General features: G+C 33.6%; 46 protein-coding genes and 1 other RNA gene (1 of these 47 running past the window's edge). 19 read left to right on the top strand and 28 right to left on the bottom strand.

Annotation, left to right across the window (positions count from 1 at the left end):
• Together Q0Q96_RS06730 and Q0Q96_RS06725 are read left to right on the top strand one after the other, a co-directional pair.
• Positions 1–698 carry the 3' portion of a T9SS type A sorting domain-containing protein gene (locus Q0Q96_RS06730; protein WP_293872471.1) on the top strand. 316 nt of this gene lie to the left of the window's left edge, so the window shows 698 of its 1,014 coding nt (coding positions 317–1,014); its start codon lies beyond the left edge, outside the window; it ends in the stop codon at positions 696–698.
• 75 nt (positions 699–773) lie between these two features.
• Entirely contained in the window at positions 774–2,987 is a 2,214-nt protein-coding gene (locus tag Q0Q96_RS06725) for a fibronectin type III domain-containing protein (protein ID WP_293872470.1), read from the top strand.
• 50 nt (positions 2,988–3,037) lie between these two features.
• On the opposite strand, the gene Q0Q96_RS06720 is transcribed toward Q0Q96_RS06725, so the two are convergent.
• A complete protein-coding gene (locus Q0Q96_RS06720; protein ID WP_293872469.1) occupies positions 3,038–3,913 on the bottom strand; it encodes a PPK2 family polyphosphate kinase in 876 nt (291 codons plus the stop codon).
• A gap of 209 nt (positions 3,914–4,122) precedes the next feature.
• Between Q0Q96_RS06720 and Q0Q96_RS06715 the strand changes: the two genes are divergently transcribed.
• The gene (locus tag Q0Q96_RS06715) at positions 4,123–5,658 is read left to right on the top strand and encodes a YifB family Mg chelatase-like AAA ATPase (RefSeq protein ID WP_293872468.1); all 1,536 of its coding nucleotides are present in this window, start codon (positions 4,123–4,125) and stop codon (positions 5,656–5,658) included.
• Between the two features lie 174 nt (positions 5,659–5,832).
• Here Q0Q96_RS06715 and Q0Q96_RS06710 read toward each other — a convergent pair whose 3' ends face one another.
• From Q0Q96_RS06710 to panB, 5 genes are all read right to left on the bottom strand, one after another.
• The gene (locus Q0Q96_RS06710) at positions 5,833–9,255 is read right to left on the bottom strand and encodes a PAS domain S-box protein (protein ID WP_293872467.1); all 3,423 of its coding nucleotides are present in this window, start codon (positions 9,253–9,255) and stop codon (positions 5,833–5,835) included.
• 577 nt (positions 9,256–9,832) lie between these two features.
• Positions 9,833–11,164 (bottom strand): aldehyde dehydrogenase, encoded by a 1,332-nt coding sequence (locus Q0Q96_RS06705; RefSeq protein WP_293872466.1) that lies wholly within the window; start codon positions 11,162–11,164, stop codon positions 9,833–9,835.
• A 60-nt stretch (positions 11,165–11,224) separates the two neighbouring features.
• Positions 11,225–12,577, bottom strand: coding sequence for a hypothetical protein (locus Q0Q96_RS06700; protein ID WP_293872465.1), 1,353 nt, complete (start codon positions 12,575–12,577; stop codon positions 11,225–11,227).
• A 53-nt stretch (positions 12,578–12,630) separates the two neighbouring features.
• Positions 12,631–13,320 carry an RNA pseudouridine synthase gene (locus Q0Q96_RS06695; protein ID WP_293872464.1) on the bottom strand — a complete coding sequence of 230 codons (690 nt, stop codon included), beginning with the start codon at positions 13,318–13,320 and terminating at the stop codon, positions 12,631–12,633.
• A 21-nt stretch (positions 13,321–13,341) separates the two neighbouring features.
• Complete coding sequence (panB, locus tag Q0Q96_RS06690; RefSeq protein WP_293872463.1) at positions 13,342–14,160, bottom strand: 3-methyl-2-oxobutanoate hydroxymethyltransferase; 819 nt, start codon at positions 14,158–14,160, stop codon at positions 13,342–13,344.
• Between the two features lie 162 nt (positions 14,161–14,322).
• Between panB and Q0Q96_RS06685 the strand changes: the two genes are divergently transcribed.
• The 5 genes from Q0Q96_RS06685 (at position 14,323) to Q0Q96_RS06665 (ending at position 18,521) form a co-directional block, all read left to right on the top strand.
• Complete coding sequence (locus tag Q0Q96_RS06685) at positions 14,323–15,486, top strand: sigma-54 dependent transcriptional regulator (RefSeq protein ID WP_293872462.1); 1,164 nt, start codon at positions 14,323–14,325, stop codon at positions 15,484–15,486.
• A gap of 46 nt (positions 15,487–15,532) precedes the next feature.
• Positions 15,533–16,147: a DEAD/DEAH box helicase gene (locus tag Q0Q96_RS06680; protein WP_293872461.1), complete on the top strand. Its 615-nt coding sequence runs from the start codon at positions 15,533–15,535 to the stop codon at positions 16,145–16,147.
• A 45-nt stretch (positions 16,148–16,192) separates the two neighbouring features.
• Positions 16,193–16,408: a DUF2007 domain-containing protein gene (locus Q0Q96_RS06675; protein ID WP_293872460.1), complete on the top strand. Its 216-nt coding sequence runs from the start codon at positions 16,193–16,195 to the stop codon at positions 16,406–16,408.
• A 15-nt stretch (positions 16,409–16,423) separates the two neighbouring features.
• Positions 16,424–16,777: a hypothetical protein gene (locus Q0Q96_RS06670; protein WP_293872459.1), complete on the top strand. Its 354-nt coding sequence runs from the start codon at positions 16,424–16,426 to the stop codon at positions 16,775–16,777.
• Positions 16,778–16,886: 109 nt separating this feature from the next.
• Positions 16,887–18,521: an ABC-F family ATP-binding cassette domain-containing protein gene (locus Q0Q96_RS06665; RefSeq protein ID WP_293872458.1), complete on the top strand. Its 1,635-nt coding sequence runs from the start codon at positions 16,887–16,889 to the stop codon at positions 18,519–18,521.
• Between the two features lie 9 nt (positions 18,522–18,530).
• Here the strand turns inward: Q0Q96_RS06665 and Q0Q96_RS06660 are convergent, their stop codons facing one another.
• The 3 genes from Q0Q96_RS06660 to Q0Q96_RS06650 all read right to left on the bottom strand — a co-directional run bounded on the left by Q0Q96_RS06660 (position 18,531) and on the right by Q0Q96_RS06650 (position 22,438).
• Positions 18,531–19,349 carry a hypothetical protein gene (locus Q0Q96_RS06660; RefSeq protein WP_293872457.1) on the bottom strand — a complete coding sequence of 273 codons (819 nt, stop codon included), beginning with the start codon at positions 19,347–19,349 and terminating at the stop codon, positions 18,531–18,533.
• Between the two features lie 120 nt (positions 19,350–19,469).
• Complete coding sequence (locus Q0Q96_RS06655) at positions 19,470–20,372, bottom strand: patatin-like phospholipase family protein (protein ID WP_293872456.1); 903 nt, start codon at positions 20,370–20,372, stop codon at positions 19,470–19,472.
• Positions 20,369–22,438, bottom strand: coding sequence for a M1 family metallopeptidase (locus Q0Q96_RS06650; protein WP_293872455.1), 2,070 nt, complete (start codon positions 22,436–22,438; stop codon positions 20,369–20,371). Before Q0Q96_RS06650 ends, Q0Q96_RS06655 begins: the two co-directional genes overlap by 4 nt.
• A gap of 175 nt (positions 22,439–22,613) precedes the next feature.
• Between Q0Q96_RS06650 and recG the strand changes: the two genes are divergently transcribed.
• Together recG and pheT are read left to right on the top strand one after the other, a co-directional pair.
• Positions 22,614–24,746 (top strand): ATP-dependent DNA helicase RecG, encoded by a 2,133-nt coding sequence (gene recG / locus Q0Q96_RS06645; RefSeq protein ID WP_293872454.1) that lies wholly within the window; start codon positions 22,614–22,616, stop codon positions 24,744–24,746.
• A 259-nt stretch (positions 24,747–25,005) separates the two neighbouring features.
• Positions 25,006–27,429: a phenylalanine--tRNA ligase subunit beta gene (gene pheT, locus Q0Q96_RS06640; RefSeq protein WP_293872453.1), complete on the top strand. Its 2,424-nt coding sequence runs from the start codon at positions 25,006–25,008 to the stop codon at positions 27,427–27,429.
• Between the two features lie 77 nt (positions 27,430–27,506).
• Here the strand turns inward: pheT and Q0Q96_RS06635 are convergent, their stop codons facing one another.
• The gene (locus Q0Q96_RS06635; RefSeq protein WP_293872452.1) at positions 27,507–28,073 is read right to left on the bottom strand and encodes a fasciclin domain-containing protein; all 567 of its coding nucleotides are present in this window, start codon (positions 28,071–28,073) and stop codon (positions 27,507–27,509) included.
• Positions 28,074–28,378: 305 nt separating this feature from the next.
• Positions 28,379–29,998 (bottom strand): ATP-binding cassette domain-containing protein, encoded by a 1,620-nt coding sequence (locus Q0Q96_RS06630; protein ID WP_293872451.1) that lies wholly within the window; start codon positions 29,996–29,998, stop codon positions 28,379–28,381.
• Positions 29,999–30,224: 226 nt separating this feature from the next.
• Here Q0Q96_RS06630 and Q0Q96_RS06625 point away from each other — a divergent pair, with 226 nt between their 5' ends.
• A complete protein-coding gene (locus Q0Q96_RS06625) occupies positions 30,225–31,637 on the top strand; it encodes a thioredoxin-like domain-containing protein (protein WP_293872450.1) in 1,413 nt (470 codons plus the stop codon).
• Between the two features lie 79 nt (positions 31,638–31,716).
• Here Q0Q96_RS06625 and fsa read toward each other — a convergent pair whose 3' ends face one another.
• The 4 genes from fsa to ffs all read right to left on the bottom strand — a co-directional run bounded on the left by fsa (position 31,717) and on the right by ffs (position 34,499).
• Complete coding sequence (gene fsa, locus Q0Q96_RS06620; protein WP_293872449.1) at positions 31,717–32,373, bottom strand: fructose-6-phosphate aldolase; 657 nt, start codon at positions 32,371–32,373, stop codon at positions 31,717–31,719.
• A gap of 38 nt (positions 32,374–32,411) precedes the next feature.
• Positions 32,412–33,215, bottom strand: coding sequence for an SDR family oxidoreductase (locus tag Q0Q96_RS06615; protein ID WP_293872448.1), 804 nt, complete (start codon positions 33,213–33,215; stop codon positions 32,412–32,414).
• 94 nt (positions 33,216–33,309) lie between these two features.
• Entirely contained in the window at positions 33,310–34,308 is a 999-nt protein-coding gene (locus Q0Q96_RS06610) for an enolase C-terminal domain-like protein (RefSeq protein WP_293872447.1), read from the bottom strand.
• A gap of 93 nt (positions 34,309–34,401) precedes the next feature.
• An RNA gene (ffs, locus tag Q0Q96_RS06605) (signal recognition particle sRNA small type) lies at positions 34,402–34,499 on the bottom strand.
• 85 nt (positions 34,500–34,584) lie between these two features.
• Between ffs and Q0Q96_RS06600 the strand changes: the two genes are divergently transcribed.
• Positions 34,585–35,640: a glutaminyl-peptide cyclotransferase gene (locus Q0Q96_RS06600; protein ID WP_293872446.1), complete on the top strand. Its 1,056-nt coding sequence runs from the start codon at positions 34,585–34,587 to the stop codon at positions 35,638–35,640.
• A gap of 31 nt (positions 35,641–35,671) precedes the next feature.
• Here the strand turns inward: Q0Q96_RS06600 and Q0Q96_RS06595 are convergent, their stop codons facing one another.
• Positions 35,672–36,250: a hypothetical protein gene (locus tag Q0Q96_RS06595; protein ID WP_293872445.1), complete on the bottom strand. Its 579-nt coding sequence runs from the start codon at positions 36,248–36,250 to the stop codon at positions 35,672–35,674.
• A gap of 118 nt (positions 36,251–36,368) precedes the next feature.
• Complete coding sequence (locus Q0Q96_RS06590; RefSeq protein WP_293872444.1) at positions 36,369–37,094, bottom strand: bacteriorhodopsin-like; 726 nt, start codon at positions 37,092–37,094, stop codon at positions 36,369–36,371.
• Positions 37,095–37,203: 109 nt separating this feature from the next.
• Here Q0Q96_RS06590 and Q0Q96_RS06585 point away from each other — a divergent pair, with 109 nt between their 5' ends.
• Positions 37,204–38,100, top strand: coding sequence for a Brp/Blh family beta-carotene 15,15'-dioxygenase (locus tag Q0Q96_RS06585; RefSeq protein WP_293872443.1), 897 nt, complete (start codon positions 37,204–37,206; stop codon positions 38,098–38,100).
• Between the two features lie 50 nt (positions 38,101–38,150).
• Here Q0Q96_RS06585 and dnaK read toward each other — a convergent pair whose 3' ends face one another.
• The 3 genes from dnaK to rho all read right to left on the bottom strand — a co-directional run bounded on the left by dnaK (position 38,151) and on the right by rho (position 42,578).
• Complete coding sequence (dnaK, locus tag Q0Q96_RS06580; protein ID WP_293872442.1) at positions 38,151–40,040, bottom strand: molecular chaperone DnaK; 1,890 nt, start codon at positions 40,038–40,040, stop codon at positions 38,151–38,153.
• A 592-nt stretch (positions 40,041–40,632) separates the two neighbouring features.
• Positions 40,633–40,776, bottom strand: a complete 144-nt coding sequence (locus Q0Q96_RS06575) for a hypothetical protein (RefSeq protein ID WP_293872441.1) — start codon at positions 40,774–40,776, stop codon at positions 40,633–40,635.
• 98 nt (positions 40,777–40,874) lie between these two features.
• Positions 40,875–42,578, bottom strand: a complete 1,704-nt coding sequence (gene rho, locus Q0Q96_RS06570) for a transcription termination factor Rho (protein ID WP_293872440.1) — start codon at positions 42,576–42,578, stop codon at positions 40,875–40,877.
• Between the two features lie 186 nt (positions 42,579–42,764).
• Here rho and Q0Q96_RS06565 point away from each other — a divergent pair, with 186 nt between their 5' ends.
• Complete coding sequence (locus Q0Q96_RS06565; RefSeq protein ID WP_293872439.1) at positions 42,765–43,175, top strand: DUF4293 family protein; 411 nt, start codon at positions 42,765–42,767, stop codon at positions 43,173–43,175.
• A 70-nt stretch (positions 43,176–43,245) separates the two neighbouring features.
• Here the strand turns inward: Q0Q96_RS06565 and acs are convergent, their stop codons facing one another.
• The 8 genes from acs to Q0Q96_RS06525 all read right to left on the bottom strand — a co-directional run bounded on the left by acs (position 43,246) and on the right by Q0Q96_RS06525 (position 50,656).
• Positions 43,246–45,153 (bottom strand): acetate--CoA ligase, encoded by a 1,908-nt coding sequence (gene acs, locus Q0Q96_RS06560; protein WP_293872438.1) that lies wholly within the window; start codon positions 45,151–45,153, stop codon positions 43,246–43,248.
• A gap of 126 nt (positions 45,154–45,279) precedes the next feature.
• Positions 45,280–45,783 (bottom strand): 4'-phosphopantetheinyl transferase superfamily protein, encoded by a 504-nt coding sequence (locus Q0Q96_RS06555; protein WP_293872437.1) that lies wholly within the window; start codon positions 45,781–45,783, stop codon positions 45,280–45,282.
• Positions 45,780–46,034 (bottom strand): acyl carrier protein, encoded by a 255-nt coding sequence (locus Q0Q96_RS06550; protein WP_293872436.1) that lies wholly within the window; start codon positions 46,032–46,034, stop codon positions 45,780–45,782. The genes Q0Q96_RS06555 and Q0Q96_RS06550 overlap by 4 nt, the downstream gene beginning before the upstream one ends.
• A gap of 5 nt (positions 46,035–46,039) precedes the next feature.
• A complete protein-coding gene (locus tag Q0Q96_RS06545) occupies positions 46,040–47,308 on the bottom strand; it encodes a beta-ketoacyl-[acyl-carrier-protein] synthase family protein (RefSeq protein ID WP_293872435.1) in 1,269 nt (422 codons plus the stop codon).
• A gap of 27 nt (positions 47,309–47,335) precedes the next feature.
• Entirely contained in the window at positions 47,336–47,764 is a 429-nt protein-coding gene (locus Q0Q96_RS06540) for a FabA/FabZ family ACP-dehydratase (protein ID WP_293872434.1), read from the bottom strand.
• Position 47,765: 1 nt separating this feature from the next.
• Positions 47,766–48,818 carry a type III polyketide synthase gene (locus tag Q0Q96_RS06535; RefSeq protein WP_293872433.1) on the bottom strand — a complete coding sequence of 351 codons (1,053 nt, stop codon included), beginning with the start codon at positions 48,816–48,818 and terminating at the stop codon, positions 47,766–47,768.
• 3 nt (positions 48,819–48,821) lie between these two features.
• A complete protein-coding gene (locus tag Q0Q96_RS06530; RefSeq protein ID WP_366069095.1) occupies positions 48,822–49,547 on the bottom strand; it encodes a methyltransferase domain-containing protein in 726 nt (241 codons plus the stop codon).
• Positions 49,544–50,656 (bottom strand): FAD-dependent oxidoreductase, encoded by a 1,113-nt coding sequence (locus Q0Q96_RS06525; protein WP_293872432.1) that lies wholly within the window; start codon positions 50,654–50,656, stop codon positions 49,544–49,546. Before Q0Q96_RS06525 ends, Q0Q96_RS06530 begins: the two co-directional genes overlap by 4 nt.
• A gap of 178 nt (positions 50,657–50,834) precedes the next feature.
• On the opposite strand from Q0Q96_RS06525, the gene Q0Q96_RS06520 reads away from it, so the two are divergent.
• The 5 genes from Q0Q96_RS06520 to Q0Q96_RS06500 all read left to right on the top strand — a co-directional run bounded on the left by Q0Q96_RS06520 (position 50,835) and on the right by Q0Q96_RS06500 (position 57,581).
• A complete protein-coding gene (locus Q0Q96_RS06520) occupies positions 50,835–51,440 on the top strand; it encodes a flavin reductase family protein (RefSeq protein ID WP_293872431.1) in 606 nt (201 codons plus the stop codon).
• Positions 51,441–51,497: 57 nt separating this feature from the next.
• Complete coding sequence (locus tag Q0Q96_RS06515; protein WP_293872430.1) at positions 51,498–53,786, top strand: FAD-dependent monooxygenase; 2,289 nt, start codon at positions 51,498–51,500, stop codon at positions 53,784–53,786.
• Between the two features lie 9 nt (positions 53,787–53,795).
• On the top strand, positions 53,796–55,382 hold the full coding sequence (locus Q0Q96_RS06510; RefSeq protein ID WP_293872429.1) for an AMP-binding protein: 1,587 nt from the start codon (positions 53,796–53,798) through the stop codon (positions 55,380–55,382).
• A complete protein-coding gene (locus Q0Q96_RS06505) occupies positions 55,379–56,959 on the top strand; it encodes an FMN-binding glutamate synthase family protein (RefSeq protein ID WP_293872428.1) in 1,581 nt (526 codons plus the stop codon). The genes Q0Q96_RS06510 and Q0Q96_RS06505 overlap by 4 nt, the downstream gene beginning before the upstream one ends.
• Before the next feature lie 199 nt (positions 56,960–57,158).
• Positions 57,159–57,581, top strand: a complete 423-nt coding sequence (locus Q0Q96_RS06500) for an acyl-CoA thioesterase (RefSeq protein WP_293872427.1) — start codon at positions 57,159–57,161, stop codon at positions 57,579–57,581.
• Positions 57,582–57,671: the final 90 nt, after the last annotated feature.

Below are 57,671 nucleotides of genomic sequence, written 5' to 3'. Positions count from 1 at the left end.
ATGTATCTAGTGCTTCTGGTTCTCCTCAAGATTGTTTTAGAGTTTCAACAGGAGCATTTGCTGCTTCATTTAGATTATATATAAGAGCTGCAGGTGGCGGCACTTTTAATGTTGGAGCCATAAAAGGTTCAAGTGTAACGCCTACATATGCTACAGGCGCCTACAATTATAATCAAAATCATTTAATTATTTTTAAATACTCTATATTTTCAGGTACAAATGATGATGTTTTAAATGTATATGTAGACCCTACTTATGGAGCTGGTGAGCCGATGACACCATCACTAAGCACTACTAGCGGAACGGATCAAGCAGGGTCTATTAAAAGTTTAGCCTTTAGACAAAATGCAGCATCAGGAACAATTCCTAATGGTTTTGCAGGATTAATAAGTGTTGCTTCAACTTGGGCAGGTTTAACTTTAAATCTTTCCAATAATGAATTCAATAAAAATACATTTACCATAGCCTGCAATCAAGTAAATAATGGTGTTATAAATATCAAATCCAATGTGTCTTTAGACAATGCTAGCTTAATTATCTACGATATTCAAGGACGAAAAGTAGAAAGTAAAACCATCTCATTACAAGAAACGGTTAACGATGTGGCTATTAACCCAATCAAAAATATTGGTGTATATATAGTTGAAATTCTTTCGTCAACTAATCAACGTTTTACTCAAAAAATAGTAGTGAATTAATTTAAAAAAATATTCATAAGTCCCAAAACGGGACTTTTTTTCTATACAAATACTCATAAACACAAATTAAATATTATGAAAAAAATTATGCTTACCATTTTGCTATTAGTAATCGGTTCTTATATTTCAGCACAATGTATTACCTCTACTACTCAATATCCATTCAATGTTTCTTATACACCTGCAACTTGTGACGGAACTACAATAAATCAAATTGTAACCGATGGTTATGCGGGAGAATACTCAACAGTCACTGTCACAGCTGGAATAACCTATACTTTTACAAGTTCTACTACTTCAGACCTCATAACTATTAGTACCTTAAACACTACTGAAAGTAATTTTGTTTTAGCATACGGAATTGGTAGTGTAACTTGGTATGCAACCTTTTCAGGAGATGTTAAATTTTATACTAACTTAAATGATGGTCTCTGTGGCGAAGATCAAATTAACAGAATTAGAGGAGTAATTTGTAACAATGCAGTAAGTTGTAATCCTCCTACTGATTTAATGTTTTCAAACCTTACCACAAATTCTGTAAACATATCTTGGACTGCATCCAACAGCAATCCAGCAAATGGTTATGAATATTATATTAGTTCAAGCATTGCTCCAAATAATACTACAACCCCAACAGGTTCTGTTGGAGCTGGAATAACAACAGTTACTATTAATGGTTTGTCTATAAATACAAGCTATAAAGTTTGGGTGCGTTCTGCCTGCAGTAGCACAAGTAAATCATGTTGGAGTTCTTTACGAGATTTTTCAACCATGTGCACCCCTGTAACCGATTTTACTGAAAACTTTGATGCCGCATTAACATTTCCAGATTGTTGGAAAAGAGTTGGTAATGGTGGAGCAACTCGAATACAAGCAGATGCATCTGCGACATCAGCTCCAAATTTAATTTATTTATTCGGTACCAATACTACTACCTCTGTTATTAGAGGAAAGGCAATTGTTGCTATTAGACCTGTTTCTAATGCTGGAGATGGTACTCACAGATTACGTTTTAAAGCTAAAGGAAACTTGACAGCTGGTGGTGTTTTTGAAGTAGGTTATCTACCTAATCCTGCCGAAGCGTCTTCGTTTGTAAACATGCAATCGTTTACCACTAGTTCTAATTCTACCTATGATGCTTTCACTTTATTACCAGGAACTGCACCTGGAAGTAGTCAAGTATTGGCGTTTAGACATTCGGGGACACCTGAAACTAGCATTTTGATAGATGATGTCGTTTGGGAAGTTTTACCAAGTTGTGTTGAACCAACCAATTTAAGTGTCTCAAATATTACTTTGACAGGAGCAACTATTTCATGGACTGCATCAATTTCAGCACCTGCAAACGGTTATCAATATTATGTTTCAACTTCTAATGTTGTTCCATCTGCAGCTACAACTCCTACGGGATCTGTGGTTTCTGGCAACACAACTGTAATTCTTACTGGTTTAAACTCATCAACAACCTATTATTTTTGGGTAAGAGCGGTTTGTAGTATAACCAATTCGAGCGAATGGAGTTTATCTAGTAATTTCAACACACTTTGTACTGTTTCTACAGTGCCTTATACACAAGATTTCGAATCCGCTCTTGTTCCTCAAATGCCAATTTGCACCACAGTTCAAAACGTTGGAACTGGCAATAATTGGATAACAGTAAATAATCCTAGTGCTAGTACAGGTTTTAATTCTAAAACGCTACAATATAATTATTCTCAAACCAACGCAGCCAATACATGGTTTTATACAAATGCCGTAACACTTAGTGCGGGAATTAATTATACTATTTCTTATAAATATGGCAATAATAGTTTAACCTTTAGAGAAAATTTAAAAGTAAGCTATGGTACTGCAGCCAATGCGGCAGCAATGACAACCATATTAGCAGATCATCCAAATATTACAGGAAATACGCAAACACAAAATACAGTAAACTTTATTCCAGCAACTTCGGGCGATTATTATTTTGGTTTTAATGCATATTCTATTGCTAACCAGTTTTTTCTTTTTGTAGATGATATTTCTATTACACTTGGTTTAGGAAACACTAGTTTCAATTCTTCAAAATTCAGCGTATCACCTAACCCCGTAAAAGATATAATATCAATTAGTTATGACAAAACAATTTCTAATGTTGCGGTTTACAATTTATTGGGTCAACAAGTAACATTTAAAGCTGTAAATGCTGACCAAAAACAAATAGACCTTTCAAACCTTGTTAAAGGAACTTATATTTTAAAAGTTTCCGCTGATGACATTATACAATGTATAAAAGTGATAAAAGAATAATGTTTAACTTCTTATAAAAAAAATGCGTTCGGTAATATGAACGCTTTTTTTTATTTACTCAATTCCTCTTTATACACATCAATATTATCTTTTACTTTTGGGTCTAGTTCAGGCTGGGCAATATCTGTAAGTTTTTGCATTTCTTCCCAAATAATTTTGGCAACAATACATCGTGCCATTTGTTTATCATCAGCAGGAATCACAAACCAAGGCGCATGTTCTTTTGAAGTGTTATTAATAGCCTCTTCATAATAGTGAATATATTCCTCCCAGTGTTCTCGTTCTTTCAAATCACCTGTAGAAAATTTCCAATTATCATCAGGATTTTCCAATCGTTTTAACAATCGTTTGCGTTGTTCCTCTTTACTAATATGAAGGTAAAATTTCAATACAAGCGTCCCGTTTTGGGATAGATGTTTTTCGAAGTTATTAATTTGTTCCATGCGGTCTGTCCAAAATTTTGGCGTAATATCCTCTACTTTTTCTATACCAGGCAAATTCTCAAACAAAAGATATTCTGGATGTACCCTAGTTACCAATACATTTTCGTAATAAGTTCTGTTGAAAACTCCAAACTTTCCTTTTTCGGGCAAAGCGATGTAATGACGCCACAAATAATCGTGTTCCAGCTCTGATGAATTAGGAGTTTTAAAACTATGAACTACCACACCTCGCGTATTAAATTCTTTAAAAACTTCCCTAATGATGCCATCCTTTCCACTAGTATCCATGCCTTGCAAACAAATCAAAACCGCATGTCGGTTGTGAGCATACATCTTGTCTTGACGTTTGCTTAACTTTTGCTGAATTTTTAGTAATTCTTCTTTTTTTTCATCATCATCGGCTTCAATGGTGCTCGCAGTTGGGATTTTTGATAACGTTATAGCATTAACAATTCTAAAATCTTCTGGATGTATTTTTTTCATAATGTACCTTTTTATAATTGTAAATTTATGGAAATATTTTATCTATTACGCTTTCTAAAAATCGAAAGAATTAGCGATACGGTTAAATTGTTATCATGTCTTGCAGAAATTAATATCCAATTTAATTAAAATCTTACTATTTCTATAAAGTTGTAAGTTACTATTATAGAATAATACTTATTTTTGAGTCAAATCTTTAATTTTTTTCAATGTTAGTAAAAGTTTTTGGAAGTGCAGTCTTTGGAGTCGAGGCCACTACTATAACCGTCGAGGTAAATATTGATAAGGGTGTTGGCTACCATCTCGTGGGTTTACCCGATAATGCCATTAAAGAAAGTAGTTACCGAATTGCGGCTGCTTTAAAAAATAATGGATACCAACTTCCTGGGAAAAAAATCACTATAAATATGGCTCCAGCCGATTTACGCAAAGAAGGTTCGGCTTACGATTTGACTTTGGCTATTGGAATTCTTGCGGCATCGGCACAAATAAAAGCTGATGAAGTTGGTGACTATTTAATAATGGGCGAATTGTCATTGGATGGAGGTTTGCAACCCATAAAAGGAGCCTTGTCTATTGCTATCAAAGCAAAAGAAGAAGGTTTCAAAGGTTTTTTTCTTCCGATTCAGAACGTTAAAGAAGCCGCAATAGTTGCAGGATTAGATGTATATGGAATTGAAAACGTCACTCAAGTTATTGATTTTTTTGAAGGAAAAAGCACTATTCAACCCACGCTCATCGATACTAGAGAAGAGTTTTATAAAACGCTGGATTTTCCAGAATTTGATTTTTCGGATGTCAAAGGACAAGAAAGCATTAAAAGATGCATGGAAATTGCCGCTGCTGGCGGACATAACATTATTTTAATTGGCCCACCAGGTTCTGGGAAGACAATGCTTGCGAAGCGTTTGCCCAGTATTTTACCGCCAATGACCTTACATGAAGCATTAGAGACTACAAAGATTCATAGCGTTGCAGGAAAAGTGAAAGACAGCGGATTGATGAACCAGCGGCCTTTTAGAAGTCCGCATCACACCGCAAGTTCGGTTTCATTAGTTGGTGGTGGAAGTTATCCGCAACCTGGCGAAATTTCGTTAGCGCATAACGGCGTTTTATTTTTGGACGAATTGCCCGAATTTAAAAGAGAAGTTCTGGAAGTGATGCGCCAACCTTTGGAAGATAGAGAAGTTACTATTTCGCGAGCAAAATTTACGATTACCTATCCATCCTCTTTCATGTTGGTAGCAAGTATGAACCCAAGTCCAAGTGGCTATTTTAATGATCCAGATGCACCGCAATCGTCTTCACCACACGAAATGCAACGGTATTTGGGTAAAATTTCGGGACCTTTATTAGACCGCATCGACATTCATATAGAAGTAACACCAGTTCCTTTTGATAAATTGACAGAAACTAGAAAAGGCGAAAGCAGCGTTGAGATTAGAAAACGAGTAACCGCTGCCAGAGAAATTCAAACGATTCGATTTGCAGGTTTTGATACCATTCATTACAATGCACAAATGAGTTCCAAGCAAATCAGAGAATATTGTGCGCTGGATGAAACATCGTTGCAACTTCTAAAAACTGCAATGGAACGTTTGAATCTTTCCGCAAGAGCTTTTGACCGAATCTTGAAAGTTGCGAGAACCATTGCCGATTTAGAAGCTGCAGAAATCGTGGTTTCTAATCATATTGCGGAAGCTATTCAATATAGAAGTTTGGATCGAGAAGGCTGGTTAGGTTAATCTATCAACGCTAAAAAAGTGTAACCTTGTTAAATGGCGCCTGCGCTTTATCCTTTTTTAAACCAATACATTTTTTGCTGATATGTTCTGTTCGTAGCCAGATTTGCTCTGTTTAGTTGAAGTTTGGCTCTGGTGGCTATTTTTTTGAATTACATTTAAAAGCAGTAATAAATTTTAATTAACTGCTATCCATTTATTTATAATTTTTAGCATTACACACTTATCTATTGGTTTTGAAATGTAGTCATTCATGCCAAATTTGATGCACTTTTCTTTTTCGCCAACAATAGTTCCTGCCGTAAGCGCAATTATAGGAATTTTTTCGAGGTGCGGTATTTTTCTAATTTCTGTGGTCGAGTCATAGCCATTCATAATTGGCATTTGAATATCCATCAAAATTAAATCGGGCAAAAGTGTATGTGTTTTTTCTAAAACCTCTTTTCCGTTTTCAAATTCATAAACTACGGCATTTGGAATAATTTGTAGTATCAAAGTTTTTGCCAATAACATGTTTATTTTATTATCCTCAACAATGTAAATTATTTTTTCTTTTTGAGTAATAATGTTAGATAATACTGGGGCTATTTTAGTAGCTAATCTGTTATTTTCAAATGTTTGTTGGTCAGAATAGGCTACTTCTAATACAAAACTAAACTCGCTTCCTTTTCCTAAACCACTTGTAAGCTTTAATTGGCTATCCATCAAACTTAATAATTGATTTGAAATACTAAGTCCTAAACCTGTTCCTCCATATTTTTTGGTTGTCGAATTATCTTCTTGTGAAAACGCTTCAAATATTCGTACTTGGTTTTTCTTGTTTATACCGATGCCAGTATCTTTTACAGAAAATTTTAACTGAATTTTATCTGTATCAATAATTTTAAAAACAGAAACGTTTAAATTAATCTCTCCTTTTTCGGTAAATTTCACAGCATTACTTAACAGATTTATCAATACTTGTTTCAACCGAATGTAGTCAACCCAAATATATTTTGGAACTTTAGTATCAATCGCTAATTTAATTTCTAATTTTTTTAAATCCGATTCATATTTTATCAAATCAATCACTTGAACTGTAATTTCGTGGAGGCTAATTTCTTCTATGTTTAGTTCTAATTTTCCTGATTCAATTTTTGAAAAATCAAGAATGTTATTGATAACTTCCATCAACGAATTGGCTGATTGATTGATGGTGTCCATGTATTTTAATTGAATATTTTCCAAATTTGTATTCATTAAAAGTTCTGTAAACCCAATAATACCATTTAGAGGCGTTCTAATTTCGTGACTCATATTGGCTAAAAACTCTGATTTTGCTTTGTTAGCAGCTTCAGCATAATTTTTTGCTTTTATGGCTTCCTCAGCTTCCATTCTTTGGGTGATATCTATCAAAATGCCTACAATATATTCTATTTTATTGTCTTTAAAAATTGGTTCTCCAAATTCTTCAACCCATATATAATGACCTGCTTTGTTGATAATTCTATATATTAAATGAATTTTTTGCTTTCCTTTAAAAAAATCATCCGCTTTATTTTTTACAATTTTGATATCATCTGGATGCACCAAATCAATAAAATATATTTTATTTTGAAGAAAATCTTCTTTCGGATAGCCCGTGAGTGTTTCTATTTCATCGTTCAAATATATTTTTGACCATTTGTCATCATAAGTAGAAAGATGCACAGTTCCTGGAATATTGCTGGCTAAAAGTCTGAATTTTTCTTCGCTTTCTTTGATAATGGACTCGTTCAGATTTCGTTCTATAGAATAAGATATGTTATTAGCCAACGTTTGAAGTGTACTAATTTCATCTGTAGTCCATTCACGTTCATATTGAGTTATCACAAATGCTATGATGCCGTATAGGTTTTTTTTAACGAAAACAGGTAAAAGTAAAATTGATTTTGTATTTACCTTTTCAAAAAACGCTTTGGTAGACTCATTTTTTAACTTTCTAATAATTGCATAGTACGGTTTATTTTGAAGTAAACTTTCTACCACATCTGGAATTTGATTGTATGAAACTTCCATAATTAATGGATTTAAATCTGTCAAGGATTTAGTTTCAGCTGACCATCGGTATCTTTGATTTAAGGATTTTGTTTCGGGACTATTCTCAAAAAACGACAATCGGTCAACTCTTATAACATTACCGATAGTGCCGAGAATGCCGTGAAATATTTCATCTGTATTTTTAGACATCAAGAATTTTTGAGTGTTTTTATTTATTACAGTCAAAATTTCACTTTTATAAGTGAGTTTTTTGTCAGATTCCAATAGTAATTGTGATTCAATGGCTATGGCTATAAGATCTGCAATAGATCGTGAAAAATTGATATCTTCATTGTCCCATTCTGTTGAAGTTTCTGTTTTTTCAAAGCATAAAATTCCGATAATTTCTCCGTTGATAAGTATTGGAGTATGTAGTATAGATTTTATATTATTTTTAGGAAAATATTCAAAACAAAGTTCTACCGTTATAGGATTATCATATACATTGGAAACTACAATTTGGGTTCCCATTTGAATATTTTTAAAATAAATGGGGTGACTATCTTTATCTAAAAAAAAGTTTTTTTCATAGCGATCACTATGTAAATAGTAAAGACTTTCACAACGAATACCTTCTTTCAGAGATTCCCAATAACTTACTCTATCAATCGCACAATTTACACTAGCTATTTTTAAAATATTTTTCAATATGGTATTGAAAGATTCTTTGTTTGAATAGCTTTGAGAAGTTAATATCTTTAAGGTTTGGTTGTGTATTCTAACTTTTTTGCTACGGTTATAATGTTCTAATTCTAGACTTTTAATAAGTGTTATATCCCGAGCAATAGCGGAAAAACCTATTATATCGCCATTATCATTTTTCTTTAAAGTTACTTTTTGAGAAACCCAAATGACTTCTTTATTTTTTTTCAGAATTGGAAAAACCAAGTCGTTGTACTCCTTTGATTTTGGAATTTTTTTATAAAAATCAACAACATAATTTACATAATCTTCTCGTATGAAATTGAAAAAAATTTCACCTATAAACTCTTCTCTAGCGTAACCAAGCGTATTTTCTGTAAACTGGTTTGCGTAAGTTATCAACGATGCTAAATCTATTTCATAAATCAAATCGGTTGCCGATTCGACTAAACTTCTATATTGATTTTCAATAGTAACTTTGCCCGTAATATCTTGACCAATGCCAATAATGATGTCTTCGGAATATTTTTTGTCTTTCCACTGAATATATTTATATTCACCATTTTTACATTTTAGTTTTCTGATATACAATCGTTCATCAATATAATTATTATGATAAGCTTCGCCGATAAATTCTTCATCTTCGGTTAGTTTCCAAAATCCATTTCCTAAAACTTCGTTAACAGTATATCCTAAAATTTCTTTAATAGACTCGCTGCAGAATGATATTTCACCTTTTCGGTTTGCAGTCATAATCAATGAATTCCCATTGTTTATAATAATGTTTGTGAAATCAAATTTATTTTTGGTTTCTATTATTGCTATGTGCCGCGCCATATGAATAGTTACCGTTAAGATAAATGCGCAAATAAGAATAATGGTCTCTTGTTGTGGTATCAATTTAAAACCAATAGAGCCAATCAATAGAAGTAAAACCGTAATTACAAATAACCAATAATGTATTATATTTTTTAAAATAAAATAAGATAAGAAAAACAGAATTATCAAATCAACATAAGAGATTAATTCGAATTGCTTAAAAAAAACATGGTAAATTATAAATGCGAAATAACCAAAGTAGCAAAACATAAAAATAGAGCTAATATGCTTGGCAAAAAAAATGGTTTTGGTACAAAGAATGAAAAGAATTATAAGCGTAATTCCAACCAAAAAATTAATTACCAATAGACTGTTTGCGCGTACATAAAAAATCTGCAATATTATTTCTATCATAGGAATTGAAATCCCAAAAAAAAGCAGATATAATGTATATTGTTGCTCTTTGGGCTCAAATTCAGATTGGTTGGTAAGATTTAATTTTTTTTGAAAAGAATTTTTAGTTGCAAAATAAGCTGCGTAGAGCAACAACAACAAAATAGCTACAATAATTACATTGTTCGTATTAGAAAAAGTAAAAAAATCGCTCAAACTAATTGGGTTTATTAGGTTATTTTATTTGAGATACTAATCTGTAAATTTAGTTTAGATATTTTAGAATACGCTTCAAATTTTTCATTTTTCCCTGATAAGGTGCATATCGTAATGAAATGTCGAGCCAATTTGCTTTTTTAACGATGGCTTTGCGATGACTAAAAGTATCAAAACTTAATTTACCATGATAAGCGCCAATACCACTGTGACCAACTCCTCCAAAAGGTAATCGGTGGTTGGCAAAATGAATTACGGTATCATTGATACAGCCGCCGCCAAAAGAATAGTTCTGAATTATTTTTTTTGCAAAAGACTTGTTTTCGGAAAAAATAAAAAGTGATAATGGCTTTTCATAGTTGCGGATAACATTTTCTAGATTAGCTTCATTTTTAAAGGAAAGTATCGGAAGAATAGGTCCAAAAATTTCAGTTGCCATGACTAAACTATTCAAATGAGGTTCATCAAGTAGTGTCGGCGCAATGTAATAATCAGTGCTATTGACATTTCCACCAACAATTATGGTTTCGTCCTTGAGCATTTCAAGTAATCTATTATAGTTTTTTTCGTTTATGATTCTGGGGAAATCAGGTGAGGTTTCTGGATTTATACCATAAGCATTGGTAATTTCTGTTTGTAATAATTCAATAAAAACATGTTTTACATTTTCTGAAACCAATAAATAATCTGGTGCAATACACGTTTGACCGGCGTTGAGAAATTTTCCCCAAACAATTCTTTTTGCAGCAAGTTTTAAATTCGCAGTTTCATCAATGATGCAAGGATTTTTTCCACCTAATTCGAGCGTTACTGGTGTTAAATTTTCTGCGGCTGCTTTCGCAACGAGTTTACCAACGGCTACGCTTCCTGTGAAAAAAATATAATCCCAGCGTTGTGCTAGTAGTTCTTTAGCGACATTTGCATTGCCTTCTACACAATCTACATGGTTTTTTTCAAAAGTTTCATTAATGATTTTGGCAATGATTCTTGACGTATTTGGCGTTAATTCCGAAGGTTTTACAACCACTTGATTTCCGGCAGCAACTGCCGCAATTAATGGGCACAACGCCAGCTGATACGGATAATTCCAAGGTGCAATAATTAATATTTTACCGTAGGGTTCTTTATAAATATAATCGGTAGAAGGAAAATTTATAAAAGAAGGCAAAACCATTGAAGGTTTTGCCCATTTATGAATGTTTTTTATTGTATAGTTAAGTTCCGCAATGATGTAACTAGTTTCTGTAGCTACTGCCTCAAAAGCAGGTTTTTTAAAATCGTCATACAATGCCTTTATTATTTCATGTTCATGTAGTTGAAGACAATTCAATAATTTTTTTAGCGTTATTTTTCGATAATTTATATCGATTTTAAAATTCATAACTTAACAGAATTGGTTCAGCAAGTTACGATTTAAACATTTATAATTCAACTTTATTATTTATAAAAATGCAAGGCGATAACCGGTATAAAAATTGGCTTGTTTACCATCTGCTAAAGAGGTTATGATAGAATTTGATCCAAGATAAAAACCAGCTAGTCTAAAACCTAAACCTACGTTTGTTCCCGATATATCATCTGTTGAAACTGGAATATACGCTTCAAAAAAACCAAGATTAACTCTGGGTGTAACTGAAAAAATATTACGAACTGTGACTTGGTCATCGCTGTCATCTTTTTTTAATTTTTGTTGTAAATATCCTGTAACATACACTTTTGGAACAATTTTGAAGTCAGCATATAACGTCATTAATGTCGGCATATTTACTTTAAATTCCTTTTTCTCGGGGTTTTTGGTTAAATAGCCTTTGCTTAATAAAATTTGCTCTACATCACTTAAATTATTTACATTAGCGAACAAACTTAAATCTAATCCTTTCGGATTTTGCAAGGTTGGTTGTATGTTTAATGTATAATTAGTGTTATAATTATTATTATTTTTAAAAGTCATGCTTCCCATGTTTCTGATGGCAAATCCAGCTTTAATTTTATATTTTGTTTTACCATCTTTCCATTGGTAAGTAGCACCAATATCGGTAGCGACACCATTTAGACCACCAAAAATAGATTTAGTGTAATCATTAAAATTCTTAAAGCTATCGGCCAAATTACCAGAATAAGCAATATTCAAATTAGCAGCTTGATCAGTAGTCAAATAAGCTCCTGTAGGATCTTTAGTAATAGTTCCTTTTAGATTACTTAAACCAACGTTTGAATAAGAGCCTGGAAACAAAAATTTGAAAGTTATTCCTGCGCTAATGGTGTGTTTGTCATTATCAAAAAGTGTTCGTGCCGCAGATAAACCTACTTCTCCATAAGAAGTCCCGTTTAATCTTTGATTTCCAGACTGATTTAAAAAAACAGGAACAAGTGCTTGAATACTTCCCGAATTTGTAATCGCATTTCCAATAGCAGTGTCTACATTTACAACATCAAATTTAACATTGGCTTTAGTGGTAATTCCAAATCCCCATTTCATCCATCTCATTGCGAAACTAGGACCAACAATTGCACCATCAAAACGCATATTTACAGGCTCATTTCCTTTAAAAATTAAAGTTTCAAGATTAGAGTGGGACGTTAAATCTTTGAAACCAATTTTATTATTGGAAACATCAAAACAAACACCATAAAAATTGATTTCAAATTTTTTGGACAGGTTGGAAAACTCGGCTGGATTAAGAGCTCCGTTTAAAATTCCAACCCTATTGGAAGTGCTTATTCCAGAAAAATGGTCTTGTGCAAAAGCACCAAAACCAAACAGTAAAACAACGGTTAAAATTACTTTTTTCATTGCAGATATTTTTAATTGGGTTAAATAATATAAGTAAAAATACGCTTTTAATACTAAATAGATTTCCAAATAGCATCTTTTGGCGTTGGAGCAATAATTTCGAGTGCCTCTTTAGAAACAGGATGTATAAAAACCAGTTTGCGGGCATGCAAATGAATACCACCATCTAGATTACTGCGTTCAAAACCATATTTCAAATCTCCTTTTATAGGACATCCAATGGCTGCCATTTGTGCTCTAATTTGATGATGTCTTCCTGTGAGAAGATTGATTTCGAGCACAAAATAATTGTCTAGTTTTTTAATGATTTTATACTCTAAACTAGCTTTTTTACTTTCTGGAATTTCTTTAAGATGCGCTTTGGAAGTATTGTTTTTTTCGTTTCTTTTTAAATAATGAATTAATGTACTGGTGTCGTTTTCGGGCTTGTTTTTTACAACAGCCCAATAAGTTTTTTGCGTTTCTCTCTTACTAAACATTTCATTCAAACGAGTTAAGGCCTTTGTGGTTTTGGCAAAAACTACAATTCCGGTTGTGGGTCTATCCAATCTGTGAACCACACCAAGAAAAACTTCTCCAGGTTTGTTGTATTTTTCTTTGAGATATACTTTTACCACTTCTGACAAAGGTTTGTCTCCCGTTTTATCGCCTTGAACAAGGTCGCCAACTCGTTTATTTACAACAATAATGTGATTGTCTTCATGAAGGACGTGGAGGTTGTCTTTATTTGAGACTTCTTTCATTTTCAAATTTTCAAATCTGAATTAATATTGCTCATGTATATTAGGAAAATCACTCGATTTCACATCTGCAACATAATTCCCTATTGCAGTAGTCATTTGTTCGTACAAATTTAAATAACGTCTTAAAAATCGTGGACTAAATTCATTATTCATACCAAGCATATCGTGAATGACCAATACTTGTCCGTCAACACCACCACCAGCTCCAATACCAATAACAGGAATAGAAATAGTTTTGGCTACTTTCGATGCCAATGATGCAGGAATTTTTTCCAAAACCAAAGCAAAACAACCCAATTTTTCTAGCAATTTTGCATCTTCGATTAATTGTTCTGCTTCTTCTTCTTCCTTGGCTCTAACAGAATAAGTTCCGAATTTATAGATAGATTGTGGTGTCAAACCCAAATGCCCCATCACTGGAATTCCTGCATTCAAAATACGTTTGATGCTTTCCTTAATTTCGCTTCCACCCTCTAGTTTTACAGCATGCCCGCCGCTTTCTTTCATGATTCTGATAGCAGATCGCAATGCTTCTTTGGGATCTGACTGATAACTTCCAAAAGGCAAATCAACGACAACCAAAGCACGTTCAATGGCTCGAACTACGCCAGATGCATGATAAATCATTTGGTCAAGTGTAATAGGCAACGTAGTTTCATGACCAGCCATAACATTACTAGCAGAATCGCCAACCAAAATCACATCAACTCCAGCAGAATCAACAATTTTTGCCATTGTGAAATCATAAGCAGTGAGCATAGAAATTTTTTCGCCATTGGCTTTCATGTCAAATAATGACTTTGTGGTTATTCTTTTATAATCTTTTTTGGCAGTAGACATAGTCGCTAATTTTAACGTTGTAAAAGTATTAAATCTATTTTTGATGCAACAAAAGTAAAGCTCTTAATGTGAAATTATGCTACTTTTGTCAAATCAATAAAAACAGTTGTTTTATACAACAATGATTCAGAATTCATCATTTACAATTCACCATAAAATAAAATGCCCAAAATTTTAATCATCGAAGACGAAGCTGCAATCCGCAGGGTACTTACAAAAATACTTTCTGAAGAAAACGACACCTATATAGTTGACGAAGCCGAAGACGGAAAGCTTGGTTTTGAAAAAATAAAAAACGAAGAGTACGACCTAGTGCTTTGCGACATCAAAATGCCTAAAATGAACGGCGAAGAACTACTTGAAGCCGTTAAAAAAATTAAACCTGAAATACCGATTGTAATGATTTCTGGTCATGGAGACTTGGAAACTGCAGTAAACACTATGCGTTTAGGCGCATTTGATTATATCTCAAAACCACCCGATTTGAATAGGTTATTAAATACTGTTCGCAATGCTTTAGACAAAAAACAATTAGTGCTTGAAAACAAAATTCTAAAGAAAAAAGTTTCCGAAAACTATGAAATCATAGGCAAAAGTGAAGGGGTCAATCAAATCAAAATGATGATTGAAAAAGTAGCTTTGACTGATGCAAGAGTTTTGATTACCGGCTCAAACGGAACGGGAAAAGAATTGGTAGCGCATCAATTACACGAAAAAAGCGAACGTGCCAATGCACCAATGATAGAAGTTAATTGCGCTGCCATTCCAACAGAATTAATCGAAAGTGAATTGTTTGGGCACGTGAAAGGCGCGTTTACATCAGCCATAAAAGACAGAGCAGGAAAATTTGAAGCAGCCGATGGCGGAACCATATTTTTGGACGAAATTGGCGATATGAGTTTATCTGCGCAAGCTAAAGTTTTGCGTGCGTTGCAAGAAAATATGATTCAAAGAGTAGGTGCAGACAAAGACATCAAAATCAATGTGAGAGTGATTGCAGCAACCAATAAAGATTTGAAAAAAGAAATTGCCGAGGGTCGTTTTCGTGAAGATTTATACCATCGATTGGCAGTAATTTTAATCAAAGTGCCTTCTTTAAATGATAGACGTAAAGATATTCCCTTATTGACAGCACATTTTGCACAGAAGATTGCCGAAGAGCAAGGGAATGTCCAAAAAAAATTTTCAAAACAAGCCATTACATTATTGCAAGAATATGATTGGACTGGAAATATCCGTGAGTTAAGAAATGTGATTGAACGTTTGATAATCCTTGGCGGAAGCGAAATTTCAGAAACGGATGTTAAACTTTTTGCCTCTAAATAAAAGTTAACTAGTATCTATTCTAGGGATTTAACTGACAACTAAAAAAATGAATCTAAAAAAAATAAACCCAAACCTCCAACAAGCATTAATAGAAAACGGTTTGACGGTAGCAAATGAAATCCAGCAGCTTACTTTTTCGACCATCAAAAGCGGTGCTGATGCTGTAATTCAGTCATCTGCCAAAACAGGAAAATCAACTACCATAGTTTTGAACGTTATACAGCGGTTAGAAAAAACAATGGAGGAAAGTACCAGAGCTTTAATTATCGTAGAAACCAAAGAAAAAGTTTTAGAAATGGAAGAACTTTTTTTGAAATATGGAACCTATCACGATTTGAGTATTCTTGGTGTTCATGACAAAGGTGACATCGATTATGATAAAAATATTGTGTCTTTAGGACTGGATATTTTAATTGGAACACCCAACAAAATCAACGCCATGTTTACCTCGGCAGGATTTAACAGCAATACAATCAAAATGCTAATCGTAGACGATGCTGATATACTTTTTAGAAACCGAATGGATGCCGTTGTGATGCGTTTGTCAAACAGTATCGAAAAAACACAACGCTTGTTTTTTTGCACACAAATAACCGAAAGAGTAGAAACACTTGCAGATAAGATAATGATTGAACCACTCTTCTTTGAAATAGAAGAGTAGTCTTCAATAAATAACAATTCGTAAATTTTAATTCTTAATTAAACAATGGGCTTAATAAAAATATTTTCGGGCGATGAAATCCTGGCAGTTGGTTTAAAGGAGAAACTAGAAGAGGCTACTATAAAAGTGGTCATTAGAGATAACAATCAGGCGAATGTTTTGCCTAGTATTCAAAATGCAAAAGCAGTTGAACTGTTCATTCAAGAAATTGATTATGGCAAAGCCAATCCCATAATTGAGGAATTTCGATTAAGTATTTAATTATAAATTAAAGAAATGCGTGCTTTTAGAATTCAAAATGATACCATGGGAAATTCCTACTTTGAAGAAGGATTTTTACCCGAACATGTGACTATAAAAAGTGACTGTTTTATTATTCAAACTAAAATCGAAGAATACCAAAAACACCAGCATACCGCACCGCGAGAGCAATACGTAGTTACTTTAAAAGGAAAACTGAAGTTTACCACCTCTAATGGAAAACAATTTATTTTAGAACCTGGAATACTACTTGTCGCCAAAGACATTCAAGGCGAAGGTCATTCTTGGGAACTTATGGAAGGAGACGATTGGCACAGAATTTATATTGTTCCCGAACAAAATGCCGAAGATCAGTTTACGCCTTATTGAAAATATTTTTTCATAAGACCAGTTAAAAGCTAGGTTGCCTCATTTTTTAAATTAATTTGCATTTTTTAAAACAGGATGATTTTATTGTCCAACAATCCAACAGTTTAAAATGATTACAATTAACGACGTCTCGGTGCAATTTGGCGGAACAACACTTTTTAGTGACGTTTCTTTTGCTATCAATGAAAATGACAAAATTGCCTTAATGGGTAAAAATGGTGCCGGAAAATCAACGCTGCTAAAAATAATTGCCGGAGAAACTAAACCTTCAACTGGCAATGTTTCTGCTCCAAAAGACGCTGTCATTGCTTATTTGCCGCAACATTTATTTACAAAAGACGATGCGACGGTAATGGAAGAAGCATCCAAAGCGTTTGGTGAAATATTTAAAATGAAAGCCGAAATTGATGCTATTAATGAGCAACTTACCGTAAGAACAGATTATGAAAGTGATGCATATATGAAACTTATCGAACGTGTTTCAGACTTAAGCGAGAAGTTTTATGCCATCGAAGAAATAAATTATGAAGCCGAAGTTGAAAAAATATTAACGGGTTTAGGATTTGAAAGAGAAGATTTTACTCGTAAAACTTCGGAGTTTTCTGGAGGTTGGAGAATGCGAATTGAACTCTCAAAAATCTTATTGCAAAAACCAGATTTGATTTTACTGGATGAGCCAACAAACCACATGGATATTGAAAGTATTCAATGGTTGGAAGATTTTTTGATAAATTCGGCGAAAGCCGTAGTGGTAATTTCCCACGATAGAGCATTTGTAGATAACATTACAAACAGAACTATTGAAGTGACAATGGGAAGAATTTATGATTATAAAGCCAAGTATTCGCATTATCTCGAACTTCGAAAAGACAGAAGAATCCACCAGCAAAAAGCCTATGACGAGCAGCAAAAAATGATTGCCGAAAATCAAGAATTTATCGATCGTTTTAAAGGAACTTTTTCTAAAACCTTATCCGTACAATCACGTGTAAAGATGCTCGAAAAAATTATTCCTGTTGAAATTGATGAAATTGACAATTCAGCACTAAAGTTGAAATTTCCACCAGCCATTCGTTCCGGACAATATCCAGTCATCGTAAAGGATTTAACAAAATCGTATGGCGAAAATTTGATTTTTAAAGATGCCAATATGGTCATTGAACGCGGACAAAAAGTAGCTTTCGTGGGTAAAAATGGTGAAGGAAAATCAACTATGATCAAAGCCATCATGAAAGAAATAGAAATTAATAGCGGCAGTGTAGAGGTTGGTCATAACTCTCAAATAGGCTATTTTGCTCAAAATCAAGCATCATTATTAGACGAAAATGCTACTATTTTTGAAACCATTGATAACATTGCAGTTGGTGAAGTGAGAACGCAAATCAAGAATATTTTAGGAGCATTTATGTTTCATGGTGATGATGTGACCAAAAAAGTAAAAGTGCTTTCGGGTGGCGAAAAAACACGTCTAGCGATGGTAAAATTATTATTGGAACCTGTAAATCTTTTAATTCTTGATGAGCCATCGAATCATTTAGACATGAAAACCAAAGACATCATCAAGGATGCACTGCGCGATTTTGATGGAACGTTGATATTAGTTTCCCACGATAGAGATTTCCTAGACGGATTGGCAACCAAAGTTTTCGAATTTGGACAAAAACGAGTAAAAGAACATTTTGAAGACATCAAAGGATTTTTGTCACACAAGAAAATGGAGCATTTACGGGAAATTGAAAAATAGTGATTAGTTTCATAGCAATATTTTCAAAAGATAAATTGTAGATGCCAATTCCTCTTGATCATTATCTTCACAGAAGAGTAATTCTATTTCGGTTGCTGTTTTTTTATACAACGTTAGTCCTTCAAATTTATTTTTAGCACTAATTTGAATGCAATCAATAAGTTTCAAAGTAGTCAAATTTATAGTTCCAATAAAACTTCCCATAATTTCGCCGTCATCATAAGCTGAATTAGTATTTTCGGCTGCAGCCAAAAAATAAATAGTTTCTTCTATCAAAATTGCATCTGTAAACGTAGCTTCTATTTCGTTAACTTTTGGAAGTGTAATCAAATTAAACGTAACGCTTTGATTTTCTCGTTCGTAACAAAACACACCGTTTGGTGCATTAATGCTATTACCGCGTTGAAAAAAATAAGTAATTTCGGGAGTAATAATGACGCCTTCAATATTCAATTCACAGTCATCAATTGAAATTTTATCGGTAAGTTTTTTATAAATTTTGGTTAAATCTTTTTCTTTTATCGATTTGTTTTCAATAGAATAAATCACGCTCCTATTTCTGTTTTTAGTAGATCCTGAACCAAAAAGATAAAGTTTATTGTCAAAAAACGTGAGTACTTCAAAATCAGCTTTGTCTTTTTTGACAATACTTTCTTGACTGTTTTCAAAAAGTTTTATCTTAAAAAGTCTGTTATCACTGATGGTGTATTGATAAAGAAACGTGCTGTTGTCTGAAACAATGTACAGCAAATTGTTTAAATATACCAATCCTGATGTAGCACCAATTCCCTGGACTTCTACAAAAGCTGAAAGTTCAAATTTTTTCATGATTCAAAAAAAATACATAATTAAGATTAAAATAAATGTATCAAGATGGCTGAAGCTTTATATTTTTAATAATAAGTTGGCATGAAAACAATCTATATTTTAATTTTGAAAACTTACTGATTATTGCAAATTGTCACTCATCAATTCGCTTTTATTTTTAGCATAATCGTATCCTTGCTGCCACCAAAGTTTCATTTTTTCTTTGTTAAAAATCAATGCATTGTTGGTCAGTTGTGTGGGAGTATAATACAGATTGAGTTTCACATCTTTAGTCTTGGCTGCTAGTTTACCAATTGTTATATCATGTTTTTCGACTTGATTTAACAAAGTTTGAAATAAATCAATCATCAAAGAGAATGGATTTTTTCCTATTTTTTTTGGCACACTTTGCATTTCAGTTTCTAAAATAACTACATCTACTTCTGTGGCTCCAAGATTTATTGCTTCTCGAATGGGAACCAAGCTCGAAAATCCTCCATCGCCATATTCGCAATTGTTTTTGGTTGCCAAACTCATAAACGGAATATAATTACACGAAATCCATATCCAATCACAAAATTCATCGTAGTCACAATCGGCAATTGCTTTATATTCTACTTCGTTTTTGGAAAGATTAGTAACCGTAACTATAATATTACAACCTGAAGATTTAAGTTGATTAAACTCTTCAACAATGAAATTGTCTTTGATATAATTCCTTAATTTATTGCTTTCGCCAAAGGTTCGCTTTCGTTTTAAAAACTGCAATAAAACATTGAAATGGTTGATAGAAACCACATCACCTTCTTCTCTTTTTTTGACCACAAACGGGTTGATGTCAAAAATATTATTCATATCAACGCTCGTGTAAATACTATAAATCTTTTTGACATTCCCCAAAGCCAAATGAGGAATTAGCAAACTTCCCGTTGAACTACCTATTAGAATGTCGTATTTATGTAATTTTTCTTGAAGCAAATACTGCGCAACACCTCCCGCAAATGCTCCTTTACTACCTCCGCCAGAAATTACTAATGCTCTCATTTTTTTTCGTCTAATAATCTTTGTAACTGTATTTTTTCATTTTCATTGAGTTGTGGAATCAATGATTGAAATAACTTTCTAAAATTATCTTGACGCAATAATTCCCTGATTTTATCGCGTCCAAACTTGCTGAATTGCCATTTGAAATGCGTCGTAGCATCAACCAAATTTTTTAATACCGTTTCATCGCTAGGATTAATGGTTAAAGCATTTATAATTGCGTTTTGACGCACGGTAGTTTCATATTTTGATGATGTATAATCGACTAATTCTTTATAATATTTTGATTTTTTTGGACTATCATTTTCTACAGAAAAAGTCAAAAATAATATCCGTAAACTTTTATCATTGTTGCCTATCCAGTTTTCGGCTTTCTTCAAATAAAAACTGCGGCTTTCGGGAAAATTTTTCCACAAATTCATAAATGCAATTTCTTTAGTTTCGTATGATTTATCATCCAATAAGGTTTCGTAACTAGCTTTAAATTCTAACGGAATATTCTCAGTAAATTCAGCTACAGACTGACGTACTTTGACGTCATTTGTTTGTAAAGCCAACGTCAATAATTCCTTTTTATCTTGAAACGAAATGTCTTTGAGTTGGTATAAAATATCGGTCTTTACAGGATAAAAAACGTTGGATTGCAGCAACTCTTTGAACTTTTGTTTGTTTTCTGCAAATAGTTTTTTACGCATTTGTTGCACTTCAAAAAGCGTTTGTATAAACTGATTTTTCAGCAACGAACTATTGACTTCGTCTGTTGGAAACTGATAGCCCTCTAACCAAGTTTTCTTAAAATTTTTGGTATCAAATGTTGATGCTGCTTTTTTAATTTCATCCAAAAAATCATCAGTTTCAATATTTTGATATTGGTGTTTTTTTAAATAGTTTTTAACCGCTTTTTGAAAAACTTTCGCTCCAATAGTTTCTCGAATTACATGTAATGCCCAAGCTCCTTTTTGATAGAACGATAAGGAACTCGCCTTTTCATTCAATACGGAAATTGTGTCCGTCTTGGAAGCATTTCGAAGTTGTAATGAATTGCGATACATCTGAAGATAAAAATAATCATCACCAAATAACTTTCGTTCTGCAAGTAAAGCATAATAAGTAGCAAAACCTTCCTGAAGCCAATGATGTTTCCCAGATTTTGCGGTTACCAAATCGCCAAACCATTGGTGAGCCAACTCGTGCGCATTGACATTTACATAATTTCTATCATTAAAACCAATGTCATCAACTACATAGTCTTGCGCAAACAGCGTGCAACTCGTATTTTCCATCCCTCCATAAAGAAAGTCCTTAATTGGAATTTGTTTATAAATTTGCCAAGGATACTTGTATCCTATTTCTTTTTCTAAATAATCAAAAATTTCTTTGGAATATCTGTAAGTTGGTTCAAACTTGGCGGTGTCTTGCGGTTGAATAAAAAACTGCAACGGTATTCCCGATTTGGAAGCCACTACTTTGTTTCTGAAATCGCCAATTGCCACAGCGAGTAAGTAGGAACTCATTGGCTGTTTCATTTGGTAGACACAAGTTTTAAAATTTTTGTCTAAAGGTTTCACATTTTTTAAAACTCCGTTTGAAATCACCACAAAGTCATTTGGGCAAATTATCTGAAGATTGAAAATTACTTTTTCATTGACATCATCAAAACTCGGAAACCAATGACTGGTATATTTGCCTTGACCTTGTGTCCAAATTTGTTGATTTTCAGTTTCTCCTCCATTAAAATACATCGTTTGTTTTGGAAAAGCACTATAACTAAAACTCACCCAGTTTATGCCTTTTTTAAAGCCTTCAAAAAGTAATAATTCCTTCTGATTGTTTTTAAATTTGACTGGCTGATTATTGATTTTAACATCCGAAAAAGTCATTTTTTGAGCATCAATTTTTATCGTATCAATGATTTCTTTTACTTCAAATTCATACCGAACCGAACCAAAAACTTTTTTTTCAGTTGGATTAATAGAAATGCTTCCGTAAGCCGTTTTAAAATCAACTTTTGAGGTTTGTTGAGCAAAAGTAATAACGGTAAATAAGAGTAAAAATAGTAGTCGCATTGTGATTGATTATTTAATACGAATATAATCATTTTCAAATTGTGTCATTTTCAAATTTTCAAATTAAAAAACTATCTTCGCTTTAAGAAAGAATAAAGAGAATAGAACAAAGAAAATAGATGAAATATAGGTTTTTATATTCTATTATCTGTATAATTTTTCTTAAAAAATAAAAATGTCAAACTCACTTCTCCAAACTCCTATCGAATACCTTAAAGGCGTTGGTCCCCAGCGCGGAGAATTGTTGCGCAAAGAAATAGGCATTCACAAATATGAGGATTTACTCCATTTTTATCCTAATCGTTACATTGATAGAACTAGATATTACAAGATTAATGAACTACAAAACAATGTTACCGAGGTTCAAATAGTTGGTAAAATTATCAACGTTAAAACGGTAGAATTTGGCAAAGCCAAAAAGCGTTTGGTTGCCACTTTTGTAGATGAAACTGGGCAAATCGAATTAGTGTGGTTTCAAGGTCACAAATGGATTCGCGAGAGTTTAAAACTCAATGTAACTTATGTGATTTTCGGAAAAGTTACTTCTTATGGCAATCAATACAACATGGCGCATCCCGAAATGGAGTTGTTAGCAGAACATGAACAAAGCTTGCGTTCCGCCATGCAACCCGTTTATCCCTCTACAGAAACCTTGACTAATCGAGGTATTTCTAACAGAGCCATCAATAAAATGATGCAGCAACTTTTTCAGGAAACGCAAGCCAATTTTACTGAAACTTTACCACAGTATTTAATAGAGGAATTAAAATTAATTTCAAAAAATGCGGCACTTTTCAACATTCATTTTCCAAAAAGTGCGGAGCTTTTAATAAAAGCCCAGTTTAGATTAAAGTTTGAAGAATTGTTCTTCATCCAATTGCAATTAATAACCAAAAACTTGGTGCGCAAGCACAAAATAAAGGGACATCCGTTTACCATTATTGGTACTAATTTTAATGATTTCTATAATAATCATTTACCTTTTGAGTTGACCAATGCCCAGAAAAAAGTGCTCAAAGAAATCAGAAACGATATGGGAACCAATGCCCAAATGAATCGATTATTACAAGGTGATGTAGGTTCTGGAAAAACCATTGTGGCGCTAATGGCAATGCTTATTGCATTAGATAATGGCTTTCAAAGTTGCTTGATGGCACCAACAGAAATTTTAGCAAATCAGCACTACAACGGATTGACCGAACTGGCAAAAGACCTCAACATTACCATCAAAATACTAACGGGTTCCACTAAAACTGCCGAGCGAAAAATAATCCACGAAACATTAGAAAACGGAAATCTGCATATACTTATTGGCACACACGCTTTGCTTGAAGATAAGGTTCAATTTCTCAATTTAGGTTTGGCAATTATTGACGAACAACATCGTTTTGGAGTAGAACAGCGTTCTAAACTTTGGAAAAAAGGAAGCCCATCAAACGAAGTTGGTGGGGCAATCCCGCCACACATTTTAGTCATGACCGCCACTCCTATTCCTAGAACTTTGGCGATGAGTTTGTATGGTGATTTAGATATTTCAGTGATTGACGAATTACCCCCTGGACGAAAACCTATTCAAACCGTGCATAGGTTCGACAGCAACCGATTGAAAGTTTGGAAATTTATAAAAGATGAAATCGAAAAAGGTCGTCAAATTTATATTGTATATCCGTTGATTCAAGAAAGTGAAACGATGGATTACAAAGATTTAATGGATGGTTATGAAAGTATTTCAAGAGATTTTCCGCTGCCTAAATACAGCATTTCAATGGTTCATGGCAAAATGAAACCTGCCGAAAAAGATGCCGAAATGAAACGCTTTGTCGCAGGAAAAACCAATATTATGGTCGCCACAACAGTTATTGAAGTAGGCGTAAATATTCCAAACGCAAGTGTAATGCTTATAGAAAGTGCCGAACGTTTTGGTTTGTCACAGCTGCATCAGTTGCGCGGTCGTGTGGGTCGCGGTGCCGAACAGAGTTATTGTATTTTGATGACTTCTTTTAAATTATCAAACGATAGCAAAATTAGATTAGAAACGATGTGTAAAACCAACGATGGTTTCGAAATTGCCGAAGTAGATTTGAAACTTCGTGGTCCAGGAGATCTTATGGGAAAACAACAAAGTGGTGTATTGCAACTTCAAATTGCAGATTTAGTTCGGGATAAAGACATCTTATTGTTAGCAAGAAATAAAGCGATTGAATTGTTGAAAAAAGATGCTTCGATGAGTTTGCCCGAACATCAAAACCTTAAAACAGTTTTCCTCGAATTAACAAAAAAGAAAAACATTTGGAATTATATTAGTTAATGAAGAATGGTGAATTATGAATTATCAAATTTAAATCACAAAATTTTATATATAGTATACAATTAAGCTTAAACATGTGCAAAATATTTAAATAATATAAAGCACCGAGTGCAGTTGTGGTTGATTTTATATTTAATCCTGTTCCTTACGAGCGAAAACCCGTCAAATCCTTTTCGATACAGCTAATAAATGATAATTCATAATTCATAATTCACAATTGATAATTATCTTTGCAGCTTGTAAAATCAAATACATTCAAATGAAGATTTCATACAATTGGTTAAAACAATTTATTAAAATTGATAAAAAATCAGAGGATATTGCTGCCATTTTAACCGATTTAGGTTTAGAAGTTGAAACGGTTAGCAACTATCAATCGGTGCGAGGCGGTCTAGTTGGCGTTGTGGTCGGTCATGTTTTAAGTTGTGAAAAACATCCTGATGCTGATAGATTAAAAGTCACTACGGTTGATATTGGAGAAACATCACCCGTTCATATAGTATGTGGTGCTAACAATGTTGCTGCAGGACAAAAAGTACCGGTTGCTACCATTGGAACAAAATTGTTTGATAAAGATGGTGTTGAATATGAAATCAAAAAAGGAAAAATTCGAGGACAAGAAAGCCACGGAATGATTTGTGCTGAAGATGAACTAGGGCTTGGAACTAGTCATGAAGGTATTATGATTTTGGACGATAAATTAAAACCTGGGACAGCGTGTGCCAAAGTTTTCAATATAGAAAATGACGAGGTTTTTGAAATTGGTTTAACTCCAAATCGTGCTGATGCCATGTCACATTATGGTGTGGCGCGTGACTTGCGCGCAAATTTATTGCAAAAAAACAGCAACATTGAGATTATCACCCCGTCAGTAAGTACTTTTAGAATTGATAAAAGAACCTTGAAAATTGATGTTGATATTAAAGACAGCAAATTAGCACCCAGATATTGCGGTGTTACCCTTTCTGGATTAACAGTAAAACCTTCGCCAGCATGGTTACAAAACCGCTTGAAAGCTATTGGGATTTCGCCAAAAAATAATATAGTAGACGTCACCAATTATATTTTACACGATTTAGGCCAGCCACTTCATGCCTTTGATGCTGCTAAAATCAATGGAAAAATCATCGTAAAAACCGTTGCGGCAGGAACCAAATTCACCACGCTTGACGATGTGGAAAGAACTTTGAGCGAAGAAGATTTAATGATTTGCGATGAAAAAGGACCACTTTGTATTGCTGGTGTTTTTGGCGGAAAAAGTTCAGGCGTTACAGAAACTACCAATTGTATTTTTCTTGAAAGCGCCTATTTTAATCCGATAAGTGTTAGGAAATCGGCCAAAAGACATGCTTTGAATACGGATGCTTCGTTTCGTTTTGAAAGAGGAATAGATTCATCTATTACTGAATTTGCATTAAAACGCGCCGCACTTTTGATTAAAGAGGTTGCTGGTGGCGAAATTACTTCAGACATTGTGGATATCTATCCAAAAAAGATTGAAGATTTTCCTGTATTCTTACATTTTGATAAAACCGCAAAATTAATCGGGCAAGAATTACCTAAAGAAACCATCAAGAAAATATTGGCTTCGCTTGATATTAAAGTAAATACGGTTTCTGATGCTGGTTTGGGATTAATTATTCCCTCATATCGTGTAGATGTACAGCGCGAAGTAGATGTTGTGGAAGAAATTCTTCGGGTATATGGGTACAACAATATTAATTTTACCAAAAAACTCAATGCTACAGTTGCCAATTCGGCTCGAACCGAAGATTATAAAGTACAAAATATTATCGCAACACAATTAAATTCTATTGGTTTTCATGAAATAATGGCCAACTCATTGACATCGCCAGATTATGTGAAATTATCCGAAACGTTGAACGAAGATTATAACGTAATAATGTTAAATCCGTTGAGTAATGATCTATCAGCTATGCGTCAATCTTTACTTTTTTCGGGATTGGAGGCAGTTTCATATAACATTAACCGACGAAATAGAGATTTGAAATTATTCGAATTCGGAAAAACCTATCACAAATTACCTTCGGGCTATGACGAATCAAAACATTTAACCTTATTTGTAACCGGTAACCGAATGGATGAAAGCTGGACAACTGCTCAAAAACCTTCTGATTTCTTCCTGTTTAAAGGGTATGTAATTGGTGTATTAGAGCGTTTAGGCATTTGCAAACTGCTGAACAAGCCTCTCGAATCTGATGTATTTGCAGAAGGAATGGCGATAAGCTGTGGTAAAGATATTTTAGTTGAATTAGGTACCGTAAAAAAATCAATCTTAAAACACTTTGATATAAAACAAGAAGTGTTGTTCGCTGATTTTAATTGGAATATTATTTTAAAATTAATTAACAATAAAATCAAGTTTACTGATATTCCTAAATATCCTGAAGTTCGCAGAGATTTAGCTTTATTAGTAGATAAAGTTGTTGCCTTTGATTCAATTTATACCATTGCTCGCCAAACAGAAAAGTCGTTGCTAAAAGACATTAATTTATTTGATGTTTACGAAGGCAAAAACCTTCCAGATGGTAAGAAGTCTTATGCGGTGAGTTTTACATTGCAAGACACAACTAAAACATTGACTGATGAGCAAATTGATAAAGTTATGAGTAAACTTCAAAAGAATTTAGAAACCGAAGTAGGCGCGAGTTTAAGACAATAAACAAAAAAGTCTCCCCAAACCTATAAAGGGAGACTTTAGTATTTTACACTAAATATTTTCGAAGTACAAGTGTAAAATTATGCTTTTGGAGTAACTACTGCATTTATAACGTGAATTACACCATTGGATTGGTTTACATTGGCAATTGTAACTTTGGCACTTTTACCATTTTCATCAGTTAGATATAAACTTTTGCCTTTCATCGATGCAATTAAAATTCCGCCACTTACTGTTTTCAAAGAAGCTTTTCCTTTTCCAGCCTTGATAGCTTTAGCAATATCCGAAGAATTCATTTTACCTGCTACAACATGATAAGTAAGAATGTTTTGTAGCATTTTTTTGTTTTCTGGTTTTAATAATGTTTCTACAGTTCCTTTTGGTAATTTGTTAAATGCCTCGTTCGTTGGAGCAAAAACAGTGAATGGTCCTTTTCCCTCTAAAGTTTCTACCAATCCAGCAGCTTTAACCGCAGCTACCAATGTGGTATGGTCTTTAGAGTTTACAGCGTTTTCAATAATGTTTTTTGAAGGATACATTGGTGCTCCGCCAACCGTTACTGTTTTTTCTTTTTGAGCAAAAATAGCTGTTGTTGCAAAAAGTGTTACTGCAAAAAAAGCTGTTGTTAAAAAATTTCTAGTTTTCATAATTTTGTTATTTTAAAAGTTATACAACCATTTACGCCAGCAAATTGTTTACGGTTTTATTCAATTTCTTTTTTTAGAAAAATTTAACATAGTTATTTGAGTTTTTTTTTTAAAAAATTGAATAAAAAAACTCATCTGTAGTATTATAACTAGCTCATTTGTTAACATATAAATCAACTATGAAAATTGTAACGTAAATGATTATAATTTTGTGAAAATTATAATTTCGTTTAGCAATTAATTTTACATCCAATACGAAATAAAACAAAAAACTCCCAAGTATTAACTCGGGAGTTTTGTATACATCAGTTATACATTTTATTTCTCATTTCCTTTATCTTTTCATCATCAAGATATTCATCGAATGTCATATATCTGTCTATAACTCCTCTTGGAGTGATTTCCAATACTCTGTTGGCAACTGTTTGTGCAAATTCATGATCATGCGTTGTAAACAATACTGAACCCTTAAAATTTTTCAATGAGTTATTAAACGCCGTAATCGATTCCAGATCTAGATGGTTTGTTGGTTCGTCGAGCATTAGTACATTGGCACGAATCATCATCATTCGGGATAACATGCAACGCACCTTTTCGCCTCCAGATAATACCGTACATTTTTTTAGAGCTTCTTCTCCCGAGAAAATCATTTTGCCAAGAAAACCTCTCACGTACACTTCATCTCTTTCTTCTTCGGTTTTTACAAATTGGCGCAACCAATCTACTAAATTTAGACTTCCGTCAATGAAAAACTGACTGTTATCATTTGGCAAATAGGATTGATTCGTTGTAATTCCCCAATTGAATTCGCCCGCGTCTGGAGTTTGATTTCCGTTTAAAATTTCATAAAAAGCAGTTGTAGCACGCGAGTATTTTGAAAAAACTACTATTTTATCTCCTTTTGCCATGTTCAGATCTACATTTTTGAATAAGACATCACCATCTAGAGATGCTGCTAAATTTTGAACATGCAAAATTTGATCTCCAGCTTCTCTTTCTACATCAAAAATAATTGCAGGATATCTTCGGCTGGATGGTTTAATTTCATCAAGATTTAGTTTTTCAATCATTTTTTTTCGAGAAGTCGCTTGCTTTGATTTGGCAACATTGGCACTAAAACGGCGAATGAATTCCTCCAATTCGGCTTTCTTTTCTTCGGCTTTTTTGTTTTGCTGAGCTTTTTGACGAGCTGCCAACTGGCTTGACTCGTACCAAAAAGTGTAGTTTCCCGAGTAATGATTGATTTTACTAAAGTCAATATCAGAAATATGTGTACAAACCGAATCTAAAAAATGCCGGTCGTGAGAAACCACAATTACGGTGTTCTCATAATTTGCAAGGAAATTTTCCAACCACGAAATCGTTTCAAAATCCAAATCATTTGTGGGTTCATCCATTACCAATACATCTGGATTTCCAAAAAGTGCTTGTGCCAATAAGACACGGACTTTGAGTTTTCCTTCAACTTCACTCATTAAAGTGTAATGCATATCGGCAGCAATTCCAAGATTAGAGAGCATAGATCCTGCATCGGATTCAGCATTCCAACCATTCATTTCTTCAAACTGTACTTGCAACTCTCCTATTCTATCGGCATTTTTATCATCATAATCAGCATACAAGGCATCCATTTCTGATTTCAGAGCAAACAAAACTTTGTTTCCCATCATTACTGTTTCTAAAACCGTATGCTCATCAAATTTGTTGTGATTTTGATTTAAAACAGACATCCGCTTTCCTGGTTCTAAAAAAACTCTTCCCGAGGTTGGGTCAATATCTCCAGCAAGAATTTTAAGAAAAGTCGATTTTCCGGCTCCATTGGCACCAATCACACCGTAACAATTGCCTTGCGTAAAAGTCGTATTTACTTCATCAAATAATATTCTTTTACCAAATTGAACCGATAAATTAGAAACTGTAAGCATGAAATGTGTTTTTTATTAAATTTGGTGCAAAAGTAATGAATAGTGTTCAGTAATACGTCTTGGAATACTAGTTTTTATAGCCGAGTTTTACTTTAAAAAAATAGAATCTACAATTCAAAAAGATGGTATAAATAATAAAAAAGAGTATATATCGCATCTTCTAACTTTAACGATAGCTTAACAGTTAAATTCAAAGTATCCCTCTAATTTTGTTTACCAATACTAAATGATGTACAAGTATACTTATGTAAAAATTTTAAGTTTTATATTTCCTATAATCGTCCTCTTTTGTTCGTGCAAAAACGAGTCAAAAGGTAGTGAATATGTGGCTTATTTTGGTGGTGAAGTAATCAATCCCAATAACACTTTAGTGCTTTTTTGCAAAGACAATGAAGTAATTGACACTCTTAAACTCGATAAAAATAATCGTTTTTTTATTCAGTTTGATTCACTTGCGCCCGGACTTTATTCCTTCAAACATGAACCCGAATATCAATACGTCTATTTTGATAAGAATGATAGTATTATGGTTCGCGTGAATTCAAAAGATTTTGATGAATCTGTTGTTTATTGTGGTCGTGGTGGCGAAAAAAATAACTTTTTGATGGAATTGTATTTGAAAAATGAAAAAGATAAAAACAAGATGTTTGATGTTTTTGATGATAATTTTGAAGCTTTTTCAAAAAATATAGATACTACTTATTCTAATACAAAGTCGTTATATAAAACCAATAAAGAAGCCATAAAATGGAGTGAAGGATTTGATGTATATGCCAAAGCTGCGGTTGATTTTAGTTATTATTCAAAAAAAGAACTATATCCTTTAATTCATAAGATTAGAACTGGAGAAGATATTATCGAAAAATTACCCGCCAACTATTACAGTTATCGCTCTACTATTGATTTTAGTAACGCTGAACTCTCCAATTATGCACCTTACGTGATGTATTTATCCAATATGCTCAACAATATGGGAACTATAAATTATCACAATCATTTTACTGAAAACGATTTGGCTTTGAAAACAAATATCAACAAAATGAAAATTGCGGATACCTTGATAAAAAATTCCAAAATAAAAGATAATATTCTGAACAATATAGCTTTTACTTATTTGCTCGAAGATCAGAACATGGCCAATAATCAAAAATTTTTAGACTGTTACAAAAAAATATCTACCGATAAAAGTAAGAAAAACGAAATAAATACTATTTGCAGTGCCATACAAATGCTAAAAGTAGGCAACTCCTTGCCTGAAGTAATGCTTGTGGATGTAAATGGCAAAAAGGTTTCTTCTACTACAGTAGCTAGACCAAATACCGTATTTTTCTTTTGGACAGAGAGCGCAAAATCACATTTAGAAGCTGTTCACAAGAAAGTTACAGTTCTAAAATCGAAATTTCCTCATTATAATTTTGTTGCAGTAAATCTTAATGACAATCAAGAAGAATGGCAAAAAGCATTATTCAATTATCAATTTAAAGCTGCCACTGAATTACATTGCCCCGATTTTGACGATATAAAAAATAAATGGGCGATTAATAAAATACATAGGACGATAATACTTGACAACAAGGGTTTAATCAAAAATGCATTTACTAATATATTTGATTCCCACTTTGAAGATAATTTAAAATAGTATGCTATACCATTTTTTAAGATTTCAATAAAAAAAGCGATTATAATAAAATCGCTTTTTTTATATTAAATATGTCAAATTATTGATTCCCTTTAGCATAATCAGCTAAAAATTGTGCTAATCCAATGTCTGTTAACGGATGTTTTAACAATCCCATGATTGAAGATAAAGGTCCAGTCATAACATCGGCACCAATTTTAGCGCAGTTAACCACATGCATTGTATGACGAATTGAGGCTGCTAATATTTGTGTTTCAAAAGCATAATTGTCGTATATATCTCGAATTTCTTGAATTAAAGCCAAACCATCAGTAGAAATATCATCTAACCTTCCCAAGAATGGAGAAACATAAGTTGCACCAGCTTTAGCAGCCAACAAGGCTTGACCAGCTGAAAACACTAACGTGACATTGGTTTTTACTCCTTTATCTGAAAAATATTTACAAGCTCTAATTCCATCTTTGGTCATAGGTAATTTTACAACAATTTGTTCATGCAAATCGGCTAATTCTTCGCCTTCTTTAATCATGTCATTATAATCGATAGCAATAACTTCGGCACTTACGTCACCATCTACAATAGTGCAAATGTCAACATAATGTTTTAGAATATTATTTTTTCCTGTAATTCCCTCTTTAGCCATCAACGACGGATTTGTTGTAACGCCATCAAGAACTCCAAGACTTTGTGCTTCTTTAATTTCGTTTAAATTGGCTGTGTCAATAAAAAATTTCATATGATAGTAAATTATGTTTTAGAAAATGAAGTGCAAAGTTACAATTTATAATGGTTCATCAACATACTTTCGTAGATTCGGTCTGGCAAAATTCGTTTCAAAACAATGGAGATTTTTTGCATAAAACCGCCTACTTTATAATGCAATTTTGGATTTTTGTCATTAATAATTTGATAAATTACTAATGCCAAATCTTCGGGATTATCGCCACGATGCAAATTAGAATTCATTATACCAAGAGTATTCTCATAAGGCGTTTTATAAACTGAATTTTCTAGTATTGGCGCATGATAACGATGGGAAGCAATATCAGTTGCAAATTCTCCTGGCGCAATATTTACAATATTAATTCCAAAGGATTTTACTTCAATGCTTATCGCTTCGGAAACTATTTCGAGTGCACCTTTTGACGCCGAATAAATACCTCTGTAAGGCAAACCCATATAACCCGCAATAGAAGTAATATTAATAATTAAACCAGATTTCTGCTCGCGCATTTGTGGCAAAACTGCCTTAATCACTTCAATAGGTCCAAAGAAATTAGTTTCAAAATTATTACGCATTTCAGCTGTTGCGGTTTCTTCTATTGGTCCTGTAATCCCGACACCCGCATTATTGATTACGATGTCAATTCTTCCTGAACTCGAAATTACATTGGCAACCGCCTGCTGAATGCTTTCGCTACTGCACACGTCCAAAACTATCAATGGAAATACTGAATTGGTAATCTTCTCCGGATTTCTACTTGTTCCGTAAACGGTATAACCTTTGTGAAATAAAAACTCCCCAATGGCTTTACCAATACCAGATGAACCGCCTGTGATTAAAACTACTTTGCTCATTTTTTAGATAAGAGATGAGAGACGGAGAGATGAGAGACTATATTTTGCAAACTGAAATATCCATTATCTATTCGTCTTTTTTTGTTAAATATAATTAGTTTATTTTGATACCCAGGCCGTAATTTTCACTCAAATAAATTTTACCATTATTGATTTCGCTTCCTTGAGCAATAGCGTTGGCGATCAAATTCGCACCATCCAGATCAGCATAATCACAAAATGGAGCTAAAACCGCTCCGGCGGAAATGCCGATAGTAGATTCTGTCATACAGCCAATCATAATTTTAAATCCAAGTTCTTTTGCAACAGTAATCATTTGCAAAGCTGGAGTCAATCCACCACATTTAACCAATTTGATATTGATACTTTTGTAATGTTGTTGCAAATCATTTAAAACTGAAATGTCCTGACAATCTTCATCAGCCATCCAATTGGCAAATTTACTGGAATTAAGTATAGCATAATTTTCAATTCCTGTTTTCATAGGCTGTTCCAAATAATTAAATTTCGAAATTGCTTCATAATCTTCCAGCCAAAGACAGTTTTCTGGCGTAAAACTTCCGTTTGAATCGAGTGCCAAACTTTTATCTAACTGCAATAGTTTGGCAATATCATTTTCATCAAAATGGTTGCATTTTACTTTAAATTTCGACCAAGAAGATTGCTCTATTTTCTTAATTTGGTTTTCAACAGTGTCAATACTAATAGTTATTGAAGAATCAGGAAGGCTTTTAAAATCAATGTTATTCATTTCCAAAAAACTTTTTTTTTCGAGCTTTCCAAACAAATCCCAATAAGCACAATCTAGAGCAGAGCGAAGAAAGCTAGGCAGCTTTAATTGTTGAAGTAACTTATAAAAATCGGTAGGGTGAACAATATTTGAGGCTTCAATTTGAAATTTTATTTGTTCTAAAATATGATTAAAATCGGCGAGATTGATGTGATAATAATCTATTGATGTACATTCGCCATATCCGCTTGCAGCATTTTTTTCTAAAGTTATGATTAGTGCTTCTCTAAATGTATAATTTCCATAAGCAATCGCAAAAGTTTCCTTGAGTTGAAATCGTACTATTTGCCAATGTAATTTCATGGAGAAGAAATTGGTTTAAAAAAAAGAATCCGAAACAAGTTCGGAGACAATTTAAAATATAAATAAAAATTCTGAAACAAGTTCAGAATAAAAAAAAGGCAAGCGACCTACATCGCACCGCTCAACCACATACCTTTGCTATGTTCCCATCCTGGAGGATTTTGCAGGAGCTGGTCGTGTAGGACTTGCCGCTGCAAATATACAATCTTTTTATTTTTTTGCAAGAATTTAAGAGCAATATAAATATATTTGTCAATGAAAAATTAATTACAAAAAATGAAAGTTTATAATCCATTAATTACCATTTTATTAGCCCTAAATCTTGCTGGTTGTAGCAAAAGTCAAAAAGAAAAAGAATCTTTTTTTAGTTTTGATGAAAACGCTTTAAAACCCATGTACCAAGCTACTGATAAAGTAGTTTTGAATCTTTTGAATACCAAAAATAAAACCATTGATAGTGTTGCTTATTTTGTAAATTATAAAAGAATTTCCTCTGTAAAAGGCAATGGTAAATTTACTTTGGATTTGAGTGGCAAGAAATTAGGTTATCAAAACCTGAAAGCTGTGGTTTATTTTGATGGTGATACTATTTCTACTAAAACTAGAGTTGAGGTGGCTTCGGGTATCGTTCCAAAATTATTAAAATACACTATCCTCAATACCTATCCGCATGACATAAATGCTTTTACAGAAGGTTTTGAATTTTTTAGAGATACTTTGATGGAAAGCACAGGAACTCCAGCGGGTTACAAAGGTTATTTTGCTAAAATTGACTATAAAACGGGGAAAGTATTTAAGAAAGTAGCCTTGGATCCAAAATATTTTGGGGAGGGAATAACAGTCATTAACAACAAAATTTATCAATTGACTTGGACTAGTGCCACGGGTTTTATTTATGATGCCAATACTTTAAAAAAGCTTAAGACTTTTCCTTTCGATAAAAAAATTGAAGGTTGGGGAATGACCAACGACGGTAAAAATATCTACCAATCAGACGGAACAGAAAAAATTTGGACTATGAATCCTGAAACGCAAAAAATGGTTGATTTTATAAATGTGTATACCAATGATAGTAAGATTAAAAGCGTTAACGAATTGGAATGGATTAACGGAAAAATATATGGAAACATTTGGCAAAAAGATGCGATAGCGATTATAAATCCGCAGTCTGGTGCTGTAGAAGCCGTGCTGGACTTGACGGCTTTAAAAGCAAACATAAAAAATCCCAAAGCAGATGTTTTAAACGGAATTGCTTACAACAAAAAGACAAATACCATTTTTGTTACGGGTAAAAATTGGGATAAAATGTTCGAAATAAAAGTTTCGGAATAAATAAAAATAATTTTCATAGTAAAGATTTTTTTTAATTCTTTTTAAACTCCATTTTGTCTTTGTCATAAACAAAAATGGTTTGTTGGTTTTTGCTTTTATGTGTTATGGATCCATCAGCATTTAATACAAATTCGAATCCTTCTCTTCTAATTTTTTCTTGCGTTTCAGAGGCTGCTGTCCCGCCCAGTGAAACTCTTTCGGAAATATGATTGGTTACTTGGCAGTTGGAATATACTTGCTTTTTAGAACTTAATTCATAAATGGTGTTGTAAACTAAAGTTTTATCTTCGGTTTTTTGACCAGATTTCACCATATTGTTTTCTGTCCACGTTAGTAAATATAATTTTATACCATCTGCCATAAATGATCTCAATTTGCAATCTTTGGGTGCGAATGTTGCATCAGCTACTTTCACTATAAAAGCAGTAGTATTTTTTCCTTTTTCACTTATAGATATTTGAAAATTTCCGTTTTTAACTTCAACTTGCAAATTATCAACTTTAGGAAAGGCAGTAATTGATGTAGTTTTTTTTGCTAAAGCTTTGCTTTTTTGACTGAAAGCGTTGCCTGAAATTATGCTTAAACAAACAAATAAAAATATTTTTTTCATAGCAGCTATATTAGTTTTTTAATAAGTGTGTAATATACAAAATTATTGGCTGCCGTTAAGTAAAATAAAAAAACCGTCATATAATTAAACATGACGGTCTCTAATAAAAATAAACTAATTAGTCTTTTTGAGATTTAACAGCTAATGTGTAAATAACCAAACCAAAACCAATTTTGTTGATTGCATCAGCAATGTTATAAGCAACATCAACATTTCCTTTACCTAATATACTTGTGTACCAACCATCGGTGCCTAACATGTATCCTAAAGGATAAATTGCCCAACCTACTAATACAAACCAACACAAAATTTTGTGTGCAGCTAAAACATTTCCTCCAGCATCTTTTGCTAATTTTGATGCACTTCCTAACCAAATTTCATAAGCAATGGCAAAGTAAGCAACACCTGAAATAAAGCCCCAAGTTTGGGCGCTTTGTGGGTAAACAGCTTCACCCAAATAACCAGTTACTAACATAATAACAGAATAGAAAATCATTTTCCAAAGTAAACCTTGTTTAGCACCAGCAACTTTTAGAATTAAATAAAATTCTAAACACATTAACGGCACTGTTAAAATCCAGTCCACATACCTGAAAAATGTTGGAGACTCTTGGAATGAAGTCCAGTAATCTCTCATGTAGAAATAGTGTACCGCTGCAATAAAGGTTATTAAACCTGAAACTAATACAGAAGTACGCCACTTTTTATCAAACTGGTTTAATGATAAAAAGAAAAAGGCTGAAGCAGCCATCATAGCCATACAGCCAACAAAGAAAGTAAAACCTACATAATCTGTAGGGAGCATTTTTGCAATTAAAAATGAAGATAAAATAGTGTTTAACATAATTTAATAATTTAGATTAATTTGTTTAATCAAATTTATAAAAAGTTAAACAATAAAAAAAGATTTTGTTTATTTTTTTTTACTTATTTTTAAACAAAAAAAAATATTTATGACTAAAATTGCTAAATTATCAATACTACTTAGCTTTCTGGGATTATGGTTAATATCATTCATAAAAAATGAAATTCAAATTATTGTAGGGTTTATATTAATATTGTCTTTCGGTATATGTCATGGAGCAAATGATTTACTTTTAATCAAAAAGATTTATAGTGAAGAGTCTAAATCATACTGGAAAATATTATTCAAATATTTAATAATCGTTTTAGTAGCTGCTGTATTATTTATTTTAATTCCTTCGCTGGCGATGGTATTATTTATAGTTGTTAGCAGCTATCACTTTGGAGAACAACATTGGGAGAATAAAATTATTTACTTTAATAAAATAATGATTACTTCATTTTATACAATTTATGGTTTATTTATATTATTATTATTATTTCAATTCCACACAAAAGAAGTAATTGCTATACTTTATGAAATTACTCATATCAATTTAGCTTTTGTTAATTTTACGTTATTACTGATTGTTGATGGCTTACTCCTGATTGCTTTATGTTTATATAGTTGTTATTTCTCAAAAGAATTTCAAAAAAATCTTGTTATTGAATTATTGTATCTATTAGTATTTGCGATTATTTTTAAAGTTGGTAGTTTAATATGGGCATTTACAATTTATTTTATTTTTTGGCACAGTATACCATCTTTAGTTAATCAAATCAAATTCTTATATGGAACAGTTACATTTCCTAATTTTAAATGCTACATTAAATCGGCTTTTGCTTATTGGTTAATTTCCATAATTGGGATTTTTGTATTGTATTTTTTACTAAAAGGATATAAAATATTTGATTCAATATTTTTCTCGTTTTTAGCCGCAATAACATTTCCTCATGTGTTTGTTATTGAAAGAATGTTCAATACGAAACAAAAAAAAACCGAATAATTGCTTATTCGGTTTGATATATCAAAATTTAATCTATTTTATCTTAAAAGTTATTTAACTTCCTCGAATTCAACATCCTGTGTGTTATCGCCTTGCGCATCAGCTTGTGGCTGTGCATCTTGTGCTTGACCAGCAGTTTCGCCTTTAGCATACATTGCTTCTGTAGCTGTTTTCCAAGCTGCATTTACATTGTCAAGACCTTTTTGAATAGCTTCCAAATCTTGATTTTGATGTGCCATTCTCAATTCGGTCAATGCTAGTTCGATAGCTACTTTATGATCATCAGTTAATTTTTCTCCAATTTCTTTCAGTTGACTTTCTGTTTGAAAGATCATGCTGTCAGCTTCATTCAATTTATCAACTTTTTCTTTTGCCAGCTTATCAGATTCTGCATTCATTTCGGCATCTTTTTTCATTCTTTCAATTTCTTCAGGTGTTAAGCCCGAGGAAGCTTCTATCCGAATATCATGTGATTTTCCAGTTCCTTTATCGGTAGCTGAAACTTTAATGATTCCATTGGCATCAATATCAAAAGTTACTTCAATTTGAGGAACACCTCGCGGTGCAGGAGGAATACCGTCTAAATGAAAACGTCCAATCGTCTTATTATCTGCCGCCATCGTTCTTTCGCCTTGAATAACATGTATTTCAACACTCGGCTGGTTATCAGCAGCAGTTGAAAATACTTGAGATTTTTTGGTTGGTATTGTTGTATTTGACTCAATTAATTTGGTCATAACATTACCCATTGTTTCTATTCCTAAAGATAAAGGTGTAACATCAAGTAGCAATACATCTTTTACATCTCCCGATAATACACCACCTTGAATGGCAGCTCCTACAGCTACTACTTCATCAGGATTCACTCCTTTTGATGGTTTTTTTCCAAAGAACTTTTCTACTTGTTCTTGAATTATAGGAATACGAGTGGAACCGCCTACTAAAATAATTTCGTCAATATCCGAAGTAGATAAACCTGCATCCTTTAATGCTTTTACAACGGGATCCATCGAACGTTTTACCAATGTTTCTGCTAATTTTTCAAATTTTGCACGAGTCAATGTTTTAACCAAGTGTTTAGGTCCAGAGGCTGTTGCAGTAACATAAGGTAAGTTAATTTCTGTTTGAGTGGAAGAAGATAATTCTATTTTTGCTTTTTCAGCAGCTTCTTTTAAACGTTGTAAAGCCATTGGGTCTTTTCGCAAATCAATACCTTCTTCTGTATTGAATTCGTTAGCCATCCAATCAATGATAACTTGATCAAAATCATCACCGCCTAAATGTGTGTCTCCGTTTGTGGATAATACTTCAAAAACTCCATCGCCCAATTCAAGTACAGAAATATCAAAAGTTCCACCACCTAAATCATAAACTGCTATTTTTTGATCGATTCCTTTTTTATCTAATCCATATGCTAATGCAGCAGCCGTTGGCTCATTAATGATACGCATCACTTTTAATCCTGCAATTTCTCCAGCTTCTTTCGTTGCTTGGCGTTGTGCATCGTTAAAGTATGCTGGTACGGTAATAACCGCTTCGGTAACGGTTTGACCTAAATAATCTTCCGCAGTTTTTTTCATTTTTTGAAGTGTCATCGCTGACAATTCTTGTGGTGTGTATAATCTTCCGTCAATATCCACACGTGGTGTATCATTATCTCCTTTAACTACTTTGTAAGCAACAGTAGATGCTTCTTTAGCACTTTCAGAATATTTGTTACCCATAAAACGTTTAATAGAAGCAATTGTTTTAGTTGGGTTTGTTACTGCCTGTCTTTTGGCAGGATCCCCTACTTTAATTTCGCCACCCTCTACAAACGCAATTACAGAAGGTGTTGTTCGTTTTCCTTCTGAATTAGCAATAACAACTGGTTCTCCGCCTTCCATTACAGAAACGCACGAGTTTGTTGTACCTAAATCAATTCCAATTATTTTTCCCATTTCTAATTTATTTATATTTTTATTTATGAATTTATTTTTAAAACTTATACCTCCCAAGTCAACTACTATGCCAAGCGGCAAATGAGAATAAAATGTCAGTTTTAAAAAAAATTATGCTGACAACATGACATTTTAAATACGAAATACGATGTGTGAAGTACGAAGTTATGTCTTGATTTTGTTAGGTTTGGAATAATAAAAAATGATTAGATTGGTGGTTATAAAAGCATAGTATCCCCATTTGATTTGTGACCAATAATCAAAATAACTTTCCAAAAAAAATGATATACAGTAAGGTGATTACTATTATAATACTGTTCACCAAAGCTAACTTATTAAGAGGTTTCAATCTTTTGGTAAAAGACAAAATGAAAATCGTAAAAGAAATTAAAATAATAAAATCAAAAAGGAGGGAAATGAAAATAACTAAATTCTTGTACCAATCTTTCTCTTGAAAACCTTTTGAAAATTCTTCTTCAAACTCTTTAAAAGTTATATCCTGACTTGCATAAAATGATATACTTGCTATTTCATATCCATTAAATGATAATTCATCTACAACAATATTAAATACATTTTGAAAAAAAGTTTTCTAAATCAGTTTTCCATTAAAATCATATTCATCATAAGTCCTAACAAAACCATTTTTTTTATCTGCACACGAATCATAAAACGGAGCTAACAATATCATAAGGGCTACTAAAGATAAAACATGAAGCAAACGCGTAGTTTTCATAAGAAAGAAATTTAAGATTAAAGAATTAAGCAAATCTTAAGAAAGCATACCAAAGCCCATGCCAAAAAAAATCCTAACTGTTACGTTAGGATTTTGTATTAGTCATTCATCGAAATAAGAAACTCTTCGTTGTTTCTGGTTTTCTTGAAACGTTCATTTATGAAATCCATTGCCTCTACCGGATTCATGTCAGCGAGATATTTACGCATAATCCACATGCGCTTGATGGTTTTTTCATCCAATAATAAATCGTCGCGACGCGTACTTGAAGAGGTCAAATCGATAGCAGGAAAAATACGTTTGTTGGCAATTTTTCGGTCTAATTGTAATTCCATATTACCCGTTCCTTTAAATTCTTCGAAAATAACTTCGTCCATTTTAGAACCTGTTTCTGTCAGTGCTGTTGCGATGATACTTAACGAACCACCATTTTCTATATTTCGAGCTGCACCAAAGAAACGTTTTGGTTTTTGCAGCGCATTTGCATCTACTCCACCCGACAGCACTTTTCCTGATGCCGGTTGAACAGTATTGTAGGCTCTTGCCAAACGCGTAATCGAATCTAATAAAATAACCACATCGTGACCACATTCTACCAAACGTTTTGCTTTTTCCAAAACAATATTGGCTACTTTTACGTGACGATCAGCTGGTTCATCAAAGGTAGATGCAATCACTTCTCCGCGTACATTACGTTGCATATCAGTTACTTCTTCTGGTCGTTCATCAATAAGTAAAACCAATAAATAAACTTCAGGATGGTTTGCAGCAATGCTGTTAGCAATATCTTTTAGCAACATTGTTTTCCCTGTTTTTGGTTGCGCCACAATCATTCCACGTTGTCCTTTACCAATTGGAGAAAACAAATCGATGATTCGGGTAGAAATAGTCGATTGTTTATCTGCAAGATTGAATTTTTCTTGTGGAAAGATGGGTGTCAAATGTTCAAACGAAACCCGGTCACGTACAACTTGCGGATCATGACCATTTATTTTTAATACTTTTACCAAAGGAAAAAATTTTTCTCCTTCTTTAGGTGGACGAACCACTCCTTTTACTGTATCTCCAGTTTTTAGTCCAAACAATCTGATTTGTGAGTTCGACAAATAAATATCATCTGGCGAAGCCAAGTAGTTATAATCTGATGAACGAAGAAAACCATAACCGCCATTTACACCTTCAATCATCTCGAGTACGCCTTCACTTTCTATAATTCCATCAAATTCAAAATCAGAATCACGAAAATTATTTTGTCTTTTAGCTTTAAAGTTGGGATTGTTGTTACCATTGTTTCCATTGCCATTATTATTTTGATGTTTGTGTTTTGGTTCACGATTTGCATCAATAATAGAATTTGGATTAGCTTCTGTCTCCTCTGCTGTAGGTTGTTGTTCTAAAATTTGAACTTCGTTATCTGGATTTTTTGGAGAAGATGTTTCAAAATTATTGTTTTTCTTTTTGTCAAAAAGTGGTTTTTTAAACTTTGGATTTTTATTTTGAAATGTTGGTTTATCTTCCTCTGATGGAGAAATTTGAACTTCTTCACCAAACAAATCACTTTGGTTGGTTTCAGTAGCTTTTTTTGTATCTGGCAGGATGCGTGCTCTTTTTGATTTGTTATTAAAAGCTTTATTCTCTGGAATTTCTGGTTTTACTATTTCAGTTTTATTATTCTGATGATCTAAAATTTGTGCAATAAGCACCTCCTTTTTTACTCCAGTAACTTTTATTGTTTTTGCCAACTTGGCAATTTCTTGAAGCTCGATAAGCTTCATTTCTTTCAGGGCAGAAATATCAAACATAAATGTTGTTATGATTAAAATTTATTTTTGGAAAATAATACAAATTGTGAGTGGAAAATTGTGATAAAAAATCCGAAGAGTGAAGTGCTTACGGAATTATAATGCAATAATACAAATAATATTTTATCATACAATAGTATTTTTTTTAAAAAGAAACTATATTTTTGTTCAACAATTTTTCAGAAGATGTTTAGAGTTCAAACTTATTATTTACTTGCTTGCATAATCATAACCGGAGCTTTGCCATTCATTTTTCCTTTATGGACAGATGCTTCTGGCAAATCGTTTTATTTTATGATGGATATTGTTTATGTTTCTCTTTTTGGATTAAGTACAACATTATCGTTATTAAGTATTTTATCTCACAAAAAAAGACAACAACAATTTGTCATGGGTAGATTAAATATGATACTGAATTTAATTTTATTAGGATTATTTGTTTATCGAACCCTTAATTTATCCCAGCAAACGGCAACAGTATCTGAAAAAGGTATCGGGATGTTCTTGCCTATTTTTACAATATTGTTTTTAGTCTTGGCCAACAAAGCCATAAAAAAGGATGAAGATCTCGTAAAATCAGTCGATCGTTTACGATAAATTTCATTTATAGAGCTATTATAAACGGATCAATCGGAAATTTTTCTTTTAGAGGAACTCTTTTTAAATATTATACTTTACCGTCCCTTATCTCCGCTACAATTTCTGGATTTAATAAAGTGGATGTGTCTCCAAAATTTTTAAAGTCTCCTTCGGCAATCTTCCTCAATATTCTGCGCATGATTTTTCCAGATCGGGTTTTTGGCAAATTTGAAACAAATTGAATTTTATCCAACTTTGCAATTGGACCAATTTGATCCGAAATTAATTGGTTTATTTCTTTAGCTAAATTGTCCTGGTTTCTGGTTTCTCCGACTTCTTTTAAAATAACAAAACCATATAATGCATTTCCTTTTATTTCGTGTGGAAAACCAACAATAGCGCTTTCAGCAACAGCCGGATGCTCATTTATGGAATCTTCAATAGGTGCCGTCCCCAAATTATGCCCTGAAACGATGATAACATCATCTATTCTACCTGTAATTCTATAATAACCAACTTCATCGCGCAAAGCCCCGTCACCTGTGAAGTATTTACCCGGGAAAGCAGTAAAATAAGTTTCTTTATACCGTTGATGATCTCCCCAAATCGTTCTCGCAATAGCTGGCCAAGGAAATTTAATACACAAACTTCCTGTAACCTGATTACCTTCTATTTCGTTGCGCAGTTCGTCCATTAAAACAGGTTGTATTCCGGGTAATGGCAATGAAGCATACGATGGTTTTGTTGGGGTTACAAACGGAATTGGGGAAATCATAATTCCTCCCGTTTCTGTTTGCCACCAAGTATCTACGAGCGGGCAACGTTTTCCACCAACGTGATCATTGTACCAATGCCACGCTTCTTCGTTTATAGGTTCACCAACAGAGCCAATCACTTTCAATGACTTCATCGGAAAACGCTGTACATAATCTAAACTCTCTTTTGCCAAAGCACGAATTGCAGTTGGTGCTGTATAGAATTGTGTTATTTTGTGCTTTTCTATTACTTCCCAAAATCGACTGTAATCAGGATAAGAAGGTACTCCTTCAAAAATTACGGTTGTCGCACCGTTTAATAATGGACCGTAAAGAATATAAGAATGCCCGGTAATCCATCCTATATCGGCGGTGCACCAAAAAATATCATTTTCTTCATAGGCAAAGACATTTTTAAAAGTATAGGCCGTGTAAACCATATAACCTGCTGTGGTGTGAACCATTCCTTTAGGTTTTCCTGTTGAACCCGAAGTATATAATATGAATAACGAATCTTCAGCATCCATGATTTCGGCAACATTGTTTGGAAGGGCAGCATCCAATAAAGGTTGTAACCAAATATCGCGACCTGATTTCATAGTAACTTCAGTATTAGTTCTTTTCACTACCAAAACTTTTTCTACACAAGGTGTTTTTTCGACAGCTTCATCTATAATTTCTTTTAAATCAATTGTTTTGTTTCCTCGGAAACCTCCATCAGAAGTAATGATCACTTTACATTCACAATCATTGATTCTAGCTGCTACTGCCGAAGCAGAAAATCCTGCAAACACAACCGAATGCACTGCACCAATTCGGGCGCAAGCCAAAGTAGCAATAGCTAATTCGGGAATCATTGGTAAATAAATGCAAACTCGGTCTCCTTTTTGAACACCTTGCTCGCAAAGCACATTTGCCATTCGCGCAACCTTGTCATAAAGCTCGTTATAGGTTATGTGCAGTGTTTTTTCATGGGGATTGTTAGGTTCAAAAATAATAGCAGTTTTATCGCCACGTCTCGCTAAATGCCTGTCGATACAATTTTTGGTAATATTGACTTTGGCATCGACAAACCATTTGAAACTAGCTTCTTGAAAATTCACTTCAAAAACCTTTTCCCATTTTTGATACCATGTAAAGTTTTCATCGGCAATCTTATCCCAGAACTTTCTAGGCTCACGAACCGATTTTTTATACATTTTAAAATAGTGTTCTAAATTGAGTATTTTGAAGTAGCTCATTTTGTAATTTATTTTTTTTTGAGTTAAAAATAAACAATAATCATTAAAGTATGATAACATTATTACATTGACATCTAATTTAAGCTTGAAAAAAATTCAAGGATTACCAGAAAAGAATATTTAATCTTAATCCATCAAAGCTACGATGCGCTGAAACCTCCCATGGTGGCTTTTGGAAAATGGCTTAAAAGACAAAGAATCAGAGCAATAATAATTCGGAATTCCATTAGTTTTTTTAACAGAAACAGTATTATCTAAAGTTTTAATTCTTTCAAAGTCTTTGCTATTGAGAACCGCTACGGTGTCAATACTTTCTGTGGTAATTGCAGTTTGGGTGTAATAAATTGTATTTAAGCAACGTACTTTTCCGTAGTTCTTCTTATTCTTCATAGTTATGTCAAAACATTCTAATTCTAATGGCATAAAAGCTCGAATAAGTGTCTGACGATTATAAATTTTATACACTGCTTCTTTCAAACTCCATAAATACCAAACCATTATTTCAGGTTTATTAGCAGTTGAAATAAGTACTTGTTCTGATGGTGTAAATATTTTTTCTACAAAACCTGTACGTTTCCAATTACTTTCTTGTTGCGCTAGTGTTAAATCTATAATGTCGTTTCCAATCACTTTTGAGCTAATTTGGTTTCAATTATGGCTAATGCCGCCTTAATCGTAAGCATCTTCTCCATAGATTCATTATCGATATCAATTTTAAATGTCTCTTCAACATCCAAAACTATGTCCACTAAATTGGAAGAATTGATATTTAAATCAGTAATAAAATCAGTGTTTTCATTTAATGCATCGTATGCTTCTTGATTTTTTACGAAAGGTTTTATAATCCCTTTTAATTTTTCTATTGTTGCTGCTTTATCCATTAGTTTTATTTGTATTTTTTAAAAATTACACATCCATTTACATCCCCAAATCCAAAACTTGCTTTGGCCAAGATAGTAATCTCTTTTTTTATCAATTGTTGGGGAATTCTAGAGGGGTCAATAATAGTTGTAATATCGGGATTTAAATCTTCACAATTACTATTGGGAAAAACAAATCCTTCATAAATTTGTAATACCGAAGCCACACTTTCTATACTTCCCGCTGCTGATAAACAATGTCCTACCATTGATTTTAATGAATTGATAAAAGGAAAATCCAACCCTTTTAGATGCAGAGCTTCACTCCAATTTTGTATTTCAAAACTATCTTTACTTGTGGCGGTTAAATGTCCGTTAATGACATCAATATCGCGCGCTGAAATTGCTGCATTTTGCAACGCATCTATGATACATTTTTGAACCGCAACGCCATTTGGAGCCGTCATGGTTCCTGAACCGCGTTGTCCACCAGAGTTACTATTTCCACCCAAGACTTCGGCATAAATTCGTGCACCACGTGCCAAAGCACTTCCTAAATCTTCGAGTAATAAAGCTCCTGCTCCACTTCCTGGCACAAATCCAGAAGCTGTTGCCGACATTGGTCTTGAACCTTTTTCTGGTGAATTATTATGTTTAAAAGTACAAACCTTCATTGCATCAAATCCGCCCCAAATATAGGGGCCGCTGTCGCTCGTACTTCCTGCAATAATACGAAATGCTTGTCCAAGCTTTATTCTTTCATACGCCATCAAAATGCTTTCGGTTCCTGTAGTACATGCAGAAGAATTGGTCGTGACCTGATTTCCTAGTCCTAATTTTCCACCAAGATATGCACTTACACCACTATTCATAGTTTGAGCTACAGCGGTGCTTCCCAGTTTTCTGGTTTGAAAATCATCAATTTTATAAATACTTTCACGAAATTTTTCAATACCCGAAGTTCCTGTGCCAAATATTGTCCCAGAATCCCAATCGGGGTTTTCATTATTTTCTATAAGTAATCCGGCATCTTTATAGGCATCCATTCCGGCAATTACTCCATATAAAATACCTGTGGAATTAAAATTACGCAATTCCAATTCGGAAAAATACTGTGCTTTTAATTCTTGTGAAATCTCTGGAGTTCCCGAAATTTGACAAGAAAAATGCAGCCTTTCTAGTTCAGCATCATGCTTTATTCCAGAAACACCATTTTTGATGGCATTGGTAAATGCAGCTAGTCCAACTCCGTTTGGAGCGACAACACCAAGTCCTGTTATGACTACTCTTTTCAATTGATTATCGAATTAAGATTAACGATTTTAGATTTTGACAATCCCAGCAATTGTTCCAGAACACACCTCTTCGCTTTTAGAATTTATCATTTTTACTTTGCATTTTAATTTACCAAATCTGAAATATATTTTTTCTGAAATAACAGTTACTGTTTCGCCAGGAAATACTGGTTTAAAGTATTCAATTTCGGATGAAGTTAAAGCTATTTTGGTGTTACTATTAAAATTATTTCCCAGTAAATAAATACCCAAACAAACAACGCCAATTTGCGCCATAGTTTCAGTCAAAATAACGCCTGGAGTTACCGGATTATCTTTAAAATGACCCTTATAAAAATCAGAATCGGAAGAAAAAGTAAAACTTCCTTTTACACCATTTTCGTCTAAATGCCTCAATTTATCTACAAAAAGAAATGGCTTTGCATAAGGCAATTTGGTTAAAATATCGTGGTACATTTTAAAATTCAATTAAAATTCTTTGAGCCGAAAAACCTGGACCAAAACTTAATAATAATCCTTTTTCACCTTTTTTGGGTTGGCTTTCCATCACTCTTTCTAAAACATATAAGACGGTGGCACTCGACATGTTTCCATATAAACGTAGTACTTCTTTGGTATCATTAATATTTTTACCCAAATCAGAAAACAAATCTTCAACTGTTTGCACAATTTTTTTTCCTCCGGGATGAAATATCAAATGTTGAATATCATCAATTTTTAAATTATTTTTTGATAAAAATGGATGAATAATATCAGGAAAATGGGACGCTATAGTTTCGGGAACTTCAATATCCAAAACCATTTGCAAACCTGAATTAGTCAATTGAAATCCCATCATGTGAATAGAATCATAAAAGTGATACATTTCATCGGCTAGAATTTTTGCTCCATGATCGTCTTCATGGGAAGAAAGCAATACACAAGCAGCACCATCACCAAAAATAGCTGCACTAACAATGTTTGGCATAGAATAATCGTCAAGCTGAAAAGTAGCCGTTGGACTTTCGACCGCAATAACTGCTGCTCGTTTGCCTGGATTGGCTTGCAAAAAGTTCTTTGCGTATATAATTCCAGAAATTCCAGCAGCGCATCCCATTTCGGTAATGGGAAGTCGAACGATGTCTTGCTTTAATTTTAAGGAATTTATCAAATAGGCATCAAGCGACGGAATCATAATTCCTGTACAACTAACGGTGATTATATAATCTAAATCGGTGGGATTCCAGTTGGCTTTTTTTAGCGTTTTGGTCAACACTTTTTGGCCCAAAGCAATTACTTCGCGGACATAAATAGAATTTCGTTCTTCAAAAGATGTTTTGGTAAAAACCTCTACGGGATCCATAATTGAATACCGTTTATCGACCATTGCGCCTTCAAAAATCTTTTTTACTTTGCGAATAAAACGTTCTTCCTGACCAAAAAGCCATGCCTCAAGAAACGGAAGTATTTCAGCAGTTGTTCGAGAATATTTTGGCAACTCTTTGGCTACAGCTATTATTTTTACACTCATGTTTTAGTTGCTCAAATTTGTTTTGATAATATATTGATAACGAAAAGCCCATTTCCAATAAATGGTGTATTTTTTGAAGCCAAGTTGTTTTGAAAAGGCAACCAATTCATCTTTTTTGAAACCTCGTAAAATAGAAACTAATCCATCTTCTTTCGACATTTTGTTTAATTTAAAAACAAAACATAACGCTTGAAACAAACGATAGGAAACTTGACTTCGCTGCAAATCGTTGATTACTATTCCGAGCTTAGAATTTAATTTAAAAATATTTAATAATTTTATTATTTGTTCGTTGTTAAAATGATGCAACGTGAGCGTACACAATAAAATATCATAACGTAACTCTTGAAATGATTGCTCAAAAATATCTTCATTTCGATACGTAATAGTAGCATAATTTGCAGATAAATCACGAGCATGATTAATGGTGAAATTATTTGCATCAACTCCTATTAAACGAAAATTTAGATTATTTTTTTTTCCATAATTCGCCAAGATTCTCAACATATCGCCGTTACCACAACCTACATCAACAATGGTTAACTCTTTTGAAATAGCAACACACTTTATCAGACTTTTGACCCCTTGTAACGTTAGTTTGTTACCTCCTAGAAGTTGATTAATTCTGGCAATTTTATCTAAAGCCTCTCGAAGTACTTCGCCCTCTAAAGCAAAATCATCCATGATCTCAAATTGATGCGTTCTTTGTTGTGTATTAATCCAAATCATATAGGTTTTCCGTGGGTGTTTTTTATTATACTTGTCAAAACAAAAGGGAAAACTGTAACAATTTTCATCACTAATGGAGCTATTATTTCTTGCTTCAACAAGTAACTTAATATTCTCCCAATTTTTAAACGCTTTCTGAAATTAAAGTTCCAATTTCTTGAGTATTGTTGTTCCATTTCGTTTCGCAACCATTTTCCTTCCATAAAAGGAATCACAGCCAAAGCTGCTAATTTAGCACTATGAATTGCCATCGCCATACCATTACCACACAACGGATGAATTAATCCCGCAGTATCTCCAATCATCAACATATGGTTTTCAATAGAAGTTTTTGATTCAAAAGAAATCTGACTTACCGTCAACGGCTTGTCAAATTCCATAACAGCTTCTGCAAAAATAGCTTTTAAATGTGGGTTTTTACCCATTACTTTCTGTTGATATTCTTGAATATTTTTGTACTTCTTGAATGTTTCATAACTACTTAAATAACAAATGTTAACCAAATTATTTTCGACCTTTGACACACCACAATAACCCCCGTCAAAATGATGTAATCCTACTATATCATCTGGAAAATCTACTTTATAATGTGCTTTTACACCCAACCAATTGGATGGTTTTTGTGTGAATTTACGATTTAATTTAACATCTAGATTGGAGCGCTTCCCAAATGCACCCAAAACTACTTTTGTAGTATGAACAGCATTTTGAGAGGTGATAGTAAAAATATTATCAGAATAAAATACGTCAATAACCGTTTCTTTCAATACAACTCCACCTCTTCGTAAAACTTCTTTGTATAAATAATTATCTAAAGCGTAACGACTTACGCCAAAACCACCCAAAGGTAAAGTTGCTGAAATTATTTTACCCGAAACCAAAGAAAATATAAGTTTATTTATGTGTTTAGGATGTAATGATGCAACGTCTATTTCCAATGATTTAAAATAAGACAGCACTTCATTTGAAATGTACTCGCCACAAACTTTATGTTTTGGAAATGCATTTTTTTCGAAAATAACTACTTCAAATCCGTGTTGAAGTAAGTGTAGTGCCGCTGTTAAACCAGCTAAACCGCCACCAATTATAATAATATCCTTTCTTTTCATATCGAAGTAAATTTAAAAAATACATTTGATAAAGTGTTATATTATTCTTAAATTAAAATCATTATAATCATTTATTTTTATCGAAAAGTGTTGTTATTGTTGTGAGCGTGTGGTCAAAAATTATTATTACGAAAAAAAATAAAAAAATTGCTTTAATTTGTGGTAAACAATAAACATTATGCAATTTGACCCAAACGAATTAGAGCATACCGCAATTTACAAACTTTTAACAGGATCTGTGATTCCAAGACCCATAGGTTGGATTTCGACTATTGACGATAACGGAATTAATAACCTTGCTCCGTTTTCCTATTTTAATGCTGTTGGCGATGACCCTCCGCACCTCATGTTTTCTAGCGGAATAGGTAATAATACCACTAAAGATACACTCAATAATGTTTTGGCAAACAAAGAATTTGTGGTTAATATGGTCACTGAATCTTTGACCGAACAAATGAACATAACAGCGCAGTCTGTTCATGCTGATGTAGATGAGTTTCAATTGGCTCGTGTTACACCCATTGCTTCAATGAAAATAAAACCAATGCGCGTGAAAGAAAGCCCAATTAATTTTGAATGTAAGCTAGTGCATCATTATTTTCTTGAAAATCATAAAAATGGAGGCGCATGTATCCTTATTGGACGCATAGTTATGATGCACTTTGACGATTCAGTATTATTTGATAATTATAAGATAAATTTAGAATATTACAAACCGATTTCCCGATTGGCAGGTTCAAATTATGCAAAAATGGGAGAATTATTTTCTGTCAAAAGAGGATAACAAACTCTACAAAAAATATAATCAGGAACAGATTGCTTTGTTCCTTTAAATGACGAAATGAAAATAACTATAATAGGCGGCGGCCCAGGCGGATTATATTTTTCTATACTGACAAAGAAGGCAATTCCAAGTTGTGAAATCAGCATCTATGAACGCAACAAAGCGGATGATAGTTTTGGTTTTGGAGTGGTTTTTTCTGATGAAACATTGGGCGAATTCTTGAAACGCGATATGCAATCGTATGAATTAATTAGAGATAAATTTGCCTACTGGGATGATATTGTAATTGCATGCAATGGTGAAAAAGTAAACATTTCTGGCAACGGATTTTGTGGATGTTCAAGAAAAACTTTATTGCAATTGTTACAACAAAGATGCGTCGAAGAAGGAATAAAAATGTATTTTGAACATAATGTTGACGACTTATCTCAATTTTCAGATTCGGACATTATTGTGGCTTGTGACGGAATTTCAAGTGCGATAAGAAATAAATTTCAAGATGATTTTGGAACTAAAATTGAACTTCAAAAAAACCGTTTTGTATGGTGTGGTTCTACAAAACCCCTAAATGATTTTACCTATTTTTTTAGAATTACCGAATTCGGAACTTTTGTAGCACATTCCTATCAGTACGAAAAAGGTAGAAGCACTTGGATTTTTGAATGTTCGAACGAAACTTGGCTAAAAGCAGGTTTCGAAGTCACCAATGAAACAGATACCATCAATAAAATTGCGGAAATTTTTAAAGAAGAATTAGAAGGACATTCATTAATTACTAATAAATCACATTGGCGGCAATTTCCAAATATAACCAATGAAAAATGGCATGTAAACAACATTGTTTTACTAGGAGATGCTAAAGCTACAGCTCATTATTCTATTGGTTCGGGAACAAAAATGGCGATGGAAAGTGCCATAGCCTTATCTGATGCCATTGTTGCCTTTCCGAATGATAAAAACGCAGCATTTGAACACTACGAAAAATCAAGAAGAAATACAGTTGAAATGATTCAACATGCTGCTAATGTGTCGCTTGAATGGTTTGAAAATATGGACAGATACATTAAACATCCGTTTTATAAATTTGCTTTTGGATGCATGACGCGTTCAAAAAAAGTAACTTATGAAAACTTGCGGTTAAGAGATCAATCGTTTACTGATAAAGTTTTATCTGAATTTAATTCTGGCACATCGAGCGCAGTGGAAATGCCACCAGCATTTAATAAATTCAATTTAAGAAATTTAGAGCTTTCAAACCGAATCGTAATGTCATCAATGGGACAATATTCGGCCAAAAACGGATTGGTCAACGATTGGCATTTGATACATTACGGAAGCCGGGCAACTGGCGGTATCGGATTGATTATAGTGGAGATGACAGCTGTTTCAGAAATAGGTCGTATCACTTTAGGTTGTGCAGGAATATATGCTAAAGAACAATTAGTTAAATGGAAATCAATTACTGATTTTATTCATGCAACTACGCAAACAAAAATCGGGATTCAGCTTGGTCATTCGGGTCGAAAAGGAGCAACAAAAAAACCGTGGGAAAGTGAAGCACTTCAAAATCCATGGGAATTAATTTCAGCATCGGCATTGGCATTTAACAACAATTTTTCTACTCCAAAAGAAATGACTCCCACTGATATGGATATAGTTACAAACCAATTTGTACAAGCTGCAATAAATGCGAACGAAGCTGGATTCGACCTGATAGAATTACAAGCGCATCACGGCTTTTTATTAGCTTCTTTCCTATCGCCTTTAACAAATATCCGAAAAGACGAATTTGGGGGAAGCATCCAAAACCGTTTGAAATTTCCTTTACGAGTTTTCAACGAAATGAGAAATGTTTTTCCAAAAGAGAAACCAATGTCGGTTAGAATATCCGCAACCGATTGGGCAGAAAACGGAATTTCAGAAGAAGATGTTTTGACTATTGCCACAGCTTTGAAAAATGCTGGAGCAGACATCATCAACGTTTCAACAGGAAATACAGTTGCAAATCAAAAACCACAAACCGGCAGAATGTGGCAAACACCGTTTTCTGATTTCGTTCGGAATACCGTTCATATTCCAACAATCACGGCTGGTTACATTCAAGATATTGATCAAATCAACACCATTATTCTAAACGGAAAGGCAGATTTAGTCGCATTAGGCAGACCATTATTGATCGATGCTAATTTTGTTAGAAATGCACAAGCTTTCGAGCAGTTTGAAACTACTGATATTCCGAATCAGTATAAAATGGGAATTTCACATTTATATCCGCTTAAAGCTGCAGAAAGAAAACAAGTAGAAAACATGAAAATAGCGTTAAAACCGAAGAGCAATAAAAAATAATTTCAAATCATGAGGCATTACACAGACAATTTTGCTCACGATAATTTACCAAGTTTGGTCTTGCAGCCTGACTATGTTTTTTTGGATTCACCACAGTTTAATCGTCCTGAAATGCTGAATTGTGTCGATAAATTATTGGACAATCACATCAGGGAAAATCGCGGCAGTAATCCGTGTATCAGAACATTTGAAACCACCTGGACCTATAATGATTTATATGAAAAGGCTAATCAAGTTGCCCACGTTTTAGTTGATGATTTAGGATTGCAGTCGGGAAATCGGGTATTGATTCGTTCTGCCAATAATCCTATGATGGTGGCGTGTTGGTTTGCCGTTTTAAAAGCTGGTGGAATTGTTGTTGCCACAATGCCGCTACTTCGCTCGAAAGAATTAACCACCATTATTGATTGTGCCGAAATCTCACACGCCTTATGTGCCGAAATTTTGCAGGACGAAATGAATCTGGTGAAATCTGATTTTCTGAAACAAACTTCTTTTTACGATGAACTCGAAAAAATGATGCAGTCCAAACCAAAAAAATTTACCAATTATCATTCAAAATCAGACAGCATTGCCTTAATCGGATTTACATCAGGAACAACAGGTTTGCCAAAAATGACAGCGCATTATCACAAAGATATATTAAACATTTGCGAAGCATTTCCATCTTTTTCACTACAGCCGACGCAAAAAGATATTTTCACGGGAAGTCCACCATTAGGTTTCACTTTTGGTTTAGGCGGATTGGTATTGTTTCCGATGTATTTCGGGGCGTCCACTTTCCTTATAGAAAAACCAACGCCTGAAATGTTGCTAAAAGCGATTCAAGAACATAAAATTACTATTTGTTTTACGGCACCAACCGCCTGGCGTATCATTACTTCAAAAGTAAATGAATTTGATATTTCCAGCTTACGCAAATGTGTTTCAGCCGGAGAAACACTTCCTTTAAAAGTGTGGCAAGATTGGTACGACGCAACCGGATTTAAAATCATCGACGGAATTGGTGCTACCGAAATGCTCCATATTTTCATTTCCTCTAACGAAGAAAACATGAGACCCGGTGCGACGGGAATTGCAATTACTGGCTATGAAGCCAAAATTATTGATGTGAAAGGAAATGAAGTTCCAACAAATGAACCCGGAAGATTAGTCGTTCGAGGAATCACTGGTTGCAAATACCTAAACCGAATCGAGAAGCAAAAAGAATATGTTGAAAAAGGCTGGAATATCACCGGCGATATTTTTCGTCAGGATAAAGATGGTTATTTTTGGTTTGTAGCCCGTGGAGATGACATGATAATTTCTTCGGGTTATAATATCGCTTCAATTGAAGTAGAATCCGTACTTTTATCACACGAAGATATTTTGGAGTGTGCTGTAGTTGGTTTGCCCGATGAAGAACGTGGAATGTTGGTTTGTGCGCATATTGTTCTCAAAGAAAAACATAAAGCTACCGACAATATGAAAAACCATATTCAACAATGGTTCAAAGAAGTAGCTGCTCCATATAAATATCCGAGAATAATTTATTTTACCGAAACATTACCCAAAACAGAAACTGGAAAAATCCAAAGATTTAAACTAAAATCATGAGAAAAGTATTCGTCCTTTTTGCCATAACATCTTTAACCATAATTGGCATATTGACTTACATCAATTGGAAATTCAGTTTCCTATTATTACTATTCATTCCGTTAATTCTAATGGGATTATATGATATGTACCAATCTATTCATACCATACGCAGAAATTTTCCGCTATTGGGAAGAATGCGCTATTTATTGGAATCCCTCGGTCCAGAAATGCGTCAGTATTTTGTAGAAACCGATCTAGAAGGAAAACCATTCAATCGTTTGCAAAGAAATTTAGTTTACGAACGCAGTAAAAAAGCGATCGATTCACAACCTTTCGGAACACAACTAGATGTTTATAACGAAGGTTACGAATGGATAAATCACAGCATCAGAGCGATTTCATTTTCGAATGTAAATGAAAATCCACGCGTTAAGATTGGCTCTTCCCAATGTGAAAAACCATACGATGCGAGTCTATTTAATATTAGCGCAATGAGTTTTGGTGCATTAAGTAAGAATGCCATTTTAGCTTTAAATAACGGAGCAAAACAAGGAGGTTTTTACCATAACACTGGCGAAGGCGGATTATCTCCCTATCATTTGCAAGGTGGCGATGTCGTTTGGAATATTGGAACTGGATATTTCAGCTGCCGAACTGATGATGGTAAATTTTCTTATGATAAATTTGTCGAAAGAGCCACTTTGGATAACGTAAAAATGATTGAAATAAAATTTTCGCAAGGTGCCAAACCTGGACATGGCGGAATCTTACCCAAAGAAAAAGTAACCGACGAAATTGCGGCAATCCGACTGGTATCGAAAGGTCACGATATTGTTTCGCCACCAACACACTCAGTATTTACAACGCCATTGGAATTGATGGATTTTGTTAAATTACTGCGAAAAGGTTCCGGCGGAAAACCCATCGGAATGAAAATCTGCATCGGAAATAAATCGGAGTTTTTATCCATTTGCAAAGCGATGGTGGAAACCAAAACATATATGGATTTCATTACTGTTGACGGCGGCGAAGGCGGAACTGGTGCGGCGCCACAAGAATATTCAGATCATGTGGGAATGCCATTGCGCGAAGCGTTGGCGTTTGTTTACGATGCTCTGAATGGTTTCGGAATCAAAAATCAAATCAAAATTATATGCAGTGGCAAAGTCATTACTGGTTTCGATATTATCAAAAACCTTTCTATAGGAGCCGATTTGTGCAATTCTGCCCGCGGAATGATGTTTGCCCTAGGTTGCATCCAGGCTTTGGAATGTCACGCCAATACTTGCCCGACTGGAGTTGCGACACAAGATGAAAGATTGATGAAAGGCTTGGTTCCCGAAGAAAAAAGTATTCGAGTTGCCCGATTCCAAAAGGAAACTGTAAAAAGTGCGATGGATTTGATGGCATCGGCAGGAATTGAACACCCAGATGACGTTGACAGAACAGTCGTCAGTACCCGCATCGATAGAACACAAGTCAAAACTTTCTACGAAATATATCCCGAATTAGATAATGGTTGTTTGCTAAATGAAGGCACCGTTCCTTTAGATTTTTTGTACTTTTGGAGGAAAGCTTCGGTAGAGAAATTTTAGGATTTATTTCGGGAGCTATTTCCCGCTATTCGTTACAATCTTTTTATTGTTTGGTGACATAGAACGCAGTGGAGATGATTATTTTCAAAACAATAAAAAGGATTTCCACTACTATCCGGGCTAAACATATTTGCAACGATAAGTAATTAATTTAAAAATCTGTGCTAATTAGTTTAATCTGTGGCAAAACATAAAGAATATGAACCAAACTTTCACAAAACAGGAAAAAATCCGTTTCAAGCATGTTGATTTTGCAGGGATTGTTTTCTATCCGCGATTTTTAGAAATGCTAAACGACTTGGTCGAAGATTGGTTCGAAGAAGCTTTAAAGCGTCCGTTTTCAAAAATTCATGAGACTAACGGAATTCCAACGGTGGATTTGAAAGTACAATTCAAAAAAGCGGTACGCTTAGGAGAAACCTTAACCAAAAAACTTTGGGTGATAAAGCTGGGTGTAGCATCTGTAACTTGTGGTTTCCTCTTTGAAGACGAACAAGGAAAAACCTGCATGGAAGGTGAAGTAACATTAGTAAACGTAGCCATTGCCGAAGACCGAAATAACATTAAAGCAGAACCTTTTAATGAGGAAATGAAAAACAAAATATCTTCATTCATAATTTAAAATTCAAAATTTAAAATAATAAGTCATGAGCGACAAAACAAGAGGAGGTCAATTCCTCGTAAAAGAAACAAAGTGCGAAGATGTCTTCAC

Source organism: Flavobacterium sp., assembly GCF_025352015.1.
Taxonomy (GTDB): Bacteria; Bacteroidota; Bacteroidia; order Flavobacteriales; family Flavobacteriaceae; genus Flavobacterium.
The sequence above is the reverse complement of the archived record's forward strand: the minus strand, read 5'-3'. Positions and strand labels throughout refer to the sequence as shown.

Excerpts from the sequence above, each read along its gene's own strand:
- Q0Q96_RS06505 (WP_293872428.1), top strand. The coding sequence starts at position 55,379 with ATGAGAAAAGTATTCGTCCTTTTTGCCATAACATCTTTAACCATAATT.
- Q0Q96_RS06520 (WP_293872431.1), top strand. The coding sequence starts at position 50,835 with ATGCAATTTGACCCAAACGAATTAGAGCATACCGCAATTTACAAACTT.
- panB (WP_293872463.1), bottom strand. The coding sequence starts at position 14,160 with ATGTCTACTGCCAAAAAAGATTATAAAAGAATAACCACAAAGTCATTA.
- Q0Q96_RS06700 (WP_293872465.1), bottom strand. The coding sequence starts at position 12,577 with ATGAAAAAAGTAATTTTAACCGTTGTTTTACTGTTTGGTTTTGGTGCT.
- Q0Q96_RS06600 (WP_293872446.1), top strand. The coding sequence starts at position 34,585 with ATGAAAGTTTATAATCCATTAATTACCATTTTATTAGCCCTAAATCTT.
- Q0Q96_RS06585 (WP_293872443.1), top strand. The coding sequence starts at position 37,204 with ATGACTAAAATTGCTAAATTATCAATACTACTTAGCTTTCTGGGATTA.
- fsa (WP_293872449.1), bottom strand. The coding sequence starts at position 32,373 with ATGAAATTTTTTATTGACACAGCCAATTTAAACGAAATTAAAGAAGCA.
- Q0Q96_RS06615 (WP_293872448.1), bottom strand. The coding sequence starts at position 33,215 with ATGAGCAAAGTAGTTTTAATCACAGGCGGTTCATCTGGTATTGGTAAA.
- Q0Q96_RS06695 (WP_293872464.1), bottom strand. The coding sequence starts at position 13,320 with ATGAAAGAAGTCTCAAATAAAGACAACCTCCACGTCCTTCATGAAGAC.
- Q0Q96_RS06535 (WP_293872433.1), bottom strand. The coding sequence starts at position 48,818 with ATGAGTGTAAAAATAATAGCTGTAGCCAAAGAGTTGCCAAAATATTCT.
- Q0Q96_RS06625 (WP_293872450.1), top strand. The coding sequence starts at position 30,225 with ATGATGTACAAGTATACTTATGTAAAAATTTTAAGTTTTATATTTCCT.
- Q0Q96_RS06500 (WP_293872427.1), top strand. The coding sequence starts at position 57,159 with ATGAACCAAACTTTCACAAAACAGGAAAAAATCCGTTTCAAGCATGTT.
- Q0Q96_RS06525 (WP_293872432.1), bottom strand. The coding sequence starts at position 50,656 with ATGAAAAGAAAGGATATTATTATAATTGGTGGCGGTTTAGCTGGTTTA.
- Q0Q96_RS06510 (WP_293872429.1), top strand. The coding sequence starts at position 53,796 with ATGAGGCATTACACAGACAATTTTGCTCACGATAATTTACCAAGTTTG.
- Q0Q96_RS06725 (WP_293872470.1), top strand. The coding sequence starts at position 774 with ATGAAAAAAATTATGCTTACCATTTTGCTATTAGTAATCGGTTCTTAT.
- Q0Q96_RS06675 (WP_293872460.1), top strand. The coding sequence starts at position 16,193 with ATGGGCTTAATAAAAATATTTTCGGGCGATGAAATCCTGGCAGTTGGT.
- rho (WP_293872440.1), bottom strand. The coding sequence starts at position 42,578 with ATGTTTGATATTTCTGCCCTGAAAGAAATGAAGCTTATCGAGCTTCAA.
- Q0Q96_RS06720 (WP_293872469.1), bottom strand. The coding sequence starts at position 3,913 with ATGAAAAAAATACATCCAGAAGATTTTAGAATTGTTAATGCTATAACG.
- recG (WP_293872454.1), top strand. The coding sequence starts at position 22,614 with ATGTCAAACTCACTTCTCCAAACTCCTATCGAATACCTTAAAGGCGTT.
- Q0Q96_RS06550 (WP_293872436.1), bottom strand. The coding sequence starts at position 46,034 with ATGGATAAAGCAGCAACAATAGAAAAATTAAAAGGGATTATAAAACCT.
- Q0Q96_RS06705 (WP_293872466.1), bottom strand. The coding sequence starts at position 11,164 with ATGAATTTTAAAATCGATATAAATTATCGAAAAATAACGCTAAAAAAA.
- Q0Q96_RS06635 (WP_293872452.1), bottom strand. The coding sequence starts at position 28,073 with ATGAAAACTAGAAATTTTTTAACAACAGCTTTTTTTGCAGTAACACTT.
- Q0Q96_RS06655 (WP_293872456.1), bottom strand. The coding sequence starts at position 20,372 with ATGAGAGCATTAGTAATTTCTGGCGGAGGTAGTAAAGGAGCATTTGCG.
- Q0Q96_RS06665 (WP_293872458.1), top strand. The coding sequence starts at position 16,887 with ATGATTACAATTAACGACGTCTCGGTGCAATTTGGCGGAACAACACTT.
- Q0Q96_RS06595 (WP_293872445.1), bottom strand. The coding sequence starts at position 36,250 with ATGAAAAAAATATTTTTATTTGTTTGTTTAAGCATAATTTCAGGCAAC.
- Q0Q96_RS06685 (WP_293872462.1), top strand. The coding sequence starts at position 14,323 with ATGCCCAAAATTTTAATCATCGAAGACGAAGCTGCAATCCGCAGGGTA.
- Q0Q96_RS06680 (WP_293872461.1), top strand. The coding sequence starts at position 15,533 with ATGAATCTAAAAAAAATAAACCCAAACCTCCAACAAGCATTAATAGAA.
- Q0Q96_RS06610 (WP_293872447.1), bottom strand. The coding sequence starts at position 34,308 with ATGAAATTACATTGGCAAATAGTACGATTTCAACTCAAGGAAACTTTT.
- Q0Q96_RS06590 (WP_293872444.1), bottom strand. The coding sequence starts at position 37,094 with ATGTTAAACACTATTTTATCTTCATTTTTAATTGCAAAAATGCTCCCT.
- Q0Q96_RS06515 (WP_293872430.1), top strand. The coding sequence starts at position 51,498 with ATGAAAATAACTATAATAGGCGGCGGCCCAGGCGGATTATATTTTTCT.
- Q0Q96_RS06540 (WP_293872434.1), bottom strand. The coding sequence starts at position 47,764 with ATGTACCACGATATTTTAACCAAATTGCCTTATGCAAAGCCATTTCTT.
- Q0Q96_RS06650 (WP_293872455.1), bottom strand. The coding sequence starts at position 22,438 with ATGCGACTACTATTTTTACTCTTATTTACCGTTATTACTTTTGCTCAA.
- dnaK (WP_293872442.1), bottom strand. The coding sequence starts at position 40,040 with ATGGGAAAAATAATTGGAATTGATTTAGGTACAACAAACTCGTGCGTT.
- pheT (WP_293872453.1), top strand. The coding sequence starts at position 25,006 with ATGAAGATTTCATACAATTGGTTAAAACAATTTATTAAAATTGATAAA.
- Q0Q96_RS06670 (WP_293872459.1), top strand. The coding sequence starts at position 16,424 with ATGCGTGCTTTTAGAATTCAAAATGATACCATGGGAAATTCCTACTTT.
- Q0Q96_RS06715 (WP_293872468.1), top strand. The coding sequence starts at position 4,123 with ATGTTAGTAAAAGTTTTTGGAAGTGCAGTCTTTGGAGTCGAGGCCACT.
- Q0Q96_RS06630 (WP_293872451.1), bottom strand. The coding sequence starts at position 29,998 with ATGCTTACAGTTTCTAATTTATCGGTTCAATTTGGTAAAAGAATATTA.
- Q0Q96_RS06575 (WP_293872441.1), bottom strand. The coding sequence starts at position 40,776 with ATGAAAACTACGCGTTTGCTTCATGTTTTATCTTTAGTAGCCCTTATG.
- Q0Q96_RS06565 (WP_293872439.1), top strand. The coding sequence starts at position 42,765 with ATGTTTAGAGTTCAAACTTATTATTTACTTGCTTGCATAATCATAACC.
- Q0Q96_RS06660 (WP_293872457.1), bottom strand. The coding sequence starts at position 19,349 with ATGAAAAAATTTGAACTTTCAGCTTTTGTAGAAGTCCAGGGAATTGGT.
- Q0Q96_RS06530 (WP_366069095.1), bottom strand. The coding sequence starts at position 49,547 with ATGATTTGGATTAATACACAACAAAGAACGCATCAATTTGAGATCATG.
- acs (WP_293872438.1), bottom strand. The coding sequence starts at position 45,153 with ATGAGCTACTTCAAAATACTCAATTTAGAACACTATTTTAAAATGTAT.